Here is a 57,671-nt window from a genome sequence, read left to right as displayed (position 1 = left end):
AGGGGCCGCCTCGCCGCCTAACAACTTCTCTATCTCTTCCTGGCTCATCACCCCACCGGCGTCTGCTGCCGGTTGCGGGGCAGGCGGTGCCGGTGCCGGTGCAGGGGCCGGGGTGGATACCGGCGCCGGAAGGGTTTCCGGCTCATCCTCCAGCCCAAAGCCTGCCACCAGTTCTTTGGCCAGGTCTACCGAAATCACGTTCATAAATTCGCTTTGCAACTGATTTTCAATGGTCAGTGCAAACCGTACAACTACAATGGGGCCTTCCTGTACAGGCATACGGTCCCGTTTCATGGACTCCTGGTCGTACACGTCAAAGGTTTCCGGGGTGGAGATATTCACCACCCGCCCCAGGAAGTCAGACAAAGCCGTGGCGGCTGCACCCATCATCTGGTTCATCACTTCGCAAACCGCGCTCAGGCTCAATTCATCCAGTACAAATTCGTCCAGCGGCGTATCCGAGCCCATCAGGATGTCCACGATGACCTTGATGTCACTCATGCGCAGCAGCATCAGGTTGCTGCCGTCCAGGCCGGAAACATACTTGATCTCCACGCCCACTGCCGGTTCAATGTCCCCCAGCTCAAAGTCCTTCACATCCACCACAGTTACGGTGGGTGTGGTGATGTCCACCCGATGGTCCAGCATATTGGAAACCGCCGTCGCTGAAGAGCCCAGACTGATGTTCATGATTTCGCCGATGGCGCTGATCTCCATGGGTTTGAAAACATTATTGTTCATTTGCTAAACTGTCCCCTCTTCCGGCGTTATGGTACACCTCTTTAATCTTCACCGCCAGCTTTTTGTCGCTGACCCCCATCAGCCCGTTAAACCATCTCTGACCGCCAACGTACAGATTCAGCGCGCTGTCTTTCTTTTGGTTCAGGTCAATCACATCGCCCACATTCAGCCGGTATACATCGTCCAGCCGCAGGGTGGTGCGGGCCAGTTCCGCCCGTATTTCCAGGGTGGACTCCCGCAAGTGGTCAAATATCTCATCCCGATGTTCCAGGCTGTTGGCTTTTTTGGCGGGGTTCCCGGCGCTGATCTCCGTAAAGATCTGCATGAGCACCTCTTCCGGCATCACCACGCTGATGCTCCCCTCGATATTGGGGAAACTCACCTTTAGGTCAACGATGACCACCGTTTCCTCTAGGCCAATGAGCTGGACCAGTGTGGGGTTATTTTCCACCCGGCCAAACTCATACTCCAACTGTATGTAGTTCTCCCAGGCCACGCCCATACGGGAAACGAAGTCCTGCAAAAGCACCTCATACAGCTTAAGGTCCAATTCCGTGTAGGTATAATCGTCCGGCAGGTTATCCACGTCGCCGTCACCGCCGGTCATCCGGTCCATCATGCTGACCATAATGGGGGCCGAGGCGTAGAACAGCACCGGATCCTCCTCCCGCTCCTCCTTTAACACCAGGTGGGCGGTGGTCAGCACCGCGCTGTCGCTAAGTGCGTTGGAGAATTCGAAGTAAGTAACCTCTTCTACCGACTCCACCCCGATCTCACAGGTGGCGTGTACCAGGCCGTTGATCCGGGTGGTCAACACCCGTGAGTAGTTCTCAAAAATGCTGTTTAGCATTTTCAGCCTGTCCTTGGTGAACTTCTTCGGGTTGGTAAAGTCATATTTTCTATATTTCTTTTCCGGCTGTTCCTCTTCAGCAGGCGGTTTGTCATTTCCACTGCTATTCATGGAGTTCAGCAGGGCGTCTATCTGGCTTTGAGATAATACCTCTGGCATCCGCCTAACCCTCCCCGCTTGAACTGGCAGGCCCGGCTGTGGCGCTGTCCTGCGCGCTGCTAGTAGCCGTCCCCCCCTTATCATCTTCCGGCGCAGAAGAGGACGTTTGCCTTTCGGCCTCGCCGGAGCGCATGGCGTCGTACTGCTCCAGGCAGTCGCCCAAGTCGTTCAACAAGTTCTTGCCGGAAATGATCATCTCTACCCGGCGGTTCTTTTTACGGTTCTCTTCCACATCATTGGGGGCTACCGGGCGGTGCTGGCCAAAGCCCTCACTAACCATACGGCCGGGATCCAAGCCCTTTACCTTTTCCTGTAAATAGGCTGTTACCTGGGCAGCCCGTTCCGCCGCCAGCATCCGGTCCCCTACCGGGGTGTTTGCCTCAGAGGCGCTGGCCTGGGCCGTGTGGCCCATAATGCGCACTTCATCAATATGTGGTGCGGCCTGGTCCAGCATAGGGGCCAGGGTATCCAGCATTTGCCGGCCCGCGCTGAGCAGTTCGTAGCTATCGCCGGAGAAAAACACAGAATCCGCAAAGGAAAGGTACACGTACCCGTCCCCTTTGGTGATCTCTACATTTTTGCCGGACTGATCCACATATTCCTTTATCATCTGGTAGAGCTGGTCAATGGCTACGTCGATCTCCGCCTGCTCGGCCTCTTTCTGGTCAGGATCCACTTCCCCAGGATCCGTCACGCCAGGCTCCCCTTCGTTGGGATCCTGGAAAGGCCCATCGCTGGTGCCAATTTCCGGCACCGTAGGCGAGGACAGGGCGTTGGGGTTAAAACTCAGCGCCGCCGCTTTCCATTTTTCCTCGTCAACGGTCGACATGGAGTACAGCAGTACGAAAAAGCACAGCAGCAACGTTACCATGTCGCCATAGGTGTCCATCCAGTTTGCGCCGCCGCCTTCGCCGCCTCCGCTTTTCTTTCTCATTTCCGCCAGACACCTCCATTCCTGTTTCGTTTTTCATTGCGGCCTGCCTGTTCCGCCGCGCCGGCAATACCATTTCGCCGGACATGGGCACGGCCATGCCCTGCGAAACGCCACTCGCTCCCGATCGTGGCGGCCAAGCCTTCCGCTGGAATCGTTTAATTATATCAAATTTGCCCCCCCGCCGTCAAGTATGCAAACCCACTTTCGGCAGGAAAGTCCTGTAATTTTTTTCCAACTTCCGGGCAGGCTTACCCTTCGCCGCCACCGCCGGTACCTTCGCCCATTTTCTCACGCTGTTTCTGGGCCACAAAGGTCAGCAGCTTTTCCCGCAACATCTTGGGGTTTTCACCGGCTTGTATGCAGGTAATACCCTCTACAATGATCATCTTGTTCAGCACTTCCTCGCTGTCCCGGATACGCAGGTTATTGGCAATGGGGCCAAACACCATGTGGGCCAAAATACAGCCGTACAGGGTGGTAATCAGGGCCACGCTCATGTCCGCGCCGATATTGGAAGAACCACTGGTGGGATCCATGTTCTTCAACATATTGATCAGGCCGATCAGCGTGCCCACCATGCCGAAAGCCGGGGCAATGGCAGACGCCTTATCGTACATAGCCGCCGCCGCGTTGTGCCGGTCTGACATACAGTCGATATCGTTTTCTAGGGTTGCCCGCACCCGGTCCGGGTCGTTGGCGTCCACAATCAGCATAATGGCCTGCTTAAAGAAGGGGTCATCCTGCTCGTTGGCCTTTTCTTCCAGGGCCAGCAGGCCGTCCTTACGGGCGATCTGTGCCAGGTCTACCAGCGCGTTGATGATATTCTCCGGCTTCTGCTTGGGGTTTTTCATCATCACGCCAAAGTGCTTGGGGATGCTGAGGAAGGTTTTCAGCGGGAAACTGGCCATCAGGATGAAGACCGTACAGCCAATCACGATCATAACGCTGGGGCCGTCGCCGAAGTTCATTATCTTCTCAAATTCGTAGGGGGGGAAACCGTTGGCCATGCCCAGCACCATAACGCCGATAGCCACGACTAGGCCGATTAAGTATCCGATATTCATAGGTCATTCACCTTCATTTTAGTATTTCCGGCGGCCGCGCTTATCGCCTGAACCCGGACCGCTGTGTGGAACCACGGGACGGGGCGTCCTCGTTTACCGTGACCTGCCTGTGGATGTCCTGCACCTTTGCGTTGTAATCGGCGATGCGGGTCACGATCTCCTGCACAGACTCCAGTACCAGATAAAAATCCCGGTTCATCATGACAATCTTTGTTTCGGGGATCAGTTCGATGCACTCGATCTGCAGGTGGTTGACCAGGAATTTCTCGCCGCTCGTTTTTGTCAGCATGATCATAACGCTCTTTCTCCCTCCGTAAAATCCCCCGCCCCCAGGGACAGGCACACGGCCTGCCCCGGCGCGGGTTTCTGCCCATTTGTCGGGCTGTGTATTTCTTTGCCGGCCTCCGCGGCTTAAAGGGCTTTGCCGGGGGCGGCTGGTCGATTGGGGTTGCTTGCGCCTTTTTCCGGCGCCGCTATGCCGCTAAGGTTTAGCGTTTCATGTTCACCAGCTCTTCCAGCATGGTGTCCGTTACGGTAACGATACGGGTATTGGCCTGGTAGCCACGCTGGATCATGATCATGTTGCTGATCTCGTTGGCCAGGTCCGTACCGCTGCTCTCCAGGCCGCCGCCAAGGAGTTTGGTGCCGCCGCTGGGCTGCACGCTGAACTCGCCGGGGCCCATGGTGGCCTGTGTGGTGTCAGCCGGCGCTGTGATTGCACCAGTGGTATCGTCCACGGTGGGGATAAACTTGGCGTTGAAGGGGCTATCCTCATGGTTGCTGTTCTTCACCGAGTGGCCTACGGAAGTGGCGCGCACCTCGCCGGCGCCTTCCAGGGCCTGGTAGTAGTGGCCGTCCACGTGGGTAACGCCGTTGGGGTTCTCCACCTTGGCAATGGCGATTGTGCCGATGACCACTGCCTCGCCGGTATTGGTGGTGCAGGTGATGCGCCCGGTGTTCTCGTCAATGCTCACGCTCTCCCGCACGATACGGCTGGTGCCTTCACCGTCCAGAATCTGGCCATAGGTTTCGCTGGTGGGGTCCTTATCCCAGGAGGGATATACCGCCTTGCCGTCCGCGTCCGCTTTAGGGGAGCGGATAGCGGTAAGCACCGGGGCGGAGGTGTACTGCTCAACTACAAAGTACTCAAACTCAGCAGGATTCGTACCGTCCGCCGCCTTTACCTCCCTGGCCTGCACAACCTGCCCCTTATCGTCGATGTAGAAGTTCAGGTCCTTCGGTCCCTTTGTTGCGTCGGCAGCACCCTCTTTAATTACATCTGCCAGTGTGGGCAGGCCGGCTACGCCCTTGTTGGGGGGATTATCCGGGTCCGGTGCCCCTACGTTGCCAAGCGCATTACCCTGCTTTACCGCCGCCTCATACAGCGGGCTGAGCACAGAAAGATAGCCATAAACCACCTGGCCCTGGCCGTCTACCAGATAGCCGTTAGGGTCAAAGCTCAGGTTGCCCAGGCGGGTCAGGTTCATGCCCTTCAAATCATCGGCACCGTTCATAAAGGTGGAAGTCTTATCCCCTACGATCAGGAACCCGTCGCCGTCGATCATTACGTCCAGGGCCTGGCCGGTGGGGGTGTAGTTCTTCGTGCTCATATCAAGGTCAATCGTACCAATAGAAGAGCCGTAGCCGTTCTGGGCGGGGTTTTTACCGCCCACCAGGTTAGAGCCGTTACTACCGCCGCGAACCGTGGTGTAAAGCGCCTCCAAAAACGTGTAACGGGTGGCCTTGTAGGCGTTGGTGTTCACGTTGGAGATGTTTTGGCCAATCACGTTCAGCGCGCTCATATGGGCCCTAAGGCCGGCTACAGCCGCATACATTGCACCTGTCATTCTGTTTTCTCCTTTTCCTGACGCGGTCGGGGCAGGTCAGGCAGGCCTGCCCCCTTAACCTCCTAAAAAGGTCCGGCTAAAGCAATACCGCGCCGTCGATATTCGTAAAGATATTTTCCTTCATCTCGTCCTGGCTCATGGTGGTGATAACCCTGCCATAAGGCACATTGATGATGAAAGCCTGGGTGGCGTTAAACGCCAAAATGTTTTTGGCACCCTTTTCCTGGGCCTTTTCTACCGAGCCTGCCAGTTGCTGCATTAGCGCCGGGGTCAGCTCAATACCCCGCTCCTCTGCCCGGCTTATGGCGTGCTTGGAAAAATTGATGCCCTGGGACTGCCCTTGCTGGCCGCGTTCCTCCCGTACCTGGCTTAGTATATCGCCAAAGCTGGCTTTGGGCGGGGCACTGCGGGCCTGTGTTTCCTGCTGCTGGGGAAGGGCCCTGCCCGCCCCCTGCACGCGGTCCATCATACCCTCTCAACCTCCGTTCTTTATGCCGGCTGCTCCGGTTTCTCAGGGTCAGTGGGCTTATCCGGGTCTGCCGGGTCTGTCGGCTTATCCGGGTCCGTGGGTTTGTCCGGGTCTACCGGATCGGTGGGTTTTTCGCTGCCGTCGGGGTTCAGGTCTGTGCCCTTATCCGGCAGGCGGCCCACCGCCATCACGTCGTTCAGGTAATAACTCTTGTCGCCAATAAAGATGACCTGCATACCGTTGAGGGTACCCGTACCGGTCACGGTGCCCACAATTTCCTTCAGTTCTTTGTTTACATACTGGCCCACTGTTACTTCCTTGCCCACCAGGGAGGCCGCGTAAGTCAGCACCGTAGAGTCGTCAATCAGCGTGCTGATGTTGGTAATTGCCTGCACCACGGACATCTGAACCATTTGGTTCATCATGTCACTGGTCGAGGCTGCGTTGTCTATATCCTGGTTCTGGAACATGGCCACCATCAGGGTCAAAAAGTCGTTCATGTCCAACTCTTTGCCGGCCTTTTTGCTGGTACTGTTCTGGGCTAGCTTATTTACGTTCTGCGTTACGCCGACCCGGTTCCCCAGGTCGCTCATACCGGCTGTTGCCATATTTCTACCGCCTTTCTGTTCTGCATTTGCCGGGGCAAAGCCTGCCTCGGCTACCTGTACGGGCCAGCGGGCGCACCGGTGCCCGGCGCCCCGCCGTCCGTCAGGTTTCTTCCAGCCCGACCAGCCCCAAACGGAGCTGCTGGAGGAAGTCTTCGGTGGTGCCTTTCTGCTTTTTCTCCTGGTGCTGCTGGTTCTGGTGCTGCCGGTTCTGCCCATCGGGGTTCAGGAACTGGTTGGCGTTCTCCGGCTGTTCGGGCTGCTGCACGGTCACTTGCACAGGGCCCTGGAGGTTATCTGCCAGGAACTGCTGGAGTATACCCCCATGCCGCTGCAAAAGGGTCGCGGTCTTTTCCGTAGCGGCGCTCATCATGATGCTTAATGTGCCGTCGGCGCTGCGGGTGATCTCCACCATGACCTGGCCCAGGCTGGCGGGGCTTAGTTGCAGGCGCACCAGGGACTGGCCTTCCTGCACGGCCCGGCTGATCTGGTTTTGCACCTGATCCAGCAGCCTGAGGTCGGTGGGTTCAGCCTCCTCATAGTTGTCGGCAACCTTGATAGGGGCGGCGGTTTCCCGCTGGAAAACCTGCTGCTCCTGGGTCCAGGTGTCTGTAACCTGCACCTCTTCGGGCTGTTCCTCCTCAGAAAGATTGGCCTGATGGCGGCTTACAGGGGCGGTTTCCGTCCGGTTTTCGGGCTGTACCGCCACTTCCGGGCTGCTTTCGGGCAAGGCCACGGTTTCGGCCTGGCCTTCCTCCGGCTGGGCCTGGGGCTGCGCCTGGAAGGACTGGGCGGCCGGCTGGGCCTGGGGCTGTACGGCGGTTTCTGCCGCCTGGGGCTGGGCCATGGGCACCTCCTCAGTAGGGGCGCCGGCTGGCCAAGCGGCGGTAGGGGCCACGGGCTGCTCCAGAGTGGGGGCCTCCAGTTCGCCCACGAGAACGGGCTCTACAGCGGCCACAAGCTCAATAGGCACCACAGGCTGGGAGGTCACGAGGGCCGCGGCCACTTCCTGGCCTTCCTCGACGATCTCCTGGTCTTTGGTGCCGGTGTTTTGGGGCTTTCCGGGCTCCTCCTTGGCCGGGGTTTTGTCCTTCGGGCGGCTTGTTTGCTGGGGTTTTGCGGCCTGGCTCTGCTTGAGGAGCATCTCCTCAAAGTCCGCGCCCTCCTGGCCGGGTTCGCCCGGAAGAAGGGTCTGGGTGGCCTGCATGATGTCCGCAACAAGGCCCTGTGCCAATAGGTTGATGTTCATTTCCTTTCACCTCCTTTCCATGATATGCTATCTATATTCCGCCCACAGGGGGTGCCTGTAGGCCCTGTTTTCTCCGTTTTTGGCCCTGTTCATGGGCAGGTACCGGGCAGGTATCCGGTAGGTATTGAGGGGTTATCGGGCAGGTATTACCGGGATAGCTGGGGGTATTTGGGGGGTATAAACGGGCTTTTTGGGCAGGAAAGCCCTACCCTCGCCCAAAAAGCCGCTTTGTGTAAAGCCGGTTGCTTTACAAAATTGCCATTACAATTCCCCTTCACGGGCTGCCGCCGAGCGGCGGGCCATGACTAGGTCATCGATTTCCTTCTCCTCGGCCTTGGCCAGGGCAAAGTCATACTCGCCCCGCTTGATGTCCTTCAACTTCTCCAAGGACTGGGTTTCCTGCCTGGCCTCTACCAGGCGGGCGCGCTTTTGCTCTTCGTCTTTTTGCATTTCTTTCAGGAGGCTGGCCTCCCGGCGGACAGCGCCTTCCAGCACCTCAATGCCGGTTTCATACTTCATGGAATCGGCAATGGTGATGCCCTCGGCTTTTTTTTGGCGGTACTCTTCCTCGCAGTTGACCCGATTCTGGACCGCCTGCTCCAGCACGGTTTCCTGCCGGCGGACTGCCGCCAGCGCCGAGCCGTGCTCTGCCAGCCGGATATCCAGCACCTGGTTTTTGTACCGCAGCACCGTATCCAACTGGAACTTGAACTTCTTCATGGGAACCGCCCCCTTTCTTTTTAGTATGGTGGGTATGGTATACCGGCGGGCCACGGAAACTTGCCCGTGGTTGCCTATCTATAATTTATACTATGTAGGCCGACCCGGTTGTGTACAAGCCGCCCGGCCTAGCGGCCGGACAGGATCTGGCCCATCTTCTCCAGGCACTGTTCGTAGCTGAAAGCCTCCCGCGTGTCCTGCTTGAGGAAGTCGTTGATCTTGTCGATCTTGGTCAGGGCGAAGTCCAGCTTGGGGTTGGTGCCTGCCTTGTAGGCGCCGATGGACACCAGGTCGGCGTTTTGGTTGTAGACGCTCATAATGTCCCGCAGGCGCGCCGCCATCTGGCGGTGGCTGTCGTCCACCAGTTCCACCATCAGACGGGAGATACTGGCCCCCACGTCAATGGCCGGGTAATGGTTGGCCGCGGCCAGGCTGCGGGAGAGGACGATGTGGCCGTCCAGGATGCCCCGCACGGTGTCGGCAATGGGCTCGTTGGTATCGTCGCCCTCTACCAGCACGGTGTAGATGCCGGTGATGGAGCCTTTTTTGAAGTTGCCGCTGCGCTCCAGCAGCTTGGGCAGCTCGGCGTAGATGGAGGGGGTGTAGCCCCGTGACACCGGCGGCTCGCCAATGGCCAGGCCCACTTCTCGCTGGGCCATGGCGAAACGGGTGAGAGAGTCCATCATCAGCAGCACGTCCAGGCCCTGGTCCCGGAAATACTCGGCTATGCCGGTGGCCACGGTGGGGCACTTCTTCCGCAGCATGGCGGGCTGGTCGGAGGTGGCCACCACCAGGACGGAGCGGGCCATGCCCTCCGGGCCCAGGTCTTTTTCCACGAACTCCAGCACCTCGCGGCCGCGCTCCCCCACCAGGGCAATGACGTTGATATCCGCCTTGACGTACTTGGCGATCATGCCCATGAGGGTGCTTTTGCCTACGCCGGAACCGGCGAAGATGCCCATACGTTGGCCTTTGCCAATGGTAAGCAGGCCGTCGATGGCTTTGACCCCGAACTCCATGCGCTCCCGGATGGGCGGGCGGGTGAGGGGGTTGATGTAACTGCTGCCCAAAAAGTAGGTGTCGCCGCCCTCGAAGGGGCCTTTGTCGTCAATGGGCTGGCCCAGCGCGTTGATGATGCGGCCTTTGAGGAAGGGGCCTACTTTCAGTTGCAACTGGTGGCCGGTGTTGCGCACGAAATTGCCGGAGGAAATGCCGGCCATCTCGGCGTAGGGCATGAGCAACATCCGGTCGTTTTTGAAACCGACCACTTCGGCTGGGATTTGCCCGCCGGACTCACCACTATATATACGGCATATATCGCCCACCGCGGCGCGGCCGCCGCTGGCCTCGATGGACATACCTACGATGTTTTCTATTTTGCCGGTGTGGCCGATGGTTTCCGCCTGCCGCACCTGCCGGATGGTATCTTCAAACATAGGCACCGCCTGTCAGTTCAGCCAGCCGCCCCGGTCCGGGTCGGCATTGGATACGACGCCCCGCAAGGCGTCCAACTGGGTGGACACGCTGGCGTCAATGATCTCGTCGGGCATCTCGATGATACAGGTGCCCGGTTCGTCGCCGGCCATGGGGATGACCCGCACCCGGTCCGAAAGGCGGGACAGGGCCGCGGTGAGTTCCGGGATGGTATTGGCCGAGGCACGGGCGTCGCAGCCGGCTATGTAGACCTGCACCCACTCGCACCGGCGGCGCTTGGCCGTGGCGGATTCGATCATGCGGATGAGGATATCGCCGCTGCTTTTCAGGCTGACACGGATCACCTTTTCGGCAATGGCCAGGGCCAGTTCCTTTAGGTCTTGCTTACTGTCCTCCAAAAGCCGGTCCCGCTGGCGGACGGCCTCTTGCAGGAAGGCGCGCACCTCCTCTTCCTGGGCGGCGGCTTTTTCCTCCAACTCCTGCCGGGCCCGGTTGCGGCCCTCGGCCAGGCCCTGGGCAAAGCCCATGTCGTAGCCGTCTTCCCGTGCCACCTGGCGCAACTGGTCCAGCTCGGCTTGCAGGCTGGCCATGGCCTTTTCCCGCAGGGCCTGGGCCTCTTTTTCGGCATCGACCAAAATGGCCTCGGCCTGGATCTGGGCGAAGTCGACGGCCGTGGGCTCTTTGGGGGGCGTTTCGGGGACGGGGGCGGGCGGGGGGGCTTCCTCCCCGGCTTCTTCCCCATCCCATTGGGGCAGCACCGGCGTTTCCGGCTGGGCGGTGGAAACGGTAAGGTCCTCCGCGTCCGGGAACACATATTTATCAGCCGCTATGGGACGAAAGCGCTTGAAAATACCCGGCATAGGGAGGACCTCCTTATCTCTATAGGCTTATGGGCAGGGTGTTGCAAACTTGCCCCGCAAGTTTTGGCTATACGGAAATAGCCTGTGGATATTATAACATAAAAGGCGGGCGGGCTCAACAGTAAATCGTTGGATTTTGGGTTAGGCGATAATATCGTCTTTGCCGCCCTTGAGGATGATGATCTCGTTTTTGGCTTCCAGATCCCGGATGAGGGCCACAATGCGCTGCTGGGCCTCGTCCACGTCCTTCATGCGCACATTGGTGGTGATCTCCAGGTCGTCCCGGATGGACTCGGCCATACGGGTGGACATATTTTTGTACAGCTTGTTGGCAAGCTCCGCGCTGGCGGGCTTGAGGGCCAGCACCAGGTCGTGGGTGTCGCAGTCCCGGACAAAGCGCTGCACGGAACGGTCGTCCATGGTGAGGATGTCCTCGAACACGAACATACGCTTGCGGATCTCGTCGGCCAGCACTGCGTCGTGCATGGTGAGGCCGTCGAAGATGCTCTTCTCGCTGACCCGGTCCACGTTGTTCATCACGTCGGCTACGAAGTCGATGCCGCCCACCTGGATGTTGCTGGCGCTGAAGATGTTGGCGAACTTGTTGGACATCTCGGTTTCGATGATCTTCACCGCGGCGGGGGAGGCGCTGTCCATGGTGGCGATACGCTCCACTACCTTGATCTGGGTGTCCGGCTCCAACTGGGCCACCACGGCGGCCGCCTTGTCTGGGTCTACATAGGAGAGCACCAAAGCGATGGTCTGGGGGCGCTCGTTTTGCAGGGCTGTGAACAGGTCCTTTTCGCCGGCCTTGTTCATAAAGGCGAACTCCCGGTTCTTCAGGGACTTGGTGACTTTATCCAGCAAAGAGGAGGCGGTTTGCGCGCCGAACGCCTTTTCCAGCACTGTGCGGGCGTACTCCAGGCCGCCCTCGGTGACGGCCTTGTTGGTCATGCACATCTGGTAGTACTCGTTGAGCACCGCCTCGGTTACGTCGGCGTCCAGATACCCCAGCTTGGCGACCTCCAGGGTGATCATCTCCACGTCTTCCGGTTCCATAAACTGGTAGAGCTGGGAGGCTTTGTCCACACCCAGGGAGATGATGACCGCCGCGGCTTTCTGGGCGCCGCTCATGGAGGACAAAAGCTGGGCCTTGAGGGCCAGTTCGGAGGCTTCCACCGCCTCTTCGGCGGGGGAGGTTTCCTCTACCGCCGCGGGCTCGCCTTTTTTCGCTTTTTTCTTTTCAGCCTTAGCCGCTTTCTCAGCCATTCGACTCTTCATCTCCCCTCAGCAGAGCCTTGATGGCCTGGGCCGCGATCTCCGGGTTGGCCTCAGCCAGCTCCCGCACACTGCGGCGCAGCTCCATGCTCTTTTCGGTATGCACATCCATAATATCCGCGCCGGTGGGTTCCTGTTCCTCCTGGGTCAGGTCCACAGCCAGATTGTCGTCGGGGCCGGCAGGGGCCATCTGCTCCAACTGGGGCAGGCGTCTGCGGCTGCGGCGGCGGGTAAGCAGTACGAACACCGTGAACAGCACCATGAACAGGAACATACCTGCCAGCAGCGCCAAGTAGACCCACAGGGGGATATCGCCCAACAGGTTGGGCACGGGGCGCACATCCACCGGCTCGCCCTCTTCTTCGGGGCGGTAGAACTCGTGGCTGATGATGGAGATGCGGTCTGCCTGCTCGGCGTCGCTTAGGCCCACGGCCTTGCCTACATGGTTGATCAGGGCATCCTGGTTGGCGGTATTGGGCACCCGGCTATTGATGCTGACCGCTACGGTCACATCGTCCAGGTAGCCGCCGATATTTTCACTTTGGACAATGGTCTTGTTGTTGTCGAACTCTTCTTCGCCGCTGTATTCCAGGCCGCCTTCCTCACCGTCGGGCTGGTAGCGCTCCACATAGGTGTTCAGGTCCGCGTTGGGGTCTGTGCCCACCACGCCGCCGATGCCGTCCTCGCCGGCGATGATGCGGCCCTCGAAGATCTTCTTGCGGAGGATGCCCTCGCCGTCGGTGTTGGCGCCGGCCCAATCGGGCTGGGAATAGGTGGTGGACTCGGTACGGGAGGTGTCCATATTGACGGTGGTGTTCACCGATACGGACACATTGCCCTCGCCGTACATGGGCAAGAGCACGTCCAGGACCTGCTGGCGCAGCTTTTTATTCCACTTGGCCTCCAGTTCCAGCTTGGTTTCGGCCACGCTTTTCAGGTCGCCCAGGCTGTCTGCGGATTCGTCGTATGTATTGCCTTCGCTGTCCCGGATATCCACCTGGTCAATGATCAGGCCGCTGACCGAGTGGCTGACCACAGACTTGATGGACTCGGCCAGCTTGGCGTTCATCTTCTCGCCGTCCTTCATGGTGACGACCACGGAGGCGGAGGCCTCGATGGTGTTGTCCTGGCTGAGGACGTAGCGCCTGTCCTCGCCGGGGGCGATGTTCACCACGGCATCCGACACGCCGTTAAAGCAGCGGATGGTGGCCGCCATGCGGTCCATCAACTCGTACAGGGCGATCTGGGAACGGTCCGACTCGGTAGAAAGGGAACTGATACTGGTCATATACAGCCCATAGTCCGGGCTGGACTGGGGGTAGCCGGCGCTGATCAACTGGGCCTTAAGCTGGGCCTCCTGGCCGACGGGCACCATGATGGTGTCTTCGTGGATCCGGTAGTCCGTTATGCCCTGGTCGCTCAGGTATTTGGTGATGGCCTGCATATCCGAACTGTTCAGCTCGGTAAACAGGGCCTCGTATTCTGTTTTGGAGCCGTTGGCCAGGACGATGGCCACCACCACCAGGGCCACCACGATGCCCCCTACGATAATGGCCTTGACGGTTTTGCTAAGGCCGCCGACGGCGCCCCTGGCCTTGCCCCATAAGTCTTTTGCTTTCTCTTCCACTTGCCCGACCTCCTCAGACCTGCCGCGGTAATTTTATTTCGCCCGCCTTACAGGCTGATGCGCATGAGCTCGTTATAAGCGTCTAAAGCCCGGTTGCGCAACTGCGCCAACAGGCTTACGGAAAGTTCGTATTTGGTGCTGGCCATGTTGAGGGCGACCGGGTTATCCAGTTGGCCTGTGGCCATCAGGTACTGCATCTGGGTCTTTTCGGCGTCGGTTTCCTTTACGGCGTCTATGGCGCTTTGGAAGATATTGACGAACCCTTCCCCGGCGGCGGAAACGCCCTGTGGCCGGGCGGCTTCCTCCGTGGCGAACAGGGAGGTAAGGGGGGTGATAGACTGGATCATAGTAGAAAGACTTCCTTTCTTGCGGCATACCCGCCCAGGGCGGGTACACTATATATAGTAGTTGCCTGGGTTTTATGCACAAGCAATTCATTGACGTATTATAATAAATATAAGTAAACGGCCATAAAGCCCAAAGGGGGCTAGCCCCAAGGGCGGGTTACCGGCTGCCTAAGTCCAGGCCCCGGGCGATGACGCCTTTGAGCGTGTTGAAGGCCGTTACATTGGCCGAATATGCCTGGCTGGCGGCCATGGCGTCTGTGATCTCTTTGACCAAAGTAATATTGGGCAACTCCAAGTACCCCTCCTCGTTGGCGTCGGGATGGGTGGGGTCATAGCTGATGGGGAAGGGGCTTTCGTCCTCGATGATCTCCGCCACGCGCACGCCGGCGGAACGCTCGGTGCCCCGGTTGGAGTTGTTGAGGGCCTGGGCCATTGCCATACGGAACCCGTCGCGGCCGCTTTCCGCCTCAAAAACCACCATTTTGCGGCGGTAGGGGCCCTCGCCGTTTTCGGTGCGGGTGGTGTTCAGGTTGGTGATGTTTTCGGATATGATATCCAGCCGCAACTGCTGGGCCGTGAGCCCGGAGCCCACGATGTTGATATTGCCAAGAAATGCCATGATATTGTGTTTCCTTTCCGCCGGGGCAGGGCCCCGGTCCCGTTTCGATGTAAACGGGCCGCCCGGTTGGCGCCGGGGGCCGGCCCTTAGCCGCCGATGGCGGTACGCAGCGCGGAAAAATCGCTGTTGATGCTTTGGTACACGTATTGCAGTTGGTAGGAGTTGCGCACCAGTTCCGTCATCTGCTCGGTAAGGTTTACGCCGTTGTCATCCCGGCGGGTGATCTCGCCGGTTTCCACTACCTGCCAATCGGCGCCCTCGATGGCGTCGCGCATCGTCCGTTTGGTCAGCTTATTGGGGCCATGCTCCGCTGCCTCTAACTGGGCCTGGAAATTCTCTTCAAAGGTTACCAGCTTGGTTTTATAATTGGGTGTTTCCACATTGGCGATATTGTCTAACAGCGCGGTCTGCTTGGTCCACAGGAAGTCCATCGAGCGTTCCATCATCCGCAGGCTGTTGCTGGTGATCCCATCCACGGGTATTCCCCCTTATCATCGGTTTTTTTCGGATACAACCCCATGTTCCGTTATATCCGCTCTAGTATAGCACGTTTTCCCGTTTTCCGTCAAGACCTGTATATAATTTTCTGGAGAGGAAAAAGGCCCCAGGCTTTTACGCCCCCCTTTTTCCGGGCGGGGGACAGGGCCTCACCCACAGTTTATGGGGCGGCAACGTGAAATATTTTCACGTTTTTGTCGGCCGGGCGGGATGGATTAAATAATCTTTCAGACGTCCAGTTTTTCAGCCTGGCCGTCTTGCAGGCGGTAGACGGCCGTGCCGTCCCGTGCCACCAGGAAGGTCAGCTCAGGGGAATTGGTGCCGGCCTCGGTCTTTTTGTAGACGGTGACTTTCATGCAGGGCAGGCCGTCTACCGGGATGGCCTTTTCGGTGGGGTAGAAACTGTACTCGGCCATGCTTTCGCCCTCCAGGCCCAGATTGGCGGGGTTGAGCGAGCCGAAAAAGGTGAGGGTTTCGTCTATGGTCATCATATGCAACGGCTCCTCCTGGGTTTCCAGGCCAGAGGAGGAACCGGCCTGGGAGCCGTTGACCACCGGGTCGGAGCCCTGGGCCAGGCCTCCCCCGGAAGAGGAACTGGAGCCCGGATCGCCCCCGCCACAGGCGGAGAGGGCCAGCGCCAGCAGCAGGGCCGCGGCCAGGCCGGCTAATCTATGGATTTGCATGGGTATCGCCTCTTTCTGACATTTTTCCTGAGAGTTTGGTTAAGCACCGTTTACCGGCCCCCCAGCCCCTATTCCCGGTACTGTATGGTAATCTGGTCGTTGGGGCGCAGCACCTGGCTGAACTGCCCGGCCACCCCATTGACCAGCAGGTCCACGGGCTTTGCCAGGTTGCCGAAGTCCAGGCCGGAGCGCTCCAGCAGGTCCATCAGGTAGTAGTCGCCGCCCTCCGGCTTGGGCTCCAGGCGGGTGGGCCTGCCGTTGAGCATCACCAGAAAACCAGGGGTGAAGGAGAGCTGCTCCGGGGCCGCTTTGGGCTGGGACGGGGCGGGCGCGGGTTTGGGCGCGGGGGTCGGCTGGGCCGGGGCAGGGGTAGGTTTGGGCGTGGGAGTTGGCCCGGCCGGGACGGGCGCGGGTTTAGGCGCGGGGCTTGGCTCCACCGGGGTGGGGGTGGGTTTGGGCGTGGGAGTTGGCCCGGCCGGGACGGGCGCGGGTTTGGGCGCGGGGGTCGGCTCGGCCGGGGCGGGCGCGGGTTTGGGCGCGGGGGTCGGCTCGGCCGGGGCGGGCGCGGGTTTAGGCGCGGGGCTTGGCTGGGCCGGGGCGGGCGCGGGTTTGGGCGCGGGGCTTGGCTGGGCCGGGGCGGGCGCGGGTTTGGGCTGCGCCGGGGGCTTGGGCCGGGTGGGGGCCGGCAGCGGGGGCATGGGGCGGATGGGCCGGGGCGGGATCTCCCCGCCGGTGGCCTCGATGGCGTCACCCTGGGAGATAGCGTAGCCAAACTCTGCCGCCTGGCCGTTGACCGTTACCAGGCCGGGGAAGGAATCACCCAGACGCTGGGCCAGGGTGAGGGCCGCCGCCTGCCCAGCCCGGGCCGGGGTGAAGTCAATGCGGTCGCCGGCCTGCACCAGGGTGCTGAACTCGGCCGGTTGGCCGTTAATGGCCATTTTGGCCTCGGCCCCAGGCATACCCCGGAGGAATTCCCGCTGGCCGTTAAGGGTGTAGGACAGGTTGGCCCCAGTACGGCCCATCATGTCGCCGTAGCGGTAGCCGTTCATCAGGAGCACATCCCGCAGGCTTAGGCTGCCGTTGCGGAACAGCTTGGCGGGCATACCGTTGAGGGTGACCATGTAGCTGTCGTTGATCATCCCCAAGGCCGCGGAGGCCCCGATGCCCAGGGGGGTTGCGTAGGCCGGGTCGTTTAACTCCCAGTCCTCGGCCCAGGCGCTGGTGCCAAAATGGTTGCCTGCCAGGGCCACCCGGGCCTCGCTCATCTCCAGCTCGGCCGCCACCAGTTGAGGCAGGCCCTGCAGCTTGCTGCCGCCCCCGGCCAGGAACACCGCGGATGGCTGGCTGCCGTTGAGGGCGAGGATTTCGGCGGCGATCTCTTTGGCCAGCTTTTGGGCTGCGGGGAGCAGGATATCGTACAGGTTCTCGCTGGATATTTCATGCTTGATGCCCAGGATGTCCGGGTATTGCAGGGGCTCTACGGAGCCCAGGCCCATTTTCAGGCGCTCGCCGGTTTGGAAATCGACCAGCAGGCTGCGCATGAGCAGCTCGGTGATCTCATCCCCGGCCACGGTGGCCATGGTGTAGCCCACCACGCTGCCCTCCCGGCAGACGGCAATGTCTGAGGTGCCCGCGCCGATATCCACCAGCACCAGGTTCAGCAGCCGGATGTCCGGGGGGATGGCGGCGTTGAGGGCGGCGATGGGCTCCAGCGTCAGGCTGGACACCTCCAGCCCCAGCCGGCCCGTGACCGCGTAGAGGCTTTCTACCACCCCGCTGGGCAGGAAGGTGGCCACCACGTCTACCTCGAACACCTGGCCCCGGTGGTCCAGGAGGTTGGTCATGGGGTAGCCGTCTACGATATACTGCCGGGCGGTGTAGCCCACCATGTAGAAACGGCCCTGGCCGTTGCTCTCGCCGGCCAGCTTTTTTTCCGCCTCGGAAACCGCGCCGGCCTCCAACTGGCCGATAAGCTCTTCGCTGGCCTGGCGCAGTTCGTCAAATTGCAGGGTGAAACCCGCGCTTTGGGACTTGAGCGCCCGGCCCGCCGCGGCCACGCACACCCGGCTGAGCCGGATGCCGGCCCTCTCTTGCAGGCGGTTGGTCACCTCTCGGGCTGCCTGCGTCACCTGCTCGATCTCCACGATCTGCCCGTCCAGCATGGCCCGGCGGCCGTGCTCCTGCTCCTCGATTGCCTGCACATGGAACCGGCCTTTTTCTACCCGGCCCAGCATCCCGATGATGCTGCGCGTGCCGATGTCCAGGGCGAATACTGTGCCTGCGTCCTGCTCTTTTAAGACCTCCGGCAATGTGATCACCTCTTAATCATCTTTTTCCTGTGGGGCTTTTGGCTATCCTTCCCATACGCCGGGCTTTTTAGCCGCTGGGGGCGTTGGCTGGGCCGGGAACCGAAAACGGGCGGCCTAACACGCACAGGCCGCCCGCTATCATTCTGTTATTTAAGCACCGCGGCTCCTAGCGCTGGCAGGCTCTCAGTATTTGTCGTAGCCTGCGCCGCCGCTGAAGGAATCGACGGAACTGTCGTTGCTACGGGCAGGTGCGGAAATGCTGGCGGAAGAGCCCTCGTAGTCCCGCAGTTTGAAACGGCTCATCAACTGGTCCATGATCTGGGCCTGAGAGGACAACTGCTCGCTGGCGGCCGCGCTCTCCTCGCTGGTGGCGGAGTTGCTCTGCACCACGGCGGAGATCTGGCTGATGCCCTCGCGGATCTGCTCGATGGACTCGGCCTGGTGCTCGGTGGTGTCGGCCACGTCGCCCATCTTGGCTACGGCGCCGTTGACCATGCCCACGGTCTTATCCAGGGCCTCGGACACATCGGCCACATAGGCGCTGCCCTTCTGTACAGCGGCGATGGCGTGCTCGATGCGCTCTTTGGTGGCGCGGCTGGCTTCGTCGGACTTGGAGGCCAGCACACGGACCTCATCGGCCACAACGGCAAAGCCCTTGCCGGCTACGCCCGCCCGGGCGGCCTCTACGGCGGCGTTCAGGGCCAGGATATTGGTCTGGAACGCGATGTTGGAAATGGTATCGATAATGGTGCCCACCTCTTCGGCGGCGGCCTTAATGTCGTTCATGGCGCCTACGGTGCTCTGCATCAGGTCGCTGCACACGGTGATCTGGGCGCTGGCATCGTTAGACAACTGGCTGGAATCCCGGGCCAGGCTCACGCCTTCCTCGGCGCCCTGGGCGATCTCGGTAATGGTAGCGGACAACTCCTCGACCGCGCTGGCCTGCTGGGTAGCGCCCTGGGCCAGGGTCTGGGCGGAGTTGGAAACCTGGTCCGCACCGGAGGATACCTGGTCGGAGGAGGACTGGATCTGGCTGAGGGTGATGCTGAGGCTGCGGTTGATGCCGCGGATGGAGGCCAGCACCGCCTGCAGGGCACCTACATAGTCCTCTTCCGCATTGGTACGCACATCAAAGTCGCCGTCGGCCATGGCTTTTAGGAGACGGTTTACGTCGGCAATCACGTTGCCCAGCACCCGCTGGCTGGTTCGCAGGGCCTGGCACATATCGCCCAGTTCGTTTTTGCTCTCAAAGGTTACGGGGATGTCCAGCTTACCCTCGCTGTAGCCGATCAGGGCAGTGCGGGCTTCCTCCACGGGGATGGTGATGTTGCGGATGATCTTCAGCTCCAGGAGCATGACCAGCAAGGTGGCCAGTACCAGCACCGCGATGATGGACACGATGGAGATGGTGACCAGGTTGGCCTGCTGCTTGATGGTGTTGTCCTGGTCGGCGGTGATTTCGGTTTGCAGCTTGCTGGCAGCCTCGTCTACCAAGTTCAGGGCAGGGGTGCATTCCTCCTGCAACTGGCGGATGGCTTCCTGCAGGTTGCCGCTGGTGGCGTTGGAGAGGATCTCGGGCACCACGGAACCCCAGGTCTGCACAGCGGATATGTAATTATTCAGCGCAGTTTCATCAGCCAATGCATGGATGGCACGCAGTTCGGTGATGTCGCTTTCCAGGGAGGACAGCTTTTCGCTGATGGTCTGGGAGGCGGTCTGCACACTGCTGGAATCAGGGGCCAGGGCTATGTCCCGCAGGTTACGGGCGGCCATGTTGACATTCAGCCGGCAGGTACGCACCAGGGTGCTGGCCCGGACGTTGGTGTCAATGATCCTTTGGTAACTGGATGACTGGATGTTCATGATCACCAGCGTGGCCACCACAATGGCGACACTGACCAAAATGGTGACGGCGAACCCCATGATAAGGCTCATCTTGATTTTCATGTTCTTGAGCATGACTGCTCCTCCTTCTCTGTTCGTTTCTTAAAATTCACGGGTGCGGCGGGATAGAGGTTTTTCCGCCGTTTTCCGCATTTTCCCACTCAAGCGGCTGTCAACCTGCCCTCATATTATAAGCCTTTGGGCCCTGGTTGTCAATCATAGAAACCGGCCCGGCGGCCTAATTTTCCCTTGGCTCTCCCAGGAGTCCCCCCTACCCCGCACACCGGCCGGCCAGGCCCCGGCCAAGGGGGCTTTGCAGCCCAGTGCGGTTTGGGAAAACTCTACTGATTTATTATAGCGCCAAATGTGCCTGTTGTCAAACTATAAATTAAATTTCCAGTTATAATTCCCTTCGGCTTATACGATATCGCCGAACCGGCCCTTGGCAACATCGCCTACGATCTTACCGTCCACCAGCGTAACCACCCGGCGGCGCATGATATTGACGAACTGCTTGGCATGGGTGGACATGAGCACCGTGGTGCCCCGGCGGTTCATCTCCTCCAGCAGGTGCATGACGTCCCAGATGCTGTCGTCGTCCATCACGTCGGTGATCTTGTCCAGCACCAGGATGGGCGGGCTGTAGACAATGGCCTTGGCCAGCTCGATACGCCGGCACTCGCTGGCGGTGAACTCCGCGGGGTAGCGCTCTTCGCAGCCAGCCATGCCCACCAGGGCCAGGGCTTTGGAGATCAGCGGCCCGTCGGTAATGGCACCGCCCATTTTGCCGAACCGGCCGGGGGGGCACAGGTTGTGGAATACCGTGGCATTGCGCACCAGTTGGGACTCCTGGGGGACCCGGCCAAAGACGTACTTCAACTGCTTTTCCTGCCGGCGGCTAAGCTTTGCCAGGTTTGCCCCGTCCAGGTAGACCGCCCCGCCGTCCGGCTGCAGGAGGCCGGAGATCAGGTTGAGCAGCGTGCTGCTGCCCGCCCCCCGGCTGCCTACAAAGAACACGAACTCTCCCTGCCCGATGAGCAGGTTGACGTGGGAGAGGGTTTCGAACCGTCTTATGTCCTCTTTTTTGGGGCTCTTCCCGGAGCCTTTATAGATTTTTGAAACATTTTCCAGTCGGATAGCGGGCATGGCCGCGGCATCTCCTCTACTATAATATATATGGTATACTTTATGTATGGGCAGGGTTGTGGGGCTGGATGGGGCGCCTGTTGCCACCACGCCCTTTACAAGCGGCGGTTTTTCTGGTATAATGCCGGTAATGACATTCTGTGGGAGGTTCCCTTGCGATACCCAACTGATACCCTGACAAATACCGGCGGGACCCGCCGTAAACGTATGGGCAGGCCGGTACTGCTTACCCTGGTACTGGCAGCCCTGTGTATAGGCGGCATGGAGCTTGCCTTTTGCCGGTTTTATTCGCCGGCACTGTTCTACCGTGTTACCGGGCCGGTAGTACGGCCCTTTATAGCGGCGGCCGAGGCTGTGCAAAACCAAGTGGCGCTGTGGCGGTTCCAGTATGCGCGGGACACGCTGGCGGCCCGGGTGGCCACCCAACTGGGCGGGTACCTTTCCCCCCGGCCGGTGCTTTTCCCCGCCCCCTACCAGCCGGTGGATCTGCCGGAACCGGAGGAGCCTGCCCCGCCGGCTGTAACGGAGTTCCAGCAGATAGGCGGGCACACGGTGCTGACCGGCGGGCTGCCCTGCATCTACTACAACCAGGGGGACGCGGCCTGGAAAGATAAGCCCTTTGGCAGCGACCCCATTGGCCCCTACGGCTGCGGGCCCACGGTGATGGCCATGGTGGTTTCCAGCATGACGGACCAGGCCATGGACCCGGCCCAGATGGCCGTATGGGCCTATGAGCACGACTACTGGTGCGCGGGCAGCGGGTCTTACCTGACCATTGTGGAGGGCACGGCCAAAGCCTTTGGCTTGCAGGGCAGCCTGCGCAAGCAATGCGACTTGCAGGCCCTTAAAAGCCAACTGGACGGGGGTGGGATTGCCGTTGCCCTGATGGGGCCCGGACATTTTACCGATGTGGGGCATTTTATCATCATCCACGGTATGGCCCCGGACGGCCGGCTGTTGATTGCGGACCCGGCCAGCCGGGAACGGAGCCTGGCCCTGTGGGACCCCGCCTTGATTTTGAAAGAGGCTACCCGGGAAGGGGAAGGGGTGCGGATGTGGTTTATCTCCCCGCCGGGGGAGGCGGGATAAGGGCCGGATACCGGCTATATGGGGGCATTTCTTTTGGGAAATGCCCCTGTTTTTTGCTGTTGCCCTCCCTTGCGGCGGCCCTTTGCTATTATAACACTATTTGGGGCCTGCAACAAGGGTTTAGGGCGGAAAAAAACATAAAACACGCCGCCGGCTGTTGGGCCGGCGGCGGCTTTGCATATCCTGGCTGGGCCGGCTGGGAGCCGGCTACCGGAATGTATTGTAGAAAGACCTCTTCCCGCCAACGCTCAGGCTGACGCGCTTATCCGTTTCCTGGCAACGTTGCAGCAGCCGCCGGTTTTGGGCCACCAGGGCGCACAGGGCGGTTTCCTCCGGCGCCTGCTGGGCCGCGCCCCTTAAGATCTCGTTGGCGCGGATGGCGTCCTCCTCGGACAGTTCCAACAGGCGCTGGCGCATCTGCTGGTTGATCTCTTGCAGCCGGTGGGCCGGTTCGTTGCGCATGGTCAGCAGCATTTGCACCGACACCTCGTCCCGGCGCTCTACCGCCTCGGCCAGTTGCACGGTCAGATCTTCAAACTCCATCAGCTTTACATATAGCTGCCTGGAGCGCAGCAGCAATTCATCCAACACACGGCCTTCCATCAGGTTGCCCCTCCTTTCGGACCGGGGGCCGGCCTTTTATCGGCCTCTTCGGCCACGTTCCGGTCTGCCTGGCGGAAGGCGTCCCGCAGTTCGGCGATGCGGGGGCGCACCTCATCCAGCACCTTTTTATTGCGGCCGATCTTCACCCGGGTAAGCTGATAGATAAAATACTCATACAGGCGATGCAGTTGATGGCTGATGGGGTACTGGTCATCCAGGGTATCGTCCAGATAACGGAGGATATCCATGCTTTTGTCCGCCGACGCCTCCATCACCTCATACTCCTGTTTATCCAGCGCCAAGCCGCAACGCAGCAGGTTTTTTACCAACTCGTCATACAGCAGCAGGAGCAGCTCGCCGGAGGTCATGGTGTTCACGGACTGTTCCTTATAATGCTGGATGGGATTGTTTTCCATAGCTACCTCTTTTTAGTTTTCTGTGTGGGGCACGATCAGCCGCCTGTGAGGCCGGCCAGCATGGAGCTTTGGGAGTTCATCTGGTTGATCAGCATCTCCAGCCGGGTAAACTGGTTGGTGTAGTAGTCCACCCGGTCGCTCATCTTATCCTGCCAACGGTCGATCTGCTCCTGCAACTCCTTGATCTGGTCGTTGAGCTCGTTGTTGTTCAGCGAGTAGGAGGACAGGGTGGTGCCGGCCTTGTTGACCAAAATGCCGGGGTTGGCGATGGAGGTGTTGCCGTACTGCTCCAGGGTGTTCTTGATGTTGGCCATCAGGCCGTCGGCAGAGGCGCCGTTGGACGTGGTCTGGGTGAAGGCGTCCTTCACCTTGTCTGGGTCGCTCTCCAAGGCGTTGCGCAAGGCTTCCTCGTCCAGGTTGATGGTGCTGAGCTGGTTGGAGTAGGTGATGTTGATGCCGATGCTGCGCAGCATGGCGCCGGTGCCGTTGTCACCCTGGATATTGCTGGTCAACTTGCTGTAGAGGTTCGACAGGTCCTGGTCGCCATAGAGCAGGCCGGTTTTGGCTTTCTCCTCGTAGTTCTTGATGGCGGTTTCGCTCATTTTGCCCTGGTCGTCCTCGGTAAGGGGCTGGTAGTCGTTGTTATTGGAATCCCGCAGGGGCTCGGTGGTGTAAGAGTTGCGCAGGGTAGTTACCAGTTCATTGTAGTCCTTCACGAACTCCTTGATAGCGTCTACGATCTTATCGGTGTCCGTGGTGGTTTCAAAGGTCACGGCCTCGGCGGTGTTGTCGATCACCGGCTTGCCGTCCGCGCCTGTTACCAGGTTGCCCTGGTCGTCCTTCTTGTAGCCGAAGTCGCCCTTTAAGGTGACATTGTAGCCGTCCAAGTCCACCTGGTTGGTGGAGCGGGTCATCTCCATCTGCTTGCCGTTTACGGTTACGGTGAACATGGCGTCCTGGCCGGCCTTGTAGTTGTCGGAGGTCTTGTCGACTTCGCCGAACAGCGCCTTGCCCAAGTCGCCGGAAATATCGATCTCCTGGTTGGCGCCGGTTTCTTTGGTGGTGAAGGAGAACTCGCCGGTAAGGGAAGAATACTTTAGATTTACGCCCGCGTCAGAGGCATTGACCTTATCCATCATGTTCTGGATGGTATCGTCCTCGGCAATTTCGATATCTTTGCCGTTGATGGTCAAGGTGGCTACCTTGACAGCCTTGTCGGCGCTGTCTACCACTTTGCCGTCTTTATCCAGGTACTCGCCCTTATCGTTCTGCTTGGCGGTAAAGTTGACCTTGCCGCCCAGGGCCTTGCCTACGCTCCAACTGCTTTGCAGGGTGTTGCTGTAGCCGCCCTTGCCCAGGCCCAGCGTTTCGTTCACCAGGTCGGAGGTGCCGGCCACCTTGATGGTGGAGTTGGCGTTGCCCGCCGTAAAGGTCAGCGCGTCTTTTCCATCCACAGTCTGGGTGCCTACGGTTACCTTGCCCTTGCCGAAGGTATCGTCGATCCTCTCTTGCAGTTTCTCCCGGAAATCCTTGGTGCTTGTTACATCCTTGGCAAAGTCCAGTTTGATGGACTTGGTGACACCGTCCACGGTTACGCTGAGGGACTTGCCGGAAAGGTACTCGCCCCGGCCCATTTGATTGACCAGGTCAGGGCTGGCCTTGCCGTCCTCACCCGGCTTGATGTACCCGGAGGTGATCACCTGGCCGCTGGCGGTTGTTTTGGAGAACAGCTTTTCCATGCCGCCGCTGACGCCGGTGACTTCGAAGTTATTGCCCTTAAGGTCCTTGAGCACCACCCGGTTGTCGACGACCTCGGCCTCGATATAGTTATCCGCGGACTTGGAGCCGCTGCCGGAGGTGATGTTTTTCTCCTTGAGCTTATTGTTGATGGCTTTGGCCAGGTCCTCGGCGCTCTCGTAGACTTCATCCTCGGCAAAGCGCAGGGTAAAGGTGCTGCCTTTACCGTTGGCCCCGCCGCCGTATTTGAAACTGATGGAGCCGGACACGGCGCTGGTGCTTACATCCTCGCTCCAGTCGATGCCCTCGGTGGCAGAGCCTTCTTTCACCAGGTCGGCGGTGCCCACAGCGTAGCTGGCGCCTTTGGCGATTTGCAGCACCCGGTCCAGGGAAACATCGCTGCTGCTTTTGCCGGTGACAGCCACCTTGGCAGCATTGACGCCCAGGGCCTTGGTATTGACCGCCTTGGTGAAGAAAGAGGAGCTGAACAGGTTGGTGCTGCTCATGTACGAGGTATATTTGTCCAAGATGTTATTCATCTTGCTGATAAGCCCCCGGTAGGCGTCCTGCTTCCACTGCAGTTTGGTCATCCTCTGCTGTAGGGAACTGATTTTAGACTTGTAGCCGGACACGCTGTTTTCGATCATGGACTCGGTATCCATGCCGCTGGCCAGGCCGCTGATGACATTGCGGTTGCCGTAAAGGCTGCTACTACTGCTGCTGTTCATCAAACTTGTGATAGAAGCCATTGCATTCACTCCTTTTTTGTGATAACATATCCTTAGCAGGATAATTTTTGACCGCCAGGCCCCGCTGTGGGGCGAGTATCCGCTTTTGCCCGAAGAAAATTGGGGAAAAACACTTAACTCTTTCCTTAGTTATATCGACATTACAAAGGGAAAGATAAGAGCCTGCCGGGAATTTTTTGCTCAGTGAGAGGAGCTTTATATGGAAAAAATCATTACTGTTACCAACCAGAAAGGAGGGGTGGGGAAAACCACCACCTCCCTGTCCCTGATCAACGCCCTGCACCTGCGGGGCTACCGGGTGCTGGGGGTTGACCTGGACCCGCAGGGCAGCCTGGGCTTTTCCGCCGGGCTGGATATTGAAAACAGCGATACCGTGTATGAGGTGCTAAAGGGCACCGCTACGGTGGAGGATGTGATCGTTTCGACCGAATTGGGGGATGTGCTGCCCTCCAACATCCTGCTTTCTACCGCTGAACTGGAGTTTAACACCCCGGGGCGGGAGTATCTGCTGAAAAATGAGTTGGCCAAGGTGGAGGACCGCTACGACTATATCATCATCGACACCCCCCCTGCCCTGAACGTGCTGACCATTAACGCCTATGTGGCCTCCGGCGCGCTGATCATCCCTATGGCGCCGGAGATATTGAGCCTGCTGGGTATTTCCCAGATACGGGACACCATCAACACCGTGCGCAAATACTACAACCCTGACCTGCGGATTTTGGGGATCCTGCTGAACAAATTCAACAACCGGCTCACCTTGAACCGGGAGGTGTTGGAACTTTCCAGCGAGATTGCCCGTAAGCTGGACACCAGGGTGCTGGACACCAAGATCCGTACCAGCGTGGTGGTGGCAGAGGCCCCTGCCCACGGGGAAAGCGTGCTCTCCTATGCGCCGCGCTCTAACCCGTCGCTGGACTTCCAGGCCCTGCTGGACGAGCTTTTGGGCATATGAGCCCTGCCGGAAGGAGAATTTTTTGAGAAAGGAAGCGTGTTAGTATGGCAAATTCCAAGTCATCCAAGTCCAACAAGACCGCCCATGTACTGAACCTGCTTACAGAACCGGGCGAGGCCGGGAACGCCCCCAAGCGTGCCCACAGCCCCGCTGCCCCCGCAGTCCCGGAAGATAACAGTGAGGAGGTGGCCCAGGCCATCCGCGGCGCACTGGAAGAAGAATTGCTGGCCGGCCTGGAGGAGGAGCCCGCGGCCCCTCAGCCGGCGCCGGAACCGGAACCTGTACCGGCGCCCCAGCCGGAACCTCAACCTGAGCCGGCGCCTCAGCCTGAACCTCAACCGGAACCAGAGCCCTTGCCAGAGCCTGTGCCGGAGCCGGAGGCGGCACCTGCACCCCAGCCCGCGCCGGAACCAGAACCGGCGCCCGAAAAAAAGCCGGGGGGCGTTACCTATTTGAACGTGATGCAGGCGCTGGTGGAGGATAAGGTCGACAAGTATATTGAGCGGTTTCATATGTGCAACTGCGAGCGCTGCCGCACGGATGTGATTGCCCTGGCCCTGACCAGCCTGCCGGCCAAATATATTGTGGTGCCGGAAAGCGAAGGCGTGCCTATGTTGAGTATTTATGAGAGCCGTTACAGCGCGGCCGTTACGGCCCAACTGATGGCTGCCTGCCAGCAGGTTTCTCAGCACCCCCGGCACAGCCTAGGGGAAAACGGGGAAATGCGCCTGGGCGCGCCCCGGCACGACGACTGAGCCTAATTGGGCCCAACTGGGTCTACAAAACCTTTTGCCACGGTCTGTGCCGATAGGCCAAAGTGCCAAAAAATAAGCGGAGCAGCTTTCACTGCTCCGCCTTTTTATTCTGGTTTTGGGGGATGCTCCGGCCTTTCCTGGGTCAGCATGGAGAAAGCTGCCAGCAGTTCCTGGGGCAGGCTCTGTTCCTCAGCCGCGTCCCGGTTGGCGCTCATGGCGTAGGCCAGTTCGCTGCGCAGCACTGGCACTTTTTTGGGCGCGTCAATGGCGATCTGCACCTCTTTGTCTTTGGTCGCGATGACCGTCACCTTCACTTCATTCCCAATGAGGAAGGATTCCCCGGCCTTCCGGCGAAGGATCAACATAGCATTACCCCTCCCTCTCCTGAAATTCTGCCAGCAAATGCCGCATACCGTAGCCCTCGCCGTCCAGGATCACCTGCATACACATACCTGTGTCCTCATTGACGGCTACCGGGCACTTCATGTTCACCGTGCTGCTGGAAACCGGGTTCTTCACCGCGCACAGCACGTAGTAGGACAGCTCCCGGCTGTCCTTGACCCCCAGGGTCTCTAACTCTTCCGGCTGCAACACAGGCGCATAGGCCGGATCCAGGGAAAAGGGGTTCATCGCCACAAAGGCCAGTTGGGGGGTGGCCACGCTTTGCAGGCACAGCAAGGTACCACTGCTGCCGGAAAACGGCAGCAACAAGAACTCTGTTTCCTCCTCAAAGGCAAAGAGGCCCTTGGGGAATGACAGCACATCCCCGGCATTGATTTGGATGTTACCGAAATATTTGGTTGCGATATTCAAGGCTTGCCCTCCTGCCTTTTAGGCCCGCACATCAACCGGCTGGTAGTTGGGGTCGGACGAAGGCGGAACATACACGGCGCCGCCTACGTACTTGATAATGACCTCCGGGCGCTGGGTCATGGTAAACTCAATGTCGCCAGGCACGAACTGGAATCCCATACCATTAGTCTTCCAGTCAAAATTCAGCTTATCCATCTCATAGCGTATCTGCATCTGGCCGGGCTCCCAGTTCAGGTCAATGCCGCCCTCGGGCAAAAAGCCCAAGCCAAAGTCCTCTACGCTGCGGCCCATCTGGGCGTCCTGGGTTTCCTGGGCGAACTGGGTGATCAGCTCCTGGCCCAACTGGGCATCCATAACCAACTGGCCCCGCTTGGCGTAGGTGGCTGTTGCCTGGTAAGCGGCCTGCTTGCCAGACTGCGCGGCCTGTTTTACACTTTGCATGGTGGTTGGGCGCACCGAACTGCGCGCCTGGAAAGAGTCCACATTCAGTTTGATGGGGCGGCTTTTGATGCTGAGACCACCTTTCTCCCGGCTGACCTCCATTTCGGCCGTGCCACGGGAGTAAAGCAGTTGCGCATTGGTGGTTTTCATCTCTATTTCGATTGGAACGGTCTTAATCTCAATCAACGGGCCCACACATAATCCCCTCTTTCAGAAATATTAGGACAATATCAAAGATGGTTCAAAATAAGCGGCTCAATTCATATAATCAATCAGCGACTGGGACAGAATGTTGGTGCCAATGCGCAGGGCGGCATTGTAAGAGTACTGGGCCCACATCAGGGCCGTGATGGCGTCGGCCGGGTCAATGTCCTCAATGTCGACGATCTGCTCGTTGAGGGAGTCGTCCATAGACTCCAGGCGCAGCTCATTGGCCTCTACAAAGCTGGCGCGGGTGTCCAACTCCACGAAATTGGCGTGCAGGTCATTCAGCTTGTTCTCCAACTGTTTCTCCAGGGCATCTACCCGCTTTTTGGCGCCGCCGTACTGGTCATACTTGGGGTCTGTGGGGTAGGCGCCATCTTCCGGGCTGCACTCGGAAAGGATATCGCCAATCTCCCGGATAATGGAGATGATATTGTCCGGCATATCGTTCACCACGGTGCCGTCATCCAGGGTAACGCTGCTGGACTTGCCGTAGCCGATCATGTCGATGCCGCTGAGGGCCGTATCAAACGCGCTGGAATCAATCAGCTTGCCATTGGCGTCCTCGGTCATGCCCATGCCCAGGTCTACATAGGTGTGCTCTTTCTCCACGGTGTTGTACAGCTTGAGGAAGTCCGCATAGTCAGGGTCCTGCATCCAGGTGTCATCTTTTTGTATGTCCTCTACGCTGGGGGCTTTTACCTCCACGCTCATGCCCCGGTACAGTACCTCGCCATCCGGGCCCCAGCTAAAAGGCACCGTCTGGCCGTCCGCGCCGGAGAAAATGAAGTTTTCGCCATACTTGGCGTTCATGGTTTCCATCATGGAGTCCGCCACGCCGCGGATGAGTTCGCCCAGCGCCTGGCGTCCGCCGGCATCCGGGTCATTCTGGGCACGCAGCAGGGAATAGTTGGCCATTTTATGGCCCAGATCCTGGTAGGAGTCCTCCAGGCAGTCCCAGGCCTGCTGGAACTTGTGCCTTACCTGCTTGCTGTTGGCGATCTGGTTTTCCGTATTCCAGCGGCTGCGGCGCAACTGGAAGGCCTGGCTGGCCTTGGCGGGGCTTTCCGCATAGGAGTTGAAATTACGCTGGGTGGTCACTTTCTCCGTGATACCTGCCAGGTTATTGTAGGATTTCATCAGGTTATACTTATAGCTTTGCATCATCCCGTTGGTGGTGATACGCCGAACCATTTGCCTCACTTCTTTCCTGAAAATTTATGGTTTGCGGCTTTTTTAGCCGCGGATATGCTTACTTACAGCCCAGCCCGGCCTGTGCCGTTGATGAGCTTATCCAGTATTTCGTCCAAGGTGGTCAGCAGGCGGCAGGCCGCGGAATAGGACTTCTGGAACGCCATCATGTTGACGGCCTCGTCGTTCAGGTCTACGCCGGAAACAGAGTCACGGCTCATATCCAGCTCCTGGGCAGTGATGTTGTAGTTATCCAGGATATTCCCCGTCACCCGGGTTTCATCGCCCAAAATGCCGTTGATGTAGTCCAGCATCTCGTGGAAACTACCGGTAAAGAAGGTGGTGCCGGCACTGGCCGCACCGGGGAAGGTATCGCCGGGCTTAAACTCGTAGTCCTGCTGCATGGCGGAAATTAGGTGGACAATGTTGGTGCTGGCCGTGCTGGCAGGCCGCTTGACCCCCGGATTGTCGGGATCCTCCACCATATCGTCGGGGTTCTTGGTCTGCACGATTTTGATCTCGCCGTGGGACCACTTGGAAGAGATGGAGATGTTGGCCGCCGTAATACCGTCGGCATTATCCCCGTCGCCGCTGTTGCTGAACAGGTTGCCGAAAGACTCTATATAGTCCTTATATTCGTCCTTGGGGACATAGTTGCCGTTTGCATCCTGTTCAAATGTATTGGTGGCAGCATCATATTTAAAGAATGTGTTGACCCCGTCATCCGGCCCTTTGGCGGGATCCGGGGCAATGTTGTTGGCCTCGTTGAACACCTTGGCGATCTTGTTAGCCAGGGCGTCCAGGGCTTTTTTGTAGTAGAGTATACCCCGTTTGGTGGCGGCCTGGGGGTCGCCCAAACCCGGCACGGGATCCTTTATACCATTGATCTCCTCCGGGGTGGAGTACTCGCCGTTTTTGATCAGCATTTCCCGGATGGCTTGCAGGGAACCCATCTTAACGTCCTGATCCTCCAACTGCCGGGGATAGCCGTTGGCCGCCGAGCCGGGCCCGCGGTCTTTATGCTTGCCCCGTGCATCCTCCAAAATGGAGATGTCCATCCGCAGGTACTCGTCGTCAACCTCTTCCATAACGGGCTTTCCGTCAGCGCCAAGCACAGGCTTCCCGTCCGCGTCCAGCTTTTCTTTCATCACCTGCCGCACGGATAGCTGCCCACAGTAGATGCCGTCCACCAGGACTGCCGAACTGTCGCCCTTAAGGGTGATGGTCAGTTTCTCCACCGTCATGCCCGAACCAATGGGCTCGTCGGAGTAGGTCACGTCAATGGGCAGGTACTGGGCCAGCTCGTCGATGAGCATATTGCGCTGGTCCCGCAACTCCAGGGCCTGCTGGCCCCGCTCGCCTACCATGCCCTCTTTGAGCTGGTCGTCGGAGAGGGCGCCGCTGTTGATCTCGGCCTTTTTGATGCTCTCGTTCAGTTCCCGTATCTTCCGCAGCAGGTTGTTGACCGTGCCCATCTGCCCCGTAAATTCTTTCTGGGTACTCTGGTAGACCCGGTCCAACTCTTTTGAATACTCGTTGAACCAGGTAATGAGGTTTTGGGCAGACTGGCGCACCATTGTGTCATAGGACTCGTTGCCGGCGTGCTCGGTGTTGAAGTTTTGCAGCTTTTCCAGCAAGTCGCTGAGGGCGGCCTCAATAACGCCGTTGTCCTCTTCACCCTTGCCTACCTCATCGAAGATGGCGGAAATACTCTGTAAAACCGAGTATTTACCAGCGTAAAAGCCCACATTGGCGGCCTCGTTGCGGTAGCGGATATCCAGGTACGGGTCCCGCAGTTGGGAAACGCCGGTGGTCAGCGCGCCTGCGCCCACCCGCACGTCAAACTGCGAGGCGTACATATCCGCGCCGCCGATGTACAGCGCCCGCTGGTCCAGGGCCTGGCGGGTGTAGCCGACGGTATTGATGTTGGATATGTTATTGCCAGTGACTTCCAGCGCTTTTTGCGAGGCCATAATGCCCAGCCGCGCCATTGTAAAGCCACTGAACGTAGATATTGTACTCATGGGTAAAAACCTCCCTGTCTGTTGGGGTCATATCCACCGCGCCCAAAAGGGCGGGGATGTGTTTGCCGCTTTACGGCAAGCCGCGCCCTATGCGCGGAAGTCTGTCTTCATCCGCGGCGGCGGTTCCACGGCGGGATCCGCGGCCGGAGGCGCCCCTTCTGCCGGGAACATCCGCTCGATGTCCCGTAGGGCCAGCTCCATGGTGGTTTTGGCCGCATTGGCGGCGCTGCGGTAGCTTTCAAACTGGGTAAGGGCCCGCTCGGCCGCTTTGGCGGCCTGGGCCTTCAACGCTGCCGGATAATGGGCGCTTAGCTGGGAAAGGGTCAACCCTTCCAGGCCCATGGCCTTCAGCATCTTATCCCGGCGCTGGTCCATGCTCCGCAGGCTCATGCTATACGCCTGCTCCTCTTTCATGCAGGCGTCTACCTTGACCAGGTCTCCTACACGGGCAGCGGCGGCTTTACGGTTTGCCGTACCGGTCATCTTTTCCAGCAGGGCGCTCAGTTCCTCCAGATGATCCAGGTACTGCTGATATACCGGCTCCAACTTAAACCTCCCCCAGCAGCAACAGCTTTTTGGCGATGCTGCCGGCGTCTATCTGGTATTCCCCAGCCTGTACCTGCCGGCGCAGGGCTGCCAGGGTACCTGTGGTGGTGGCGGTGCGCACCTCCTGGGAAAGTTTGCTTTGCAACTCCAGCTTTTGGGGCTCCGCCCCTTCCCTGGCGCTTAACGTCACTTTATCAAAGCTTTCCCCGCTATGGGCTACCTGCCCAGGCGTGGCGGGGGCAGGCTGGCGTGTCTGGTTTACCCGTACCCGGCTGTTCAGCGGGCCGATCTTTTGGGGCATTGTAATCATATTTCATCCCTCTTTTCCAAATGGGGCGATGATGGACAATTTGGATAGCCATCCATTTCATACAGTTCTACATAAATAGTCGGATGGCCCCATGAAAAAATTAAGAGGCCATCCGATTATTTATGAAATTCTTTATCAGGGTTTTAAGGCCCTGGGCCCCAAAACCTATTTACCTGCCTGCAAACTGCGCATCAGTACGCTGGCGATACGCTCGCAACTGGCCTGCTCGCACACCGCGCCCCGCTTAAAGGCCACGCCGGGCATCCCGTACACCACGCTGGATTCCTCATCCTGCCCGATGGTATACGCCCCGCCCCGGCGCATCCGCAACAGGCCCTCGGCCCCGTCAGAGCCCATGCCTGTCATGATGATGCCGATCATCTTGCACTTTACGTTTTCCGCCATGGAGTGGAACAGCGCGTCTACCGAGGGCCTGTGGCCGCTGACCTTCTCCCCGGGCGTACAGGAAACGTAATACTCCCCGGCGGCGGTCCGGTTTACCCGGCACTGTAAATCGGCGGGCGCTACCAGGGCCAGCCCCTTGTGGAGCCGGTCGCCGTTTACGGCCTCCCGCACCTCCATGCGGCACAGGCGGTTTAGCCGCTCGGCATACATTTTGGTAAACCCCGGCGGCATATGCTGCACGATCACCATGCCGGGGATATCCGCCGGCAGGCGTTTCATGACCTCCAAGGTAGCCTCCGTGCCGCCGGTAGAGGCCCCCAGGCCAATAAGGTACGGCTGGGACACCGCCAGGGGCGCCATGTTGAGGGCCGCCGAAAGATCCGGCTGCTCCCTTACCATAGCGGGCCGGCGCACTTTGGCGCTGGCCGCTTCGATCACCGCCTCGGCCAGGGAATTGATGAAACCCTCCCGGCTCTGCACACCGTCCGGTTTGCGCACAAAGCCCACCGCCCCGGCGTGCAGGGCGTCAAACACCTTCAGGTTCAAGGAGGATACCAGCACCACCGGCAGGGGGTGCTGGGGCAAAAGCTTTTTCAAAAACTCGATGCCGGTCATGCCGGGCATCTGTACGTCGCAGGTCATCACATCGGGTTTTAGCTGTTTCACCTTGTTCTCAGCGTCCATCGCATTGATGGCGTAGCCGGCTATTTCAATACGCGGTGACTTGGCCAGCCCCTCCATGATCGTCTTGCGGGCAATGATGGAGTCATCCACCACCAGCACCCGTATCATTTTTGGCAAATTGAACCCTCCTCTTCACTTTACATAATCTCCGAAAGGAACCAATAGGAGGGCAGGATAACCCCTGCCCCCACCATATGCGGGCACGCCCGACGGGCCTACCTTTTTTGGAAGATCGACGTGGCTACCCGGGTATAAGGCAGGTCGGGGGGCAGGTTTTCCGCTTTGCTGATAACCAGATAGCCCCCCGGCACCGTGGCGTCAAACATCCGCCGGGCCAGGGCAGTCTTGGTAGGCTGGTCAAAATAGATCATCACGTTGCGGCAGAAGATCACGTCAAACTTCCGCTTAAAGGTGATAGGGTCCATCAGGTTAAACTGCTTGAAGATCACGTTGTTTTTGATTTTGGGGGCTACCTCGTACATCTTGCCCCCCGCGGGCTTAAAGTAATCTTTTTTCCAGTTGGGTGGGATGGAATCCGGCAACTCATAGACCCCGCGCTTGGCTTTGTTCAGCACGTCCAGGGATATGTCCGAAGCCAGCAGCCGGGTGTCCCAGGCGGACGCCTTGCCGCCCAGGTAGTCCATGATATACATGGATATGTTATAGGGCTCCTCCCCGGAAGAGCAAGCCGCGCTCCAGATAGACAGGCACTTATCCCGCTCGTGGCGGCGTACCACCTCCGGCAGGATCACCCGGGTAAAGTAGTCGAAGGACTCGACCTCCCGCATAAAATAGGTATAGTTGGTGGTCAGCCTGCCCAAAAGGTGGTTGATATCGTCCCCCGAACCCTTTTTCAGCAGGTAATCCACATACTCGGTAAAGCTGGAAAAGCCCATGCTTTTCACCGTGCCAGAAAGGCGGCTGGTGACAAGCTGCCTTTTCTGGTGCAGGTCGATACCATATTTGCTTTGCACAAAGGCCACCAGCCGGTTGAAATCCTTATCGTTAATGGTCATGGAGGGGACGGCGCCGGCAGCCGTTTTCTGCTTAATGTCCATACATCATCTGGGTGCAGTCCAGCACCATCAGGGTCTTGCCAGAGTTGGGCAGGCTGTACATACCCGTTACCATTTTCTGCGCTTCCATCCCGCTTTGGTAGGGCACGGGCAGCACCTGCCTTTTCTCAATGTCTACCGTCTGGTCCACTTCATCCACCAAAATACCGATCTGGACACCCTCCACATCCAAAATCACGGTACTGAACCGGTCCTCGGGCATCTGGCCCATCAACAGCCGGAAATCGATGATCGGCACCACCCCGCCGCGCAGGTTGATGACCCCCCGGATGTGGGGGGGCAGCATGGGCAGCCAGGTGATGGAGGTGTCCCACTGGGTCAGCATCTCCTTCACAAATTTGGTATCCACCGCGTAGTAGATGCCGCCGGAAAGGAATACAAGGTATTTGTCCATTTCCGGCTCCGCCACTTCGTCCAGGTCGCTGACACCCGTTTCCATCATGACAGCGCTCATTATATCTTCAGACATTGCGCACAGATCCTTTCCTTCCGGCCAGCCCCAGGGCCGCCCGGTCTTTATTATAGTAGTATATCACAAAACGCCGCTACTTGCAAGGGCCGTACCCCGGCCTTTCATTTTCAGCCGGCCTGGGAGGCCGCGTAAATGCTGGCTACATCCAGGATAATGCTGATATCCCCGTTGCCCAAAATGGTGCAGCCGGTCACGCCGTAGTTGCGGATGCCATAGTTGTTCACATAGTCCGGCAGGGGCTTTACCACCACCTGCTGCTCACCGATGAGCTCATCCACAAACAGGCAGAAGGACTTTTCGCCGGACTCTACCCACAGGATGATACCGTTTTCCATCTCGTCCTGGCCGCCCTCCATCTGGTAGAATTCCTTGGCCCGGACAATGGAGTAGAAGTTATCCATCAGTTTCAGCATCTCGCCCTTGGCCGCGTCATGGATCACGTCGGCGCTGGTGATCTTCTGGATGGAACGGATATTGTTGATGGGCACCGTGAACACGGAGCCGCCCACAGCCACCTCCATGCCGTCCATGATGGCCATGGTCAGGGGGATCTTTAATGTAGTGGTCATCCCGTGGCCCTTCTCGCTGGAAATGGTCACCGTGCCGCCTACGTTTTCCACATTGGACTTTACCACGTCCATGCCCACGCCCCGGCCGGAATACTCCGTTACCTCGGTGTTGGTGGAGAACCCCGGCATCAGCAGGAAGTTGAGGATATCCCTATGGGAGTACTCTACCCCGGGCACGGCCAGGCCCTGGCGCATGGCCTTTGCCAGGATGGCGTCGTCGTCCGCCCCCTGGCCGTCGTCGATGACCTCGATGATGACCTCGCCGCCGGTATGCCGGGCTGCCAGGGTGATCTTGCCCACCGGGTCCTTGCCCGCGCTGATGCGGTCCTGGACGTTTTCCTCAATGCCGTGGTCCATGGAGTTGCGCACAATATGCATCAACGGGTCGCTGATGCTGTCCACGATGGTCTTGTCCACCTCCGTGTTCTCGCCCTCCAGCACCAGGTTCACCTCTTTGCCCAGCTTTTTGCTCATGTCCCGCACGATGCGCCGCATTTTCTGGAAGGTGGCGGATACGGACACCATCCGCAGGGACATGGACACATCCTGTAGCTGGTCGGTCAAAGACCGTAGCTGCCGGGCGGCAGAGGTAAAGTTATCCAGCTTTAGCCCCTTCAGGTCCGGGGAGGCCGTGACCATCGACTCGGTAATAACGATCTCCCCTACCACAGCGTTCAACTCATCCAGCTTGGAGAGGTTCACGCTGATAAGGCTTTCCTTATTATGGTTCTGCTGCTTGCTGCCCTGCTGGCCGGTGGCGGCCGGGGCAGGGGCCGGGGCGGCGGCAGGGGCCGGGGCGTTTTCCGGCGCGGCGGGGGCCGCCGGGGCAGCCACAGGAATCTCCGGCTCCGGCTGGGGCTCGGCATAGTCGAACATCTGGTAGTCCGCTACCGAACCGGCCTCCTTTACCACGGCTATGGCGCTCTCCCGCAGTTCGGGGGTGGCAAAGCGCAGGAAGAACCCTTCCTCCACCACAAAGCCGGCGGTTTCGGCGTTGGTGCCCACATCGGCAGGGTAAAAGTCGAACTGCTCCTCCCCTACCACGTCTTTCACGGAGTTGGCCAGCATAAAGGAGCGCAGGTTCTCCATGCCGCTGCCCTCGTCAAAGGACACCCGGATACCGTAGGGGAACTGGCTGCTGCCAAAATCGGCGGCGTTGCCAGGGGCGGCCTGGCCGCCGGTTTCCTCCTCCGGGGCGGCCTCTTCCTCCTCCGGCTGGCCTTGAATTTTATTTGAAAAGCTCTTAATATTTGCCAGTATACTGTCGACATTCTCTGTGAGGGGCGCGTCGTTCTCCAGCTTTTCTACCTCGGCCTTAAAGAAGTCGATAGCCTTGAAGATCAGGTCGAACAGCTCCGGCCGCAGTTCTTCCGCCACAGCGTCCATGCCCTGGTCGCGGATGATGAAGAACATATCCTCTATCCTGTGGGCAACCGTCATCAGGTTGTCAAATTCCATCATGGCCGAAGAGCCCTTTATCGTGTGCATGATACGGAAGATTTCGTTTACGTCGTCCTGGGAGAAGGTCTTCCTGTCCTCCGCGCCCAGCACCATCTCGTCAAGAGATTCCAGGAGCGTATTCATCTCATAGAGGTAGGCCTCCATCATGTCGTTGCCCATAACTGTTCCACCTTTTCTGCTAAATTGCCGGGGCTTATGTAAATCCCGTCCTTTTTATTATAACACAGGGTCTACGGTTTCGCAACACCAAAACGCAATACCCCATTACTATTTCGGCAGCGGCAGCGCAAAAAATAAGGGATGCGCGGGTTTTATCTTTGTTTTTTGCAGGATCCCACCGCCGGCCAGCCGGCCCCACAGATATTTTACAGTTTTTTTGCTGCCGCCCCCTCCGGCGCTTGCGTTGGGCGGCGGTTTCTGGTATGATATAAGGAATGAGATTTTCCCTCCCCTGGATGGGCCGGGGATAACAGGAGCAGAGAGCCTATGCCTGAAATATTGCGACCCACAAACCCGGTGCCTGGCTATGACAACGCCAATGCCCGGAACCAGCCGATCAACCCCCAGGACCCCAACCGCAACATCCAGAATGTGGTTGACCCCAACCGCGTTACCCGCGGTGACCAGCGCAGCGACCAGCAGCAGGCCGGTGACGCCTCGGTTTCCCACCGGGTGCGGTATGAGTCCAACTTCCTTACTTTCTTACAGCGCCTTGCCAATGCCCCCGACACCGCCTCCGCCTTCCTACGGCTTTTGCAGGGGCAGGGGCTACAGGTGTCTTCGGGCATTACCCCCGGCCTTGCGGCAGAGCTGCAGGGCTTTCTGGATATGCTTAACATGGACGAGGCCCAACTGGCAAAGTTTTTACAAAACCAGCTACAAAGCGGCCTGCGCTTTGGCGGGGCCCTGTTCTCCGCCCTGCGGGACGCCTACAACAGTTCCGGCTCCGAGATGTTCCGCACGGAGATTTTGCAGTTCTTGCGCCAGTACAGTGACTGGTCCTCTACCAGCCACCTGCAGTCCCGCATGATGCGCACTTTGCAGGACATGACCCGCTCGCTGCCCTCCCACTGGGCCAACCAGTTAACGGAGATGCTGGGCCGCATGGAGAACAGCGTGGCCGCCGGCGACCGCCAGGGGGGGCTTGATATCCTGCGGGGCCAGGTGTTCCCGCTGATCTCCGACTATGTTCGCCGCACCCATGACCACGGCATGGCCCGCAACCTACTCTCCCTGCTGACGCTGGACATGGTGCGTTATGAGAACGGCGACGAAAAGTCCCTGATACAGGCCTTCCGGCACCTGGGCAACTACAATATCTTCAAAGGGGACCTGAGCAGCCTTTCAGACGGCGACGTGCTGCGCCTGTTGGGGGACACGGAATTTGCCCGGGCCTCCCGCGCGGACAGCTTTGCCGAGCGTTTTGCCCAGTTGGCCCAGCGCTCCCTGCGGGGAGAAGGCGGCACGGCGGCCCAGGAGATCTTCCGCAACCTTTTAAGCTCTATCCTTATAAATGAAAGCGTGTATATGCCCTTGCAGCACTTGCTGTTGCCCTTCCAGTGGGATGACCGGGCCGTGTTTGCCGAGATGTGGGTGGACCCGGACGCCCAGCACAGCGGCGGCCGGGAAGAGCCCGCCCCCCGGCTGCTGATCAAAATGGACATTGAGGGCCTGGGTATGTTCGACCTGCTGATAGACGGCAGCGGGGGGCATACCTCCCTACAGGTAAGCTGCCCCCGGCAGGTGGCGGCTTTCTCCGGCGACATCAGCCGGGACCTTTCCGATATCTTGCAGCGCAACGGCCTCTCCCCCGGAGATATCCGGGTTTCGGCCATGCGCCAGCCCATGAATATATCCGACGCGTTCCCAACGCTGTTCCAGGAGGTGAAAAGCGGTGTCGATGTCAAGGTCTGACCAACAGGGCCGGCCTACCCGCCAGCGGGCGGTGGCCTTGCAGTACGGGGTCAGCGATTCCGCCCCGGTCATTGTGGCCTCAGGCATGGGGCATCTGGCGGAAAAAATCCTGGACGTGGCCCAGGAGAACGGCGTGCCCATTTACGAGGACAACTCCCTTGCCACCATCCTCTCCCAACTGAACCTGGGGCAGGAAATCCCGGAAGAACTATACCGGGCCGTGGTGGAAATCTACGTCTACTTCCTCAACTTTGATTTTGACCGCCAAGGCCAGGGCCGGCGGGGTAGGCGCGCCGAAACAGCCCCTGCCGCCCCGGAAGAACCCCCGGCCCCGCAGGAGCAGCAACCGCCACAGGGCTCCATAACCCAGCCAACTCAGGAGGAATAAGCTATGCTATTTGGAAAAAAGAACAAGCCGAAGAACGTCTGCGTGCTGCTGGACAGCACCACCTCCCGGGTGTTGGCCCGGGGCAATATGGAGGGCCCGCCCGACGGGAGGAACATCCAGATCAACATTTTTGAGGGCAACCCCCTGGACGTGGTCAACGCCGACAACGTGCAGATCATCCCCGCGGACGAGAGCCAGCCCCCCAAACTGGGCCATGTGATCCAGCGCAAGGGCGAGATGCTGGTGATGGAGCCCTTGCGGGAACTGGTGGGCAACGAGATACGGGAGAACCTGCGGATGCCCGTGGACTTTGAAACCTACCTGTACCCCACCGACGGCCGGGAGGGCCGCTGGACTGCCAGGGGCAACGACCTGAGCTGCGGGGGCATCAGCTTTTACACCGACGCGGGCTTTGTACCCGGCGAGGAAATCCAGGTGGTCATCCCCATTACCCGCACTGCCCCCTTGCTGCTGGACTGCCGCATCCTGCGCAGCCGCCCGGAAACAGGCGAAACCTTTTACGCTGCCAAGTTCCTGGAACTGCTCAACGAGCAGGAGAGCATGATCCGGGAGGCTGTATTCAACGTACAGTTGCGCACCATGCAGAAAAACCGCCGCTAACCCTCAAAGGGCGGCCCCGCTATGCTTTCCCCCGCGTGCCCCAGGCTTTTGTCCAGGCGCCCCGGCGCGCCGTGCAAAAGCCGTGGGGGGGCTTAACCTGCCGGGGCCGCAGAAGGCTGCCCAGCCAATTTCTGCCAAATCAGGCGCAAATATTGATTTTTTGTTTAAAATGGAATAAAATCAGATTACTGGAAACCCAGCGGGCTCATGCGCCCGGCAGAAAGGAGGCCGGCACCGATTCCGTTAACGCACAACAACCCGCGGCTACGGCCGCTGCGATAAACCTGACGATTCAGAGAAAGGGACTGACATGAACCGATCTGCAAAGAACCTAAAACGGCTGACCGCCCTGCTTTTGTGCGCTATCCTGGCGCTGGGCGCTCTGCCCTTTGATTTGGACACAAGCCTGCACGCCGCTGCCAGTTGGGCCACACCCTATGTGGAAAAATTGCAAGGCTGGGGGGTTATGCAGGGCTACGGTAACGGCAATATGGGTGAAAACGACACCCTGACCCGGGCCCAGATGGCCGCTATGCTCAACCGGGCCTACGGTTACAACCGCACGGGCCCCATCCCCTTTACCGATGTGCCCCGCAATGCCTGGTACTATGACGACATCGCCGTAGCCTACACCGAGGGCATTATGGCCGGCACCTCGCCTACCACCGCATCCCCCAACGCCCCCGTAACCCGGGAGCAGGCCCTGGTGCTTTTGGCCCGGGCCATGCGGCTGGATCCCACTCCCGGCGAGGTGACGGAGTTTACCGACGGCCACAATTTCTCCTCTTACAGCGCGCCCTATGTGCGCTCGGCAGTGCTGTCGGGCATCATCAGCGGCATGACCGACGGCAGTTTCCAGCCCGGCGGCCGGATCACCCGGGGCCAGGTGGCCCGTATGCTCTCTTCCGGCGTGGGCAACCTTATTAACACCCGGGGCGAAACCAGCCTGGGCGGCGTATTTGGCAATGTGACCATCAACACCAACAACGTCACCCTGCGGGACACGGTGATTGCCGGCGACCTGTATATTACCGGCGGCCTGGGCCTGGGCGATGTGCTGCTGGACAATGTGCGGGTGCTGGGGCGTATCGTTATCGCCGGCGGCGGCGAGAGCGAGGGCGCTAAAGCCAGTATCTTGCTGAACAATGTAACTGCCCAAAAGCTGCAAGTGGACCCTTCCACCGGCCAGTATGTGTCCGTGCGGGCCATTGGCAGTACAGACATCCCCAAAACCGTGGTCAAGTCCCCCTCGTACATACAGGACGACGTGCGGGATAAGTCCAAGGGCCTGCGGGAAATCTCCCTGGAGGGCCCGGAAGGCTCTGCCTTTACTGTGGCGGGCAACCTGAAAAACGTGGTAAACCGCACCCCCGGCTCTACCCTGACCATTGGCGATACAGGGGCGGGCAGCGCCACTTCCGTCACCATTGACGAAACGGCCACCAACTCCAAGCTGGTGCTGGACATCAACGCCTCTGTGGACGAGGTGAATTTGGACACGGCCACCGAGGTCACAGGCAACGGTGACATCGGCACCTTGAACGTGAGCACCAACGGCAGCTCCTGTGACATCCTGCCCGATAAAGTGGTGGTACGCCCCGGCGTTGTCACCCAAATCAAGGATATGACCAACGTGGACTCGGAGATCGCCAAGGAGATCTCCTCTGACCCCCGGCTGCTGCAAGGCTACCCGAAGGTGAAAAACGTGGCCCCCACTACCGCGGACGGCTACTTCTCTGTTAACAAGGCCGGTACCATCTACTGGGCCCTGACCAACGCGGCCACCGGCCCCCTGGAGGATGTGGACGCCGACAGCCTGATCACCCCCTCTGACTACGGCTCCGGGTTCATGCTGTACGGCAACATCAAAGCTGAAACCTCCAAAACCGAGTACTCCGCCCAGCTTACCGGCATGGAAACCGGCGGCACCTACTACCTTTCCGCTGTGCTGCTGGACGCCCACGGCCGTAAGAGCCCGGTGAAGTCCCAGAAGATCTTGACCCCGGACGGCACAGTGCCCGCTTTGACTGCCGGGTTCCCCACCATTGCAGACCGTACCCCCACCCGTAACGACGAAAACGCGGATATGTCCTTCGGGGAGATTGTTGACTTGCAGGCCACGGTCATGGCCAACAAGACCTGCGACCTGTACTATGTGCTGTTGCCCAAGGGCAGCACCCAGCCCCAGACCAGCGAGTTCCTGTCCTCTTCCTTTGTGGACCCCTACGGCTTTGGCCGCATCCACATGATCAAGAACACCATGGACAGCTTTAAGGTGAACGAGGTAGACATGAACCTGGACGGCGTGGTGGACTCCCTGGGTGAAGTGGAAGAGAACACCGAGTATGACCTCTACCTGTGGCTTACCGACGCCGACGGCTCCAAGAGCTCCCGGATCACCAAGACCGTGGTACGTACCAAGGACATCACCCCCCCGGAATTTAACCTGGACGAGATGATCCAGTCAGCCACCCAGGCCACCTCCGTGCGGCTGACCAACTCCGTCAACGAGGCGGGTACTGTCTACTGGGTTGCCGTAAACAACGGCACCCCCTACCCCGTGCCCAAAGACGGTATGTCCTCCACTGACCCGGCCTTCCTGAAGAGCGAGTATGCCAAACTCCAGGTCATTAACGGCCAGAACAGCGATATCAACAAGTTCGGCAAGGTAACGGTGCGGGCCAACACGGACTTTAACATCACCATCTCCGGCCTGACCGCCGAGCGGGCTTACGACGTGTACTATGTGGCTGTGGACGCCGCCGGGAACTGCTCTGACCCGGTGAAAAAGTTTACCGCCCACACCCTTGACTCCAATGCCCCAACGGCCGAGCAGCAGTTTGAGAATGTGCCCGAGGACAGCCCCACCACCCCCTATGCGGACTCCACCATCAACATCGTATTCAACGAGGATATCCGCTATAAGCAGCCCAGCGGTTCCACCGCGGACCCCTACGAGGATCCCAACCTGCTGAACCTTTACACCAACTACGCCCAGGCCAAAAAGGATAACCCGGCCATGAACACCGAAGAGGCTATCAAGGCCCAGCGGCTGTATGTGGAGGCCTTGCGCGATATGTTCGTGCTTAACGATGCCTCTACCCGTCGGCCTGTGGCTGAGCGTACGGACCAGGAAACCGAGTGGACCATCGACTACCGCAATGTGCAGGTGTACAAAGATGGCGCCAAGCTGATCGTCAGCTTTATCAACAACGGCGACACGCCCACCTCCTCCTTGAACCTAGAAAGCGGCGCGGGCTACTACTTTACGCTGAAGAACATTGCCGACGAGTCGGAGCGGCACAACCAGATGAACACCACCCAGATGCCCACCTTTAACACGGTATCGGCCCAGGTGGTGGTAGACGCCGAGTATAAGGGCAAAACCTCCCTGCAAGCTTTTGATAGGGAAGGCAACCCCATTGTTGTAAAGACAGACGACGGCTCCGCCGACACCACAGACATCCCCATTGACATTGCCTTTACGGCGGAGCCCCGCTCTACGATGACCACCGCCGACGGGATATGCTGGGATATGCTCTTCTGGTTCGATACTTCGGTAGAGTTCCGGCTGTTCACCCGGATAAAGGGCAATGTGGACGATCCCTGGACACCTGTGGGCGATAAGGATAAGAGCCTGTCCATTTCCGTGCCGGACAGCGCTACCAGCCTGCGGGGCGTCAGTGTGATCAAGGTGCTGGGCGAAAACGACTTCCAGGACATCAACGGGCAATACGCCGCCGGCGGCACCCACTGCGGCCTTAACGACGCGGACGACACCGTGTATGAATACGCCCTGTACTTTACCCGCATTGGCAACAACACCAACCGTTCCACCTTCAGCCAGCGCATAAACGGGCAGGTGACCTTTGTTAGCGGCGCTGCCAGTTCCCTGGGCAACCTGGCCAATACCCTCTCCACTTCCTCGGCCTTTGACAACGTGGTCAACAACCGGGGCAACATCACCGATATCACCGACCCCAAGGATATACAGTCTGCCAAGCGCATCCTGACCCGCCAGTTCTCTGACGGCCGCGCGCCCCAGCTTTTGAATAAGACGCCTACCTTTACCCCCCACGATAGCAGTGTATCTATGTATTTGCAGTTGGACCGGGCCGGTACCGTGTACTATGTGTTAGCCCCTGTGGAGGACGACGATCCCGGTAACATCACCTCAGTGCTGTCCCCGCGGGACGAATCCAACGCCACTATTGCTAATGCCTATGACTACATTGCCCCAAGCGGCGCTGGTGTACTGGTAGATGGCACTGGAAAGCCTGACCCTGCGCAAGGCTCCCCTAACGGTAAAACCTTAACCACCAGCAACGCAGAAACCGACCCCAACTACAAGTTTAGCTACCCCAACGGGCTGAACATCATGAACCCGGCCGGCACCGACCTAAACAGCCCACTGTTGGTTACTGGCAGTAAAAGCATCGGTGTAGCCACTGAGCCGGTAGAGATCCAGGGCCTAGCCCCCAGCACCACCTACTATGTGTACTTGGTCACCCAGGGTGTATCTGATGTGCTGTCCCCGGTTACAGTTTATAAGTTTACTACCGAGCCGGTCAGTGCCCCCATCATCACCCTGGATCACGGATCTACAGACGTGAGCATTACCAGTGACATGGATGGTACGGTCTACTATATGCTTATTGTGGATAATGAAACCTCAATGGATGGTAGGTTAAAAGATTTATTCTACACTAACAAACTGTATGATCCATCAAAGGAAACCGAGTTGGAAACTCTGCTTGGCTTAAAAAAGGATTCCTATACCGTATTGGATGCTTTATTGGATAACTATGCCCCTGGAGGAGAATCTAAGGGAAGTGTATTTGATTGCTTTGCTAGCGCAGATGAAAAGACAAGAATTTATAGCTATATTTCTTCTACCTCTGCAACAACTGGTAATGAGATTGGGCGTGGCTCCGTTTCCGTTAAAGCTGGTACGCCTGTCCCGATAGATTGTGCTACTGAATGGGGTAAGGATAAACTGCAAATGGGGTTGTCGTACATTTTCCTTACGACCGGCGAAAGTATTTTCAATTCCGGGTATGGATTTAGGGCTACCAAACCTATTCAGTTAGTAGATAGCACACCGCTGAAAATCACTGCTGTTGCCCCTCCCTTCTTGAATTATGCAAATGACACAATAACCGGTCAATTCTCGTTAGAATTTGATGATAACCTATACGCCCGCCGCACTGAGAATGATCGGAATATCCGTATTCCTCTGGATACAGGGCCCGTAACTCACGGTACAGTACGGCCATCTGGTTCTACTGGTGCTGGTTATCTGAGTGTTGCAGATTTTGTGAGTTTTAATGGTGGCGCTTTTGGTGATGACCTAAAAAACACAAGTGGTTCTGCAACTATCGCAAATGTAAGGGTTTCCCCCAGCGGTATTGGACAATCAACCCAGACTATCGCCATCAACCTAAACCGCGCGCCTGCTACAACCTATATTACCATTCGTTCTACCCTATGTGACCAATACTTGAATCCACAAACCGTCAACTTGGTAATTACCTTTGACATCGATCAAACCACCGGCCGTGCTAAACCTGTCATAACCACACCTGAATGGGACGGACGGACAAACCGCTAAAAATCTAAGACCTAACAAACCCCCCGGACAATCACTGTCCGGGGGGTTTTATGCTATTTAAGCTTTAATCCTCGCCGTTCTCCGCTTTAGCCTGCTCTATCACCTTTTGCGCCACATTGGCCGGGGCCTCCTCGTAGCGCTCGAACTCAAAGGTAAAGCTGCCACGCCCCTGGGTGCACTGCCGCACAAAGGTAGAGAAGTCGTGCATCTCTGCCATAGGCGCTTCCGCGTCCACAATCTGGCGGCCCGCACCGGCGGATTCCATACCCAAAACCCGGCCCCGGCGCTTATTTACCTCGCCCATAATATCGCCCATGTTACCGTCCGGCACCGTAGCCCGCAGGTGGCCAATGGGCTCCAGCAGAACCGGCCCAGCCTTGGGCATACCGGCCTTATAGGCCAAGCTGGCAGCGGTCTTAAAGGCCATTTCAGAGGAGTCGACCGGGTGGTAAGAGCCGTCATACAGCACCGCAGAGAGGCCTACCACCGGGTACCCGGCCAGGGGGCCCTTTAGGATGCACTCGCGTAAACCCTTTTCCACTGCCGGGTAAAAGCCCTTGGGCACCGAGCCGCCTACAACCCGCTCGCCAAACTCCAGCCCCTCGCTGTCACAGGGGGAGAACTCGATCCAAACATCGCCGAACTGGCCATGGCCGCCGGTCTGTTTCTTATGCCGGCCCTGCACCTGCACGGTTTTGCGGATGGTTTCCCGGTAGGGCACTTTGGGATCCTTCAGGGTCACTTCTACCCCAAACTTTGTCTTTAGCTTGGTTACGGCCACATCCAGGTGCTGCTCGCCCAAACCGCTAACGATCAACTCGTGGGTTTCATTGTTGGTGGAGAAATGTAGGGTAGGATCCTCCTCCGAGAGGCGCATCATACCCTGGGCCACCTTATCCTCCTCACCCTTTTTCTTAGGCACAATGGCCATAGACAGGGCTGCGCCGGGGTAATCTACCCCGTCCAGGGTGACTTTCCGGGTGGGGGCGCACAAGGTATCGCCGGTGTTGGTGGAGGAAAGTTTCGGCACCGCACCAATGTCCCCCGCGCCGATAAACTTCACGTCCTCCTGCTTTTTGCCGGTAAGCATTACGGTTTTACCCACACGTTCAGCCGCACCAGTGCGCATATTGATCAGTTGGGATTCCGTAGAGATTTTGCCCGCAATTACTTTAATATAAGAGAGCTTTCCGATGAAGGGGTCGGCTACCGTTTTAAATACAATGGCCGCTGCCGCGCCGTCGCTGCTTACGCTGATCTCCACCGGGTTGCCGTCCGGGTCCACGCCGATCTCCCCGGCATGGTCCGCGGCGGAGGGGGCCAGCCAGGTCAGGCCGTCCAGGAACTGCTCCATACCGCGCATCAGCATGGCATCACCACAAAATACAGGGGTAATGGTACCGGCCTTTACACCCTTGCTGACACCTACAATGATCTCTTCGGGGGTAAACTCCTCGCCGGCGAAGTATTTGTCAAAGAGGGCGTCGTCGGTTTCGGCCACGGCCTCGCAAATAGCGGTGCGCAGGCCCTCCAGCCGGTCGCCCATATCCGGGATGGGCACGGCCACGGGCTTTCCGCCGGAGTAATCGTAGGCACGGTATTCCAGCAGGTTGACATAAATATTGGCTTCGCTCCCCTCGATAAAGGGCACCACCACCGGGCAGACTGAGGGGCCAAATTGGGCCTTCAAATCCTCAAAAACCCGGTAAAAACGGGCGCTTTCATCGCACAGGCCATTGACAAAGAAAATCTTGGACAAACCCCGCTTTTCCGCGGCAGCTACGGCCTTTTCTGTGCCCACAGAGGGGCCGTCTTTGCCGGAAACCACTACCAGCGCCGTATCAGCGGCCCGCATGGCCTCACACATACCGCCCTCAAAGTCAAAGAAACCGGGAGCATCCAACAGATTGATCTTTTTCCCCTTCCACTCCAGGGGGGCTACGGCCGCGGCAATGGAGGCCTTGCGGCGGATTTCCTCAGGGTCATAGTCGCAGACGGTGTTGCCGTCGCCTACCTTACCACGGCGGTCGGAGGCGCCTGCCAGGTAGAGCATCGCCTCACTGAGGGTGGTTTTGCCTGCCCCACCGTGGCCGGCTACCGCCAGGTTTATTATGTTCTTCTCTGGGTATTGGTTCATCGTTTTTTGCCCCTTTCACCATAACTTGGGCGGATTGTACAACACCCAGCGTTATGTATTATATATTATGCATAAGTTTTGCCACTCGGCATACCCTAATTATAAACCATCTGTCCGAAAAATTCAACAACTATTTTCGTGATGGGGTGCTCTTTTTGGGGCGCCCCCACTTGCGGACCTTGGGGGCCCTGCCCCCAAACCCCCGCCACCTTTGTAAAGGTGGACGAAACTTTTATGCTTTTTAACACCATTGCCTATTTTAACGCTTTAATTTATTGTGATTCTATGCATTTACTACTGTTTTTTCTTGTTTTCTTTTTGGAGAACTAATTTTTGTATGCGTATATTTTACAATAAATTTATGTGATTTTTTCTTATATTTGACGGTTTTTACAAAGAGAGGGAAATGGAAAGGGCGTTTGCATTGGCTATTTTGTGGGATATGAACGAAATGCAGGGAAATTGTTTGTTTTTTGACAGAGTTGACTATCTATGGGGTGGGACAAGAATAAATAAATATAGATTATGCACTGTTTTTTCTTTTTCTCATTTTTGAGGACTAATTTTTATATAGGAAAAAGGGACAAAGCCTGCTTATATTTCCGGCAAGGAGAGGGCGGTTTATACAAAAGAAGGCGTGGGGGGCAAAAAGTTTAGGGCCGCCCTTTTCAAAGGGCGGTGGGTCCAGGGCAAAGCCCTGGGAAGTTTCCCGTAAGCTATAATTTTTACGAACAAATTTTTGCATAGAGAAAAGCAACAAAAACAAAAAAGCTCAGCGGCAAGGATAGGATGTTTTATACAAAAGAAGGCGTGGAAAACCGGAAGTTTAGGGCCGCCCTTTTTAAAGGGCGGTGGGTCCAGGGCAAAGCCCTGGGAAGTTTCCGGGGGGTTTTTTGCAAAAAACCGTAAAAAAAGCCAGGAACAGGGGGATTTCTCTGCCTGTTCCTGGCGGGGTATTGGTGGGTTCTTAAGGGGTTCTTAGGGGGGTATTGGGGGGATAGTAAGGGGGTATCCGGGGGATATTTACCGGCGGAAACGGGGCAGGATGAGGATGATGCCGGTCCAGATCAACTGGAAAAGGAAAAGGATTAGGACGGACAACTGCCGGAGCTCGCCGAAACAGGCCAGGAAGGCCACCAGCACAAAGCCCAGAATAACCGCCGCGGTTTGGATGGCCACCAGCATACCGGCGGTGCGTTTCTGCTCCACACAGGCGGCGATGAGGCTCATCAGGGACTCCATGCGGCCCTTGGTGGCGGCTACCGCGTCTACCCGTGGCTGGGGCTCCTGCATCAGCCGGTGGGCGGCCTCCCCCAACTGGGCATCCAGGATGCCCACGCTGGCGGAATCGACCCCGAAGAGCCGGGAAACCTGGGCGACGGTCACGTTGGGGTCTGTGGTGCGCACCAGCACGCTGATGCCGCTGTCCTCCAGGCGCTGGAGCTCGTTCTTTTTACGGCGCTCGGCGGCGTAGGTGAGCACCAGCAGGGCCACCACCTCCGCATCGATGGCAATATAGATGATATTTTTGCTGCCGGGGGCGTACTGGGTTTCCTCCTCCCGGCTGGGGGCCTCCAGGCGGTGGTTGAGCAGCAGGGTGCGGTTGCCGATGTACACGGTTTTGCCGTCTACCCGGCCGACCACCCCGGCGCCGGACTCGTAGCCCACTTTTTCCACCTGGGGGAGCATCCCCTCGTTTTCACTGATGACCTGGTCGAACACCCCGGTGAGGGGGCCGCCTACCTGGTGCATCAGGGCGGAGGCGGCCATGATGGCGTCCTCCATCATCACCCGGCTGCCAAATGCCTTGATGCCGTCCAGGGTGACGGTGCCGGTGGGGAACAGCTCGCCCGCATCGGCAATGACGGCGTTTACATCGCCAAAAGCCTCCACGGCCTCATAGCCCACCACCATGCCCCCGGCCCGACGGACGGTTTTACACATATTGCTGACGGGCAGGTTGACGCTGAGCATATTGCCCGCCGCTACGCAGGCGCAGCAGGCGGCGGAAAAGGCCCCGATGGCCGCGGGCACGTCTTTGGTGATGAGCAGCGTGGCCACGCACAGCAGCAGGGAGGCGATGAGCCCCAGGGGGGCCACGGTTTGGGAGGCGGCCTCGGAGGGGTCCGGGGCGTAGGAGAGCTCCAGGAACCGCTTGAGGAAGCCGGCCTTGCACTGGTAGGCGATGAGGGGCTTTTCGGCCACGCAGTCTTTGGTCATTTTCAGGGAGGTGTTGTAGTCATCGAACACCCGGACGCCGCATTTTTCCTCGCGGGAGGTGACGAACCGGAAATTGCTGTGGATACGGCGCACCATGGTCAGCTTGCCAAGCAGGTTGGCCAGCAGCAGGGCCGCCACCACCGGGGCGTACAGGTGCAGGCCCCCCTCCACCAACTGGTCCCGGAAGAACAGGGAACTGACGGTTTGCACCAGCCCGGCCAGGGCTGCCACGGCCACGCCGCTATCGGCAGTGGCTTTGGCGGCGAACAGGCCCTTGAGGCCATTGGCCACGGTTTTCCAGCACATACCCACGGACACCACCAGGAACACCAGGGTCAGGATTACATAGGCCAGGGGCCAGGTGCCGGAACCCTCGCCGGGGGCGAACTGGCTGCGGCAGATCACGCTGACCAGGGCCAGCAGCACCGTGCACACCCCGGTGGTCATGATGCGCAGGGACAGGCTGCTCATCTCGCCCCGGAGTTCGTGGGCGATGGAGCGGGCGTCCTCCTCGCCGGTGTAGTCCTCGATGGACTCGGCGGTATCGGACACCGGGGGGGCCGGGGGCAGGAGGTCTTCTGGCTTTTTGCGCACCCGGCGGCGGGGGGCCTGGCGGCTCCCGGCGGCGTCACGGGCCTGCTGGAGGGATTCTTCCTCGGACAGCAGGGCGCTTTGGAGGGCATCGGCCTGGATGATGTGGGTGGGGATATTGCGGGAACGGTACTGGAACACGTCCTCTACGTAGGGGACTTCCTGCACCGGCCGGGGGGGCGGGGCCTGGGGCGGCTGGGACCGGGGTGGGGCCTGGCCCTCTTGGAGCTGCCGGCGGGGGATCTCCCGCGTGGGCTCTGCCGCTTGGGGGGGCTGGGCCTGCCGGGCCGGCGGCTGCCCGTACACCCGTACCGGAGGCTGGGGGGTTTTGCCGGGGGAGGCGGGGTCCACGGTATAGGTGGCGGTGCCTTCCCGGTAGCGGCCCTGGGGGGCCGGGGCGGGCGGTGGGGCCGAGGGGTAGGGGGCGGGAGGGGCCTCTGTGTAGACAGAGGGAGTTTCTGCCTCTGTGTAGAGGGCGGGGGGCTCAGCCTCACTGTAGGTGGGAGGCTCGGCCTCGGTGTAGGCGGGCTCGGTGTAGGTTGCCTCGGAGGGTTGGGCCTGCTGCGGGTAGGCGGGAGAGCCGGCCTCAGTATAAGTGGCAGGGGCCTCGGTGTAGGGGGGCTCAGGGGCCTCGGTGTAGGGGGGGGCTGCCTCTGTGTAGAGGGCGGGGGGCTCGGCCTCACTGTAGGTGGGAGGCTCGGCCTCGGTGTAGGCGGGAGGCTCGGAGTAGGTGGCCTCGGAGGGGTGGGCCTGCTGCGGGTAGGCGGGAGAGCCGGCCTCAGTATAAGGGGCGGATGCCTCAGTATAGGCGGCGGGGGTCTCGGTGTAGGGGGGGTCTGCCTCTGTGTAGAGGGCGGGAGGTTCGGCCTCACTGTAGGTGGGAGGCTCGGCCTCGGTATAGGTGGCGGAAGGCCCGGCACCGGCTGGCTGGTGGGGCACGGAGGCCAGGATGCGGTCCACGGCTTCGTCGCTGACCGGCTGGGCGTCGCGGATCTTTTGCAGCTCAATGGTGCTGTTGAGCACGTTCAGCTTGAGCTCCATGGTTTCCGAGTTCTCCAGCATGGCCCGTTGCAGGTCGGACAGGCCCTGGGCCCCTGGGCCCTCTGGGGCCAGGCCGTGCTGCTGGGCGTAGGGGTCGGCGGCAAAGGGCGTGACCGGCATGGGTGCCACCACGCCGAACTCGTCGGCCACCTGCTCTTCGTTTAGCCCAGCGCTCTGCACCGCCTCGGCCACCCGGCGGCGGCGCTCTTTTTGCAGGCGCTGGAAGTTCTCCTCCACCTCATCGTCAATGGCCTGGGAGTCGTCGAACAGGGCCTTGTAGCCCTCCTCCCCCAAAGGCGGGGCGTCGCCGTCCAGGCGGTATTCGTCAATGGGCTTGAGCTGGATGCCGTAGTAGGTGTCGCCTTCGCTTTCGTCGAAGTCCGGCACCTTTTTCCGCCAGCCAAACAGGCCCTTGCGCTTTTTCTTTTTCTTCTTGGAAGAGGGGGCGGGCTCCGGTTCGGGCTCCGGCTCCTCTAGTTGCGGCGGGGGCGGGGGCACCGGCCCCGATTCCGGCTCTGCTACAGGGCCTGAAACGGGCCCCACGTCGGGGGCTTCGGCGGGCCCGGCAGTGGGCGCGGGGGCCTCTTCCGGCTCATAGGGGGGCGGGGGCGGGGCCGGTGTTTCCCCGGCCCAGGGCCCGGTTTCCGGCTGCTCCGGGAGCGGTTCCTCCACGTACTCCGCGCCCGGAGGGAGGGTGCGCTCCTTCTCCCGCACCTGCCGCTGCTCCTCCAGTATATCTTCCAGCGTGAAATCCTCTTTCATGGGGTTCGCTCCTTGTTTCGTGTTTAGTGGGCAAAATTTTCCTGCCCTTATTTTTATGACCGCCGGTGGGCCCAGGCATGGACGCGCATGGGGGCGGTTTTTACGTAGGATTATGTTGGGGGGCGGGCATCCGCTGGCGGAGGGCTTCGTAGCACAGGACGCCCGCGGCTACCGAGGCGTTGAGGGAGTTGACCTGGCCCCTTACCGGCAGGGATACCACAAAGTCTGCCTTTTCTTTGATGAGGCGGCCTACCCCCCGGCCCTCGGAGCCGATGACCAGCGCTGTGGGGCCGGTGAAATCTGCCTGGCACCAGTCTGTGCCGTCCATGTCGGCGGCGAAGATCCAGAGGCCCTGGGCCTTCAGGTCATCCAGCGCTGCGGCCAGGTTCTGTACCCGGGCGACGGGGACGTACTCCAGCGCCCCGGCGGACGCCTTGCTGACCGCGTAGGTGAGCCCCACGCTCCGCCGCTTGGGGATAATGACCCCGTGGGCCCCGGCACACTCGGCGCAACGTACGACGGCACCCAGGTTGTGGGGGTCCTCCAGGCCGTCACACACCAGCAGGAGCGGGGGCTCGCCCCGGCTTTCGGCCAGGGCCAGCATCTCTGCCACCGTGGCGTAGGCTTTGGCCGCGGCCTGGGCTATAATGCCCTGGTGGTTGGCCCCGGGGCACAGATGGTCCAGCTTGCGGGGGTCTACCTCTTTGATGGGGATGCCCCGCTGGTGGGCTTTGGCCAGCAGCATGGGCACCTGCCCCGTGCGCTGGCCTTTGGCTACAAAAATGCTGTCGATGGGCCGGCCGGCACGAAGAGCCTCGGCTACCGGGTTGCGGCCAGGGATCAGATCAGCAGTTGGCATACTCGCTTTGTTCACGGCAAATTCTCCTTTTTCAGGGAATAGGGGGCTTCTGCCGCCGGCGGCGGAGCGTTGGCATAGCCAACGCTTGGGCTTCTGCCCCTAAGAACCCCACCACCTTTGAAAAGGTGGACGAAACTTTTATGCTTTGCTTTTTTATGTGTGCTTGGATATGCTTTGGCTTTCTTCTTTATTTTTATGTTTATTATTTTATTTTCTATGTAGGTGCGGGGCGGGGGGATGTCGAAAAAAAGAAAAAAGTAAGGAAGGCGGAAAACGTGGGGCGAGGGGGACCGGCAAAAGAAGGGATAAAAGGTAGGGCAACGCAAAAGTTTTTGAGGATTCTCAAGGAACTTTTTTCAAAAAGTTCCTTGAGCCGCCGGAGGCGGCCTTCGCCGGGGCCTGAGCCGGAGCCAGGGACAAGCTTTATGGGTACTCTTAAAAGAGATTATAGCACTTTTGGGGGAGAATAGCAAGGAAAAAAGGCGGGCCGGGGGTGCGGCTCGCCTTTTTTGGGGGATTAGTGGGGGGCGCTGAGGTGCACCACGTGGCACACGCCGGGGATGGCCGCCCCCTGCTGCTGGCTGGTGGTGGACATGAGCGCGCCGGTGGCGCAGAAGAGGATATCGCCCAGCTCGCCGCGCTCCATTTTGCCCAGCAGGTGGCCGCAGAGCACGCTGGCCGAGCAGCCGCAGCCGGAACCCCCGGCGTGGACGTCCTGCTGCTGGCGGCTGTAGAGCATGAGGCCGCAATCGTTGTGCACGGGGCTGAGGTCGATCCCCTCGTCCCGGAGCATATCCAGCAACAGGCGGCTGCCTACCTGGCCCAGGTCGCCGGTGAAGATACCGTCATAATCTTGGGGGGTGGTGGCGGTATCCTGCAAAAACTGGCTGATGCTGGCCGCAGCGGCGGGGGCCATTGCCGCGCCCATGTTGGCGGGGTCTTTGACGCCCAGGTCTACCACCCGGCCTGCCAGGCCCCGGCGCACCTTGACCCGGCCCCCCTGGCCCAGGATGGCGCAGCCCGCGGCGGTGGCCGTCCACTGGGCGGTGGGGGTGCGCTGGGCGCCGTACTCCAGAGGGGTGCGGAACTGGCGCTCTGCCGAGCAGAAATGGGAACTGGTGACAGCCGCCGCCCGGTTTGCGGCGCCGCAATCTACCGCCATAGCGGCCATAAGCAGGGTTTGGGCCATGGTGGAGCAGGCACCGTACTGCCCCAGATAGGGGATGCCGAACTGGATGAGCCCAAAGGTAGAGGAGATGCACTGGTTGAGCAGGTCCCCGGCGAATACCAGGTCGATATCCTGGGCCTTGCACCCGGCTACGGCCATGGCCACCCCCAAAGCCTCGTGCTGAAGCTGGGCCTCGGCTTTCTCCCAACTGTCCTCCCCCAGGCGGGTGTCGTCAAATGTCTGGTGCAACTGGGAACCCAGTGGGCCTTCGGCCTCTTTCCGGCCGCCTATGGCCCCGTGGCCCAGCACCCCCGGCGGCGTTGCAAATTCCATTGTCTGTTTGCCTATGCGTTTCATCGGCTTGCTCCCTTCTGTTTTACGGTTAGCCTACCCGGATTTGGGGGGAAAATTCCTGTTGGGCGGGCTGGGGTCAGGCTGGGGCGGCGCGGAAAAGTTTCAGATCAGGAAGAAATTTTCAGAAATTTTTGGTTCATTCGCTTTGGGCATTGACAAAATGCAACATAACCTTTATAATAAGCGAAACAGCGGGTGGCAGAAACGTGCACAGGGTTTTCAGGCAGGTTTTGCCCGCTTTTCACACAGATTTCACATTGGGGCGGCATAATATAGCCATGACAAGGGAACACCAAGCGGTGTATCAACGGAAAGGAGCGGCTATATTTATGAACCCTTATGAAAACAAAACCGATAGACCAGACGGGCAGCCCCAGGCACCCGGATACGGAACCGGGGATAACCCTTACACCAGCCAAACCGGCTACGGCCAGTACCATAACCCGGCGGCAGGGCAGTATATGCAGCAGCCGGGCCAGGCCAATCAACCGGACCAGCAGACCCAACAGGCCCAGCCGGTACAGACGGCGCAAAATGTGCAAGCGGTACAATCGGTGCAGCCCAGCAGCTATAGCTGGGGACCCCAGCCCGGCAACGGGTATTATGCCCAGCCCGGCCAGCCTATGCAGCCGGTACAGCCCAAACCCAAAAAGAAGGGGAAGGCAGGTAAGGTTTTTGCCAAAATTCTGGCGGCCGTGCTGGCCTGCGGGATGATCTCCCTGGGCTCGGTGGGGATATTTGCCGCCATGATCGAGAACGGGGTTGTGCACGTGCAGGCCCCGGAAAACGCCAGGGAAACCGCCGCCTTTACCCTGTACCAGAAGGCGGACAGCGGCCAGGACGCCTCCCCCACTGTGACCCGGCCGGGAGGCACGACCCAGGAGATTGCCCAGAAGGTGATCCCTTCGGTGGTGTGCGTACAGAATTATCAGGTGCGCCAGCAGGGGATGTTCGGCCTGGGTGGGTATTACACCCAGGGCAGCCAGGAGGACGGGGAACTTGCCCCGGCCGGGGAGGGCTCGGGCATTATCATCTCGGCGGACGGGTATATTGTGACCAACCAGCACGTGATTGACGGGGCCACCAATATTTCGGTGGTGACCTCGGAGGGCGTGACCTATGAGGCGGAACTGGTGGGCGAGGACACCCAGACGGACTTGGCTGTGCTGAAGATCAACACCGACGACCAACTGACCGCCGCTGACTTTGGGGATTCGGACGGCTTGCAGGTGACGGATATGGTGATGGCCGTTGGCAACCCCGGCGGCTTGCAGTTTAACTCCAGCGTGACCATTGGGTATATTTCTGCCCTGAACCGGCCTGTTACCAACGGCGAAACCGGCTTTATGGTCAACTGCATCCAGACGGATGCGGCCATTAACCCCGGCAACTCCGGCGGCGCGCTGGTGAATGAGGACGGCTTGGTGGTGGGGATCAACTCTTCCAAGATCGCGGCTACAGAGTATGAAGGCATGGGGTTTGCCATCCCCTCGAAGGTGGTACAGCCCATTGTGTCTGATTTGATAGAGTATGGCTATGTGAAGGACCGGGCTATGCTGGGCATTACCGGCAGCTACCTGGACCGCATGAACTTTTACGGGCTGCCCCAGGGGTTCTTTGTGGGGGCCGTGGTGACGGACAACGCCAAAGCCTCTGGTTTGCAGATGTATGATGTGATTACGGCGGTGGACGATACCCAGGTTACTTCGGCGGGCACCATTGCGGCGTATATTGCCGGCAAAAAACCCGGCGATACCGTGACCCTGACGGTGGACCGGCCTTTGACCGGCGAGGCTGGGGTGAAGTTGCAACTGGTCCTCTCAGAGAACAGCGGGACTTCGGAATAACGGCGGCGTGTGCCTTTGCCCAACTCAATTTGCGTACAAGTTTTTCTTTTTCATAATCTCCTTTTTAGCGCGAAAACCCCGGAGCATTTGCTCCGGGGTTTTCGCTTTTACGGGGGACTTTAGGTTTGCGGCCGTGGGGCTCTGCCCCACACCCCGCTAAGGCCACCTCCCAAGGTCGCCTCCGGCGGCTTAGGGAACTTTTTGAAAAAAGTTCCCTAGATAGTGTCTACACGAATTAAGTACGGATAGCAGCCCAAATGGCGATACAACGGACGTGTACCGCGGCGATAAAAGCATCCGAGGTTTTGGCATAACGAGTGGCAATACCTCTCCAA

49 protein-coding genes and 1 pseudogene (1 of these 50 running past the window's edge) are annotated in these 57,671 nt (G+C 59.2%); 10 read left to right on the top strand and 40 right to left on the bottom strand.

The window, feature by feature from the left end:
* From fliN to U8U01_RS06735, 21 genes are all read right to left on the bottom strand, one after another.
* Positions 1–741, bottom strand: the 5' portion of a protein-coding gene (gene fliN, locus U8U01_RS06835) for a flagellar motor switch protein FliN (protein ID WP_322172814.1). It extends 681 nt beyond the left edge of the window; 741 of the gene's 1,422 nt are visible here — the first part of the coding sequence; it begins with the start codon at positions 739–741; its stop codon lies beyond the left edge, outside the window.
* Positions 731–1,750, bottom strand: a complete 1,020-nt coding sequence (locus U8U01_RS06830; protein WP_322172813.1) for a flagellar motor switch protein FliM — start codon at positions 1,748–1,750, stop codon at positions 731–733. The genes fliN and U8U01_RS06830 overlap by 11 nt, the downstream gene beginning before the upstream one ends.
* Positions 1,751–1,754: 4 nt before the next feature.
* Complete coding sequence (locus U8U01_RS06825; RefSeq protein WP_322172812.1) at positions 1,755–2,684, bottom strand: flagellar motor protein MotB; 930 nt, start codon at positions 2,682–2,684, stop codon at positions 1,755–1,757.
* Between the two features lie 248 nt (positions 2,685–2,932).
* Positions 2,933–3,748 (bottom strand): motility protein A, encoded by an 816-nt coding sequence (locus tag U8U01_RS06820; RefSeq protein WP_322172810.1) that lies wholly within the window; start codon positions 3,746–3,748, stop codon positions 2,933–2,935.
* 40 nt (positions 3,749–3,788) lie between these two features.
* Entirely contained in the window at positions 3,789–4,043 is a 255-nt protein-coding gene (locus tag U8U01_RS06815) for a flagellar FlbD family protein (RefSeq protein WP_322172808.1), read from the bottom strand.
* Between the two features lie 193 nt (positions 4,044–4,236).
* Entirely contained in the window at positions 4,237–5,595 is a 1,359-nt protein-coding gene (locus tag U8U01_RS06810) for a flagellar hook-basal body complex protein (protein WP_322172806.1), read from the bottom strand.
* 76 nt (positions 5,596–5,671) lie between these two features.
* A complete protein-coding gene (locus tag U8U01_RS06805; protein WP_322172804.1) occupies positions 5,672–6,064 on the bottom strand; it encodes a TIGR02530 family flagellar biosynthesis protein in 393 nt (130 codons plus the stop codon).
* A gap of 20 nt (positions 6,065–6,084) precedes the next feature.
* Positions 6,085–6,672 (bottom strand): flagellar hook assembly protein FlgD, encoded by a 588-nt coding sequence (locus U8U01_RS06800; protein ID WP_322172802.1) that lies wholly within the window; start codon positions 6,670–6,672, stop codon positions 6,085–6,087.
* A 100-nt stretch (positions 6,673–6,772) separates the two neighbouring features.
* Positions 6,773–7,918, bottom strand: a complete 1,146-nt coding sequence (locus tag U8U01_RS06795; RefSeq protein WP_322172800.1) for a flagellar hook-length control protein FliK — start codon at positions 7,916–7,918, stop codon at positions 6,773–6,775.
* 261 nt (positions 7,919–8,179) lie between these two features.
* Positions 8,180–8,638: a flagellar export protein FliJ gene (gene fliJ, locus U8U01_RS06790; RefSeq protein WP_322172798.1), complete on the bottom strand. Its 459-nt coding sequence runs from the start codon at positions 8,636–8,638 to the stop codon at positions 8,180–8,182.
* Between the two features lie 128 nt (positions 8,639–8,766).
* Positions 8,767–10,074 carry a flagellar protein export ATPase FliI gene (gene fliI / locus U8U01_RS06785; protein ID WP_322172797.1) on the bottom strand — a complete coding sequence of 436 codons (1,308 nt, stop codon included), beginning with the start codon at positions 10,072–10,074 and terminating at the stop codon, positions 8,767–8,769.
* A gap of 12 nt (positions 10,075–10,086) precedes the next feature.
* On the bottom strand, positions 10,087–10,932 hold the full coding sequence (locus U8U01_RS06780) for a FliH/SctL family protein (protein WP_322172796.1): 846 nt from the start codon (positions 10,930–10,932) through the stop codon (positions 10,087–10,089).
* 141 nt (positions 10,933–11,073) lie between these two features.
* Positions 11,074–12,066, bottom strand: coding sequence for a flagellar motor switch protein FliG (gene fliG / locus U8U01_RS06775; RefSeq protein WP_367575607.1), 993 nt, complete (start codon positions 12,064–12,066; stop codon positions 11,074–11,076).
* A gap of 127 nt (positions 12,067–12,193) precedes the next feature.
* Positions 12,194–13,837 (bottom strand): flagellar M-ring protein FliF C-terminal domain-containing protein, encoded by a 1,644-nt coding sequence (locus tag U8U01_RS06770; RefSeq protein WP_322172793.1) that lies wholly within the window; start codon positions 13,835–13,837, stop codon positions 12,194–12,196.
* Positions 13,838–13,884: 47 nt separating this feature from the next.
* Entirely contained in the window at positions 13,885–14,184 is a 300-nt protein-coding gene (gene fliE / locus U8U01_RS06765) for a flagellar hook-basal body complex protein FliE (protein WP_322172792.1), read from the bottom strand.
* A 157-nt stretch (positions 14,185–14,341) separates the two neighbouring features.
* Positions 14,342–14,803, bottom strand: a complete 462-nt coding sequence (gene flgC, locus U8U01_RS06760) for a flagellar basal body rod protein FlgC (RefSeq protein WP_322172790.1) — start codon at positions 14,801–14,803, stop codon at positions 14,342–14,344.
* An 86-nt stretch (positions 14,804–14,889) separates the two neighbouring features.
* Complete coding sequence (gene flgB / locus U8U01_RS06755) at positions 14,890–15,279, bottom strand: flagellar basal body rod protein FlgB (protein WP_322172789.1); 390 nt, start codon at positions 15,277–15,279, stop codon at positions 14,890–14,892.
* Between the two features lie 249 nt (positions 15,280–15,528).
* Complete coding sequence (locus tag U8U01_RS06750; RefSeq protein ID WP_322172788.1) at positions 15,529–15,984, bottom strand: hypothetical protein; 456 nt, start codon at positions 15,982–15,984, stop codon at positions 15,529–15,531.
* Positions 15,985–16,052: 68 nt separating this feature from the next.
* Positions 16,053–18,302, bottom strand: coding sequence for a cell division protein FtsA (locus tag U8U01_RS06745; protein ID WP_322172786.1), 2,250 nt, complete (start codon positions 18,300–18,302; stop codon positions 16,053–16,055).
* A gap of 174 nt (positions 18,303–18,476) precedes the next feature.
* The gene (locus U8U01_RS06740) at positions 18,477–20,252 is read right to left on the bottom strand and encodes a methyl-accepting chemotaxis protein (RefSeq protein ID WP_322172784.1); all 1,776 of its coding nucleotides are present in this window, start codon (positions 20,250–20,252) and stop codon (positions 18,477–18,479) included.
* A gap of 342 nt (positions 20,253–20,594) precedes the next feature.
* Positions 20,595–21,323 carry a cell division ATP-binding protein FtsE gene (locus U8U01_RS06735; protein ID WP_322172782.1) on the bottom strand — a complete coding sequence of 243 codons (729 nt, stop codon included), beginning with the start codon at positions 21,321–21,323 and terminating at the stop codon, positions 20,595–20,597.
* Between the two features lie 153 nt (positions 21,324–21,476).
* Between U8U01_RS06735 and U8U01_RS06730 the strand changes: the two genes are divergently transcribed.
* On the top strand, positions 21,477–22,412 hold the full coding sequence (locus U8U01_RS06730; protein WP_322172780.1) for a C39 family peptidase: 936 nt from the start codon (positions 21,477–21,479) through the stop codon (positions 22,410–22,412).
* Positions 22,413–22,619: 207 nt separating this feature from the next.
* Here the strand turns inward: U8U01_RS06730 and U8U01_RS06725 are convergent, their stop codons facing one another.
* From U8U01_RS06725 to fliD, 3 genes are read right to left on the bottom strand one after another with little or no spacing between them, the layout of a single operon-like run.
* Positions 22,620–23,015, bottom strand: coding sequence for a hypothetical protein (locus U8U01_RS06725; RefSeq protein WP_322172779.1), 396 nt, complete (start codon positions 23,013–23,015; stop codon positions 22,620–22,622).
* Positions 23,015–23,431, bottom strand: coding sequence for a flagellar export chaperone FliS (fliS, locus tag U8U01_RS06720; protein ID WP_322172777.1), 417 nt, complete (start codon positions 23,429–23,431; stop codon positions 23,015–23,017). The genes U8U01_RS06725 and fliS overlap by 1 nt, the downstream gene beginning before the upstream one ends.
* A gap of 35 nt (positions 23,432–23,466) precedes the next feature.
* Positions 23,467–25,917 (bottom strand): flagellar filament capping protein FliD, encoded by a 2,451-nt coding sequence (gene fliD / locus U8U01_RS06715; protein ID WP_322172775.1) that lies wholly within the window; start codon positions 25,915–25,917, stop codon positions 23,467–23,469.
* A 199-nt stretch (positions 25,918–26,116) separates the two neighbouring features.
* Between fliD and U8U01_RS06710 the strand changes: the two genes are divergently transcribed.
* Positions 26,117–26,872, top strand: a complete 756-nt coding sequence (locus tag U8U01_RS06710) for a ParA family protein (RefSeq protein ID WP_322172773.1) — start codon at positions 26,117–26,119, stop codon at positions 26,870–26,872.
* 44 nt (positions 26,873–26,916) lie between these two features.
* Positions 26,917–27,627, top strand: a complete 711-nt coding sequence (locus U8U01_RS06705) for a late competence development ComFB family protein (RefSeq protein ID WP_322172771.1) — start codon at positions 26,917–26,919, stop codon at positions 27,625–27,627.
* A 104-nt stretch (positions 27,628–27,731) separates the two neighbouring features.
* On the opposite strand, the gene U8U01_RS06700 is transcribed toward U8U01_RS06705, so the two are convergent.
* From U8U01_RS06700 to U8U01_RS06650, 11 genes are all read right to left on the bottom strand, one after another.
* The gene (locus U8U01_RS06700; protein ID WP_322172769.1) at positions 27,732–27,992 is read right to left on the bottom strand and encodes a carbon storage regulator; all 261 of its coding nucleotides are present in this window, start codon (positions 27,990–27,992) and stop codon (positions 27,732–27,734) included.
* A 4-nt stretch (positions 27,993–27,996) separates the two neighbouring features.
* Positions 27,997–28,440 (bottom strand): flagellar assembly protein FliW, encoded by a 444-nt coding sequence (fliW, locus tag U8U01_RS06695; protein ID WP_322172767.1) that lies wholly within the window; start codon positions 28,438–28,440, stop codon positions 27,997–27,999.
* Between the two features lie 18 nt (positions 28,441–28,458).
* A complete protein-coding gene (locus U8U01_RS06690; RefSeq protein ID WP_322172765.1) occupies positions 28,459–29,076 on the bottom strand; it encodes a DUF6470 family protein in 618 nt (205 codons plus the stop codon).
* Between the two features lie 60 nt (positions 29,077–29,136).
* The gene (locus U8U01_RS06685; RefSeq protein WP_322172764.1) at positions 29,137–30,279 is read right to left on the bottom strand and encodes a flagellin family protein; all 1,143 of its coding nucleotides are present in this window, start codon (positions 30,277–30,279) and stop codon (positions 29,137–29,139) included.
* Between the two features lie 62 nt (positions 30,280–30,341).
* Positions 30,342–32,300, bottom strand: coding sequence for a flagellar hook-associated protein FlgK (locus U8U01_RS06680; protein WP_322172762.1), 1,959 nt, complete (start codon positions 32,298–32,300; stop codon positions 30,342–30,344).
* Between the two features lie 87 nt (positions 32,301–32,387).
* Positions 32,388–32,846 (bottom strand): flagellar export chaperone FlgN, encoded by a 459-nt coding sequence (flgN, locus tag U8U01_RS06675; protein ID WP_322172760.1) that lies wholly within the window; start codon positions 32,844–32,846, stop codon positions 32,388–32,390.
* A 1-nt stretch (position 32,847) separates the two neighbouring features.
* Positions 32,848–33,156: a flagellar biosynthesis anti-sigma factor FlgM gene (locus U8U01_RS06670; RefSeq protein ID WP_322172758.1), complete on the bottom strand. Its 309-nt coding sequence runs from the start codon at positions 33,154–33,156 to the stop codon at positions 32,848–32,850.
* Positions 33,157–33,321: 165 nt separating this feature from the next.
* Positions 33,322–34,353: a chemotaxis-specific protein-glutamate methyltransferase CheB gene (cheB, locus tag U8U01_RS06665; RefSeq protein WP_367575606.1), complete on the bottom strand. Its 1,032-nt coding sequence runs from the start codon at positions 34,351–34,353 to the stop codon at positions 33,322–33,324.
* A gap of 107 nt (positions 34,354–34,460) precedes the next feature.
* Positions 34,461–35,303 (bottom strand): CheR family methyltransferase, encoded by an 843-nt coding sequence (locus U8U01_RS06660; RefSeq protein ID WP_322172755.1) that lies wholly within the window; start codon positions 35,301–35,303, stop codon positions 34,461–34,463.
* On the bottom strand, positions 35,293–35,790 hold the full coding sequence (locus U8U01_RS06655) for a chemotaxis protein CheW (RefSeq protein ID WP_322172753.1): 498 nt from the start codon (positions 35,788–35,790) through the stop codon (positions 35,293–35,295). Before U8U01_RS06655 ends, U8U01_RS06660 begins: the two co-directional genes overlap by 11 nt.
* A gap of 110 nt (positions 35,791–35,900) precedes the next feature.
* Complete coding sequence (locus U8U01_RS06650) at positions 35,901–37,982, bottom strand: chemotaxis protein CheA (protein WP_322172752.1); 2,082 nt, start codon at positions 37,980–37,982, stop codon at positions 35,901–35,903.
* Positions 37,983–38,309: 327 nt separating this feature from the next.
* Here U8U01_RS06650 and U8U01_RS06645 point away from each other — a divergent pair, with 327 nt between their 5' ends.
* From U8U01_RS06645 to U8U01_RS06630, 4 genes are all read left to right on the top strand, one after another.
* Positions 38,310–39,737 carry a hypothetical protein gene (locus U8U01_RS06645; protein ID WP_322172751.1) on the top strand — a complete coding sequence of 476 codons (1,428 nt, stop codon included), beginning with the start codon at positions 38,310–38,312 and terminating at the stop codon, positions 39,735–39,737.
* Positions 39,724–40,125, top strand: a complete 402-nt coding sequence (locus tag U8U01_RS06640; RefSeq protein WP_322172749.1) for an EscU/YscU/HrcU family type III secretion system export apparatus switch protein — start codon at positions 39,724–39,726, stop codon at positions 40,123–40,125. Before U8U01_RS06645 ends, U8U01_RS06640 begins: the two co-directional genes overlap by 14 nt.
* Before the next feature lie 3 nt (positions 40,126–40,128).
* Positions 40,129–40,746, top strand: coding sequence for a PilZ domain-containing protein (locus tag U8U01_RS06635; RefSeq protein ID WP_322172747.1), 618 nt, complete (start codon positions 40,129–40,131; stop codon positions 40,744–40,746).
* Between the two features lie 310 nt (positions 40,747–41,056).
* Positions 41,057–46,357, top strand: a complete 5,301-nt coding sequence (locus tag U8U01_RS06630; RefSeq protein ID WP_322172745.1) for an S-layer homology domain-containing protein — start codon at positions 41,057–41,059, stop codon at positions 46,355–46,357.
* A gap of 64 nt (positions 46,358–46,421) precedes the next feature.
* Here U8U01_RS06630 and U8U01_RS06625 read toward each other — a convergent pair whose 3' ends face one another.
* The 3 genes from U8U01_RS06625 to rlmB form a co-directional block, all read right to left on the bottom strand.
* On the bottom strand, positions 46,422–48,494 hold the full coding sequence (locus U8U01_RS06625; protein ID WP_322172744.1) for an elongation factor G: 2,073 nt from the start codon (positions 48,492–48,494) through the stop codon (positions 46,422–46,424).
* Positions 48,495–49,517: 1,023 nt separating this feature from the next.
* Positions 49,518–53,108 (bottom strand): hypothetical protein, encoded by a 3,591-nt coding sequence (locus U8U01_RS06620; protein WP_322172743.1) that lies wholly within the window; start codon positions 53,106–53,108, stop codon positions 49,518–49,520.
* 100 nt (positions 53,109–53,208) lie between these two features.
* Positions 53,209–53,967 carry a 23S rRNA (guanosine(2251)-2'-O)-methyltransferase RlmB gene (gene rlmB / locus U8U01_RS06615; protein ID WP_322172921.1) on the bottom strand — a complete coding sequence of 253 codons (759 nt, stop codon included), beginning with the start codon at positions 53,965–53,967 and terminating at the stop codon, positions 53,209–53,211.
* Positions 53,968–54,092: 125 nt separating this feature from the next.
* Between rlmB and U8U01_RS06610 the strand changes: the two genes are divergently transcribed.
* On the top strand, positions 54,093–54,437 hold the full coding sequence (locus U8U01_RS06610) for a hypothetical protein (RefSeq protein WP_322172741.1): 345 nt from the start codon (positions 54,093–54,095) through the stop codon (positions 54,435–54,437).
* 47 nt (positions 54,438–54,484) lie between these two features.
* On the opposite strand, the gene U8U01_RS06605 is transcribed toward U8U01_RS06610, so the two are convergent.
* Positions 54,485–55,492 (bottom strand): stage V sporulation protein AD, encoded by a 1,008-nt coding sequence (locus tag U8U01_RS06605; RefSeq protein ID WP_322172739.1) that lies wholly within the window; start codon positions 55,490–55,492, stop codon positions 54,485–54,487.
* Between U8U01_RS06605 and U8U01_RS06600 the strand changes: the two genes are divergently transcribed.
* Positions 55,482–55,760, top strand: a complete 279-nt coding sequence (locus tag U8U01_RS06600; protein ID WP_322172737.1) for a hypothetical protein — start codon at positions 55,482–55,484, stop codon at positions 55,758–55,760. The two genes, U8U01_RS06605 and U8U01_RS06600, sit on opposite strands and share 11 nt — an antisense overlap.
* A gap of 58 nt (positions 55,761–55,818) precedes the next feature.
* Positions 55,819–57,336, top strand: coding sequence for a S1C family serine protease (locus U8U01_RS06595; RefSeq protein ID WP_322172735.1), 1,518 nt, complete (start codon positions 55,819–55,821; stop codon positions 57,334–57,336).
* A 235-nt stretch (positions 57,337–57,571) separates the two neighbouring features.
* On the opposite strand, the pseudogene U8U01_RS06590 reads toward U8U01_RS06595, so the two are convergent.
* A pseudogene (locus U8U01_RS06590) lies at positions 57,572–57,671 on the bottom strand (IS5/IS1182 family transposase); the annotation flags it as partial.

Source organism: Acutalibacter caecimuris (assembly GCF_034335085.1).
GTDB lineage: Bacteria > Bacillota > Clostridia > Oscillospirales > Acutalibacteraceae > Acutalibacter > Acutalibacter caecimuris.
Note: the sequence above shows the minus strand (reverse complement) of the source record. Positions and strands in the feature narration are given on the sequence as shown.

Bases quoted from the DNA above. Each gene is read 5' to 3' on its own strand.
- U8U01_RS06830 (WP_322172813.1), bottom strand. From the start codon at position 1,750: ATGCCAGAGGTATTATCTCAAAGCCAGATAGACGCCCTGCTGAACTCC.
- U8U01_RS06825 (WP_322172812.1), bottom strand. From the start codon at position 2,684: ATGAGAAAGAAAAGCGGAGGCGGCGAAGGCGGCGGCGCAAACTGGATG.
- U8U01_RS06820 (WP_322172810.1), bottom strand. From the start codon at position 3,748: ATGAATATCGGATACTTAATCGGCCTAGTCGTGGCTATCGGCGTTATG.
- U8U01_RS06815 (WP_322172808.1), bottom strand. From the start codon at position 4,043: ATGATCATGCTGACAAAAACGAGCGGCGAGAAATTCCTGGTCAACCAC.
- U8U01_RS06810 (WP_322172806.1), bottom strand. From the start codon at position 5,595: ATGACAGGTGCAATGTATGCGGCTGTAGCCGGCCTTAGGGCCCATATG.
- U8U01_RS06805 (WP_322172804.1), bottom strand. From the start codon at position 6,064: ATGATGGACCGCGTGCAGGGGGCGGGCAGGGCCCTTCCCCAGCAGCAG.
- U8U01_RS06800 (WP_322172802.1), bottom strand. From the start codon at position 6,672: ATGGCAACAGCCGGTATGAGCGACCTGGGGAACCGGGTCGGCGTAACG.
- U8U01_RS06795 (WP_322172800.1), bottom strand. From the start codon at position 7,918: ATGAACATCAACCTATTGGCACAGGGCCTTGTTGCGGACATCATGCAG.
- fliJ (WP_322172798.1), bottom strand. From the start codon at position 8,638: ATGAAGAAGTTCAAGTTCCAGTTGGATACGGTGCTGCGGTACAAAAAC.
- fliI (WP_322172797.1), bottom strand. From the start codon at position 10,074: ATGTTTGAAGATACCATCCGGCAGGTGCGGCAGGCGGAAACCATCGGC.
- U8U01_RS06780 (WP_322172796.1), bottom strand. From the start codon at position 10,932: ATGCCGGGTATTTTCAAGCGCTTTCGTCCCATAGCGGCTGATAAATAT.
- fliG (WP_367575607.1), bottom strand. From the start codon at position 12,066: ATGAGCGGCGCCCAGAAAGCCGCGGCGGTCATCATCTCCCTGGGTGTG.
- fliE (WP_322172792.1), bottom strand. From the start codon at position 14,184: ATGATCCAGTCTATCACCCCCCTTACCTCCCTGTTCGCCACGGAGGAA.
- flgC (WP_322172790.1), bottom strand. From the start codon at position 14,803: ATGGCATTTCTTGGCAATATCAACATCGTGGGCTCCGGGCTCACGGCC.
- U8U01_RS06750 (WP_322172788.1), bottom strand. From the start codon at position 15,984: ATGCAAATCCATAGATTAGCCGGCCTGGCCGCGGCCCTGCTGCTGGCG.
- U8U01_RS06740 (WP_322172784.1), bottom strand. From the start codon at position 20,252: ATGCTCAAGAACATGAAAATCAAGATGAGCCTTATCATGGGGTTCGCC.
- U8U01_RS06735 (WP_322172782.1), bottom strand. From the start codon at position 21,323: ATGCCCGCTATCCGACTGGAAAATGTTTCAAAAATCTATAAAGGCTCC.
- U8U01_RS06725 (WP_322172779.1), bottom strand. From the start codon at position 23,015: ATGGAAGGCCGTGTGTTGGATGAATTGCTGCTGCGCTCCAGGCAGCTA.
- fliS (WP_322172777.1), bottom strand. From the start codon at position 23,431: ATGGAAAACAATCCCATCCAGCATTATAAGGAACAGTCCGTGAACACC.
- fliD (WP_322172775.1), bottom strand. From the start codon at position 25,917: ATGGCTTCTATCACAAGTTTGATGAACAGCAGCAGTAGTAGCAGCCTT.
- U8U01_RS06710 (WP_322172773.1), top strand. From the start codon at position 26,117: ATGGAAAAAATCATTACTGTTACCAACCAGAAAGGAGGGGTGGGGAAA.
- U8U01_RS06705 (WP_322172771.1), top strand. From the start codon at position 26,917: ATGGCAAATTCCAAGTCATCCAAGTCCAACAAGACCGCCCATGTACTG.
- U8U01_RS06700 (WP_322172769.1), bottom strand. From the start codon at position 27,992: ATGTTGATCCTTCGCCGGAAGGCCGGGGAATCCTTCCTCATTGGGAAT.
- U8U01_RS06685 (WP_322172764.1), bottom strand. From the start codon at position 30,279: ATGGTTCGGCGTATCACCACCAACGGGATGATGCAAAGCTATAAGTAT.
- U8U01_RS06680 (WP_322172762.1), bottom strand. From the start codon at position 32,300: ATGAGTACAATATCTACGTTCAGTGGCTTTACAATGGCGCGGCTGGGC.
- U8U01_RS06670 (WP_322172758.1), bottom strand. From the start codon at position 33,156: ATGATTACAATGCCCCAAAAGATCGGCCCGCTGAACAGCCGGGTACGG.
- cheB (WP_367575606.1), bottom strand. From the start codon at position 34,353: ATGATACGGGTGCTGGTGGTGGATGACTCCATCATTGCCCGCAAGACG.
- U8U01_RS06660 (WP_322172755.1), bottom strand. From the start codon at position 35,303: ATGGACATTAAGCAGAAAACGGCTGCCGGCGCCGTCCCCTCCATGACC.
- U8U01_RS06655 (WP_322172753.1), bottom strand. From the start codon at position 35,790: ATGTCTGAAGATATAATGAGCGCTGTCATGATGGAAACGGGTGTCAGC.
- U8U01_RS06650 (WP_322172752.1), bottom strand. From the start codon at position 37,982: ATGGGCAACGACATGATGGAGGCCTACCTCTATGAGATGAATACGCTC.
- U8U01_RS06645 (WP_322172751.1), top strand. From the start codon at position 38,310: ATGCCTGAAATATTGCGACCCACAAACCCGGTGCCTGGCTATGACAAC.
- U8U01_RS06640 (WP_322172749.1), top strand. From the start codon at position 39,724: ATGTCAAGGTCTGACCAACAGGGCCGGCCTACCCGCCAGCGGGCGGTG.
- U8U01_RS06635 (WP_322172747.1), top strand. From the start codon at position 40,129: ATGCTATTTGGAAAAAAGAACAAGCCGAAGAACGTCTGCGTGCTGCTG.
- U8U01_RS06630 (WP_322172745.1), top strand. From the start codon at position 41,057: ATGAACCGATCTGCAAAGAACCTAAAACGGCTGACCGCCCTGCTTTTG.
- U8U01_RS06625 (WP_322172744.1), bottom strand. From the start codon at position 48,494: ATGAACCAATACCCAGAGAAGAACATAATAAACCTGGCGGTAGCCGGC.
- U8U01_RS06620 (WP_322172743.1), bottom strand. From the start codon at position 53,108: ATGAAAGAGGATTTCACGCTGGAAGATATACTGGAGGAGCAGCGGCAG.
- rlmB (WP_322172921.1), bottom strand. From the start codon at position 53,967: ATGCCAACTGCTGATCTGATCCCTGGCCGCAACCCGGTAGCCGAGGCT.
- U8U01_RS06600 (WP_322172737.1), top strand. From the start codon at position 55,482: ATGCGTTTCATCGGCTTGCTCCCTTCTGTTTTACGGTTAGCCTACCCG.
- U8U01_RS06605 (WP_322172739.1), bottom strand. From the start codon at position 55,492: ATGAAACGCATAGGCAAACAGACAATGGAATTTGCAACGCCGCCGGGG.
- U8U01_RS06595 (WP_322172735.1), top strand. From the start codon at position 55,819: ATGAACCCTTATGAAAACAAAACCGATAGACCAGACGGGCAGCCCCAG.